This is a genomic window from Kitasatospora sp. NPDC059146 (assembly GCF_042786665.1).
Taxonomy (GTDB): domain Bacteria; phylum Actinomycetota; class Actinomycetes; order Streptomycetales; family Streptomycetaceae; genus Kitasatospora.
The window spans coordinates 25,182-67,001 of record NZ_JBHZCY010000039.1; the positions used below are offsets into that span (position 1 = coordinate 25,182).

Consider the following 41,820-nt stretch of genomic DNA (forward strand, 5'->3'; position numbering starts at 1 on the left):
GGTCACTTATCGTGACCCTCGTACACTCGTAGTGAGCAGCGGGGGGCCGCAACGAGGGAGTACGTGACCATGAGCACCCAGTCCGGTGGGATCGTCGGCATCGAGCCGACCGTCGACGTCGACCGCTCCGACCAGCAGTACCGCGACTGGCTCAAGGAGGCGGTGCGCAAGGTCCACGCCGACGCCAACCGCTCCGCCGACACCCACCTGCTGCGCTTCCCGCTGCCCGCCGAGTGGGGGATCGACCTCTACCTCAAGGACGAGTCCACCCACCCGACCGGCTCGCTCAAGCACCGGCTGGCCCGCTCGCTCTTCCTCTACGGGCTCTGCAACGGCTGGATCCGCCCCGGAAAGCCGGTGATCGAGGCCTCCAGCGGCTCCACCGCCGTCTCCGAGGCGTACTTCGCCCAGCTGATCGGGGTGCCGTTCATCGCCGTCATGGCCAAGAGCACCAGTCAGGCCAAGATCGACCTGATCGAGTTCCACGGCGGCGAGTGCCACCTGGTCGAGCGCTCGGACGAGGTCTACGAGGCCTCCGCGCGGCTCGCCGAGGAGACCGGCGGGCACTACATGGACCAGTTCACCTACGCCGAGCGGGCCACCGACTGGCGCGGCAACAACAACATCGCCGAGTCGGTCTTCGCCCAGCTGCGCCTGGAGCCGCACCCGGAGCCGGCCTGGATCGTGGCCACCGCGGGCACCGGCGGCACCTCGGCGACCATCGCCCGGTACGTGCACTACATGCAGTACGACACCCGGATCTGCGTCGCGGACCCGGAGAACTCCTGCTTCTTCGAGGGCTGGGTGAACCACGACCCGGACGCCGTCTGCGCGAGCGGCTCCCGGATCGAGGGCATCGGGCGGCCCCGGATGGAGCCGAGCTTCGTGCCCGGGGCGGTCGACCGGATGATGAAGGTGCCCGACGCCGCCTCGATCGCCGCGGTGCGGCTGCTGGAGCAGGTGCTCGGGAAGAAGGCCGGTGCCTCCACCGGGACGGGACTGTGGAGCGCGCTGCGGATCGTCGCGGAGATGCGGGCGGCCGGCCGGACGGGCAGCGTGGTCGGCCTGATCTGCGACCCGGGGGACCGCTACCTGGACAAGTACTACTCGGACGACTGGCTGGCCGGTGAGCGGATCGACATCGCCCCGTACCGGTCCGCCCTGGAGGACTTCCTGGCGGGCGGCGCCTGGACGGGCTGACGGGTCGTCGGCTGGCGGGTGACGACTGACAACCGACGGATGACAACTGACAGATAACAGATTTCAAAATCTGTTATCTGTCAGTTGTCATCCGTCGTCCGTCACCCGCCCGCACCCCGTCGGATCACGGCCCGGCCGCCCGCGAGGTCGATCCCGGTGCGCTTCGGTGCGCCGTCGTGCTCGTCGTCCCGCAGCACCAGCTCGACCCGGCGCTGCTCCAGCTGTGCCCGCTTGCCCGGGTAGAGCAGCGCGTGCAGCTCCTCCGTCGCGGTCGCACCGGCGCCGCGCCCGACCGGGGCGGCGTGCCGACTGCGCAGTCGCCGTACCACCGCGCCGAGGAAGAACAGCACCACCAGCCCGGCCGGTAACAGCAGTCCGCCCGCGGCGCCCGTCAGAAGCGTTTCCATGACCGGCCCAACGCCCCGTCGCCGACGGGGAGTTCCCGCGCCGTCCCGCCGTCCCGCCGGCCGGCCTACGGCAGAGTTGCAGCCGGCAGGTCCGCCGGGACGAGCAGCTGCAGTTCCTCCGTGGACGGGTCGGCCAGCGAGGCCACCCGCACCGCGTGGCGCTCGACCATGGTCTCGAACACCTGCCGCGCGGTGCGCCCGTTGCCGAAGTTGGGGCCGCGCTCCAGCCCGCCGAAGTGGTCCAGCAGCGCGCCCTCGGCGGCCTCGGAGAGCGCGTACTCGTGCTCCGCGCACTGGGCCCGGGCGATCTCCAGGAGTTCGTCCGCCGTGTAGTCGGGAAAGGTGACGGTCCGTGAGAAGCGGGACGAGACACCGGGGTTGGCGGAGAGGAAGCGCTCCATCGCGGCGGTGTAGCCGGCCACGATGACGACCACCTCGTCCCGGTGGTCCTCCATCAGTTTGACCAGGGTGTCGATCGCCTCGCGCCCGAAGTCCCGGGCGCCGTCCTCGGGGGCGAGGGCGTACGCCTCGTCGATGAAGAGGACCCCGCCGCGGGCCCGGTCGAAGGCGGCGGCGGTGCGGATCGCGGTGGAGCCGATGTGCTCGCCGACGAGGTCGACCCGGGCCACCTCGACCAGGTGGCCGCGCTGGAGCACCCCGAGCGAGGCGAGGATCTCGCCGTACAGCCGGGCGACGGTGGTCTTGCCGGTGCCGGGGGCGCCGGTGAAGACCAGGTGGCGGCGGAGCGAGGGGGCCTTGAGGCCGGCCTGGCGGCGGCGCCGGCCGACCGAGATCAGGTCGATCAGCGTGCGCACCTCCTGCTTCACCGTGGCCAGGCCGACCAGCGAGTCCAGTTCGGCGAGCGCCTCGTCGGCCGGGCGGCAGTCCGGGATCGGCGCGATCGTGGCCGTCGCCGCGGCGGCGGAGCCCGCCACCGGGGAGGTCGAGAGGGCGGTCGACACCGGTGCCGCCGTGGCGTGTTGGGCGGGCCTCGGGGCGGGCAGCTCGGGCCGTCCGGCGGTGCCCGGGCCGGCCGGGGCGGGCGGGGCCACGTCGTCCGAGGTGCACCCCTCCGCGACCGGTCCGGGCTCGGAGAACTCGAAGCCGGCCCGTTCGTTCTGCTCCGCCCGGCAGCGGGTGAGCTGGGTGCGGCACCCGTCGATGATGTGGAAGCCGAAGCCCTTGCCGTGCGAGACCCGGCAGTCCTCGAAGGTGCCGCGGCCCTGGGCCGAGACGTACACCCCGGCGTCCGTGCTGGCCCGTACCGTGCACTCGCGCAGCACCGGGTCGGCGCCCTTGGTGACGATCACCCCGGTGGCGACGTCGGAGATCTCGCAGTCGGTGAGCAGTCCGCCGCTGCCGTGGTCGCGGAACCAGAGCCCGGTCCCGGCCTCCTGCACCTGGCAGGAGGCGAGCGTGACGGTGGCCCCGCCGCTGACCGAGACGGCCGAGCTGCGGATCCGGCTGAACGAGCAGCCCCGGGCGACGGCCGCGGAGTCCCGGTCGAGGACGAACAGCGCGTCCGGCAGGTCGTACAGCGAGCAGTCGGTGAGGGTCAGCCGGGCGCCGTCGCTGACCCACAGCGCCGGGTACTCACCGGTGGAGCCGTGGATCCGGCAGGACTCGGCGACCGCCTCGGTGCCCTGGTCCCAGACCGAGAGCGCGCCGCGCCCGAAGTCCCGCACGGTGCTGTTGGACAGGCGGAGTTTGGCGCGGCCGCGCAGGTCGGCGCCGTTCTCCGGCAGGTCGTGCACCCGGCAGCCGGTGAGCACCAGTTCGGCCTCGCCGTCCAGGGTCAGGCCGTTGCCGGTGACCCGGTGGATGTCGCAGTCGACCAGCCGTCCGCCGGCCTGGGCCTCGGCCTGCACGCCGCTGCCGCGGATCTCGTAGATCTCGCAGCCGGTGAGCTCCGCGGCGCTGCCCGGGTCGGAGAGCAGCACGCCGGCGCCGGAGGCGTGGTGGATCCGGCAGCGGTCGAGGGCGGCGGTCGCCCCGCCGAGCACGGCGAGCCCGGCCTGGCCGGCCGCGGCGACCTCGCAGTCCTCGAAGGCGGCGGCGGTGCCCTCGCCGCGCAGCCGCAGCCCGAGGCCGCCGGGGTTGGCGACCACGCAGCCGCGCAGGGTCGGGCGGGCGCCGCCGCCGATCTCGACCCCGGTGGCGGAGCGGGTCTCGATCCGGCAGCCGCTGAACGCGGGCGTCGCCTGCGCTCCGGTGACCAGGACGGCCGGGGCGGAGCTGTCGCCGCCCTCGACCACCAGGTCGCGCACGGTCGCGGCGGCGGTGACGGTGATCGCCACCCCGGAGGCCGGTTCGATCCGGACGGTGCCCGGGCCCTGGGCCGCAACGATCGTCACCGGCTTGTCCAGCAGCACGTTCTCCCGGAAGGTGCCGGGCCGGACGGTCACGGTGTCGCCCGGCTCGGCGGCGGCCAGGGCCTCCGCGAGCGTGTCGTACTCGCCCGCGCGGCGGCGCCAGCGGGATGCGCTGTCCTGGGTGACCCGGACCCTGTGCTCAGCCATGACGATCTGTCGTCCCCACCTTCGTCGTGCCGGCGATCAACGGGCCGTGGGCGCGGGGGTGCGCGGGCCGTCCGCCCACCGTAGCGCGCCCGGACGGGTGATCCGTCCGTCCGTCCGGACCGGCCGGTGCGCCCGCCCGGGGCCGCTCGGCACGGGCGGGCACCGGGGGCGCCCACCGCGGCCACAGGTTCCGACCACTTGCTTCAACGAGCGCGCACAGCCGGAGTTCCGTGCCGGCGGGCCGGAGGCCGCGCTCCGGGCAGGGCGCGGGAGTCGGGGCAGGGCGCGGTGGTGGCGTCAGCGCTGGTCGGGGGACCAGTGCGCCCCGTCCTCCAGGACCTCGACGTCGTCGCCGAGGCGCAGCGTCCCCAGCACGTCGCCCTCGACACCGGCCGGGCGCTCGGGGATCAGGTTCTGTCCGAACGCGGCCCTCCGCAGCAGCCGGTGGTGCCGGGCCAGGGTGCGCAGCGGCTCGGGGCCGCGCCGCTCGCCGCTCTCCTGGTCGGTGGTGGTGACCACGCAGCGGCCGCAGGGCTTGACCACCTGGAAGGTGAGCGCGCCGATCCGGATCCGGCGCCAGCCGTCCTCGGCCCAGGGCTCGGAGCCGGCGACCACCACGTTGGGGCGGAAACGTTCCATCGGCAGGGTCTCGTGGCCGTCCGGGTGCTCGGCGGCGATCAGTTCGTTGAGCCGCTCCAGCGAGCCGGTGGCGGTGAGCAGCAGCGGGAAGCCGTCGGCCATCGAGACGGTGTCGCCGGGCCGGCCGTACTCCGGGTCGACGGGCCGGGCGCGCGGGTCGTCCAGGTGCACCAGGCGGTAGTCGCCGAGGCGGTCGGCGATCCACTCGTGGGCGTCCTTGGCGGCCTCGACGGCGCGGAAGCGGGTGCCCCAGACCTCGACCTCGGCGATCGGGTCGCCGGCGTCGGCGGCGGGCGCGGCGACCTCGATCCGGGAGCCGTCGGGGGCGGTCAGCGCCAGTGCGCCGTCCGGCAGCAGGTCGACCCGGACCTGTCCGAGGGCGGCGTTCTCGCGCTGGCTGACGAAGCGTCCGGTGGGGTCGGCGAGCATCCAGCGGCGGTCTCCGGCCAGACCCCAGGGATGGACCGCGGCGCTGTCGGGGCTCAGGCGGTACATCGACTTGACGGGGTAGACGTGGAGTCCGGTGAGGTGCATCCCTCCATCCTGCCAGCAGCGATCGGGGCGGACGCGGCTGCCCCGGGGCGCTTCGCGACCGCTGCGGACCGGTGGGGGAGCACCGGTCCGGGACCTCTCCCGGCCCCCGTACGCGCACGGACCGCCCGGTACGCCGTGGGGGGCGTTCCGGGCGGTCCGTGGATGACCCGTTCTCCGTTCGCCCGGCGTTCGGGGGGCGCCGGGTGGTGCTCAGGTGGTGCGGGTGGTGGCCGGTGGGGGCGGCCCCGTGGTGTGCTCGGGCTCAGTAACCCTGGCCCTGCGGCTGGTAGCCGCCCTGCTGGTAGCCGCCGGGCTCGCCGTACGGGCCGGGGCGCTGCGGCTGCATCGGGCGGACCGGCGCGACCGGCGCCATGGCCGGGCGCAGCTGGGCGCCGCCGAAGCTCTGGTCGCCGCCCTGGCCCTGGAAGCCGGGGCCGGCCGGGTTCTGGCCACCGAAGGACTGCTGGCCGCCGAAGCCCTGCGGACCGCCCTGCGGGCCGCCGGGTTGGCCCTGGCCGAAACCGGCCGGTCCGCCGGTCGGCTGCGCGCCGAAGGTCTGCTGCCCGCCCTGGCCGATGAAGGTGTTCTGGCCGCCGAAGCTCTGGCCGCCGGTCGGCTGGTAGCCACCGCCGGCGGTCTGCGCGAAGGTCGGGGCGGCGGGCTGCGGTCGCTGGTACGGCTGGGGGGCGCCGTAACCGGGGACGGGCGGCTGCGGCGCGGAGGCGTACGCGGGCGCGGGCTGCGCCGGGATGTACGCCGTGGCCGGGCCGGCGGAGGGGCCGCTGCTCGGGCCGGGGCCCAGGGCGAGGCGGGCGGGCGGCAGCGCGGGGAGGTTGCTGCCGGCACTCTCGTACCCGTTGCCGTACCGGTTCTCGTAGGACTGGCCGAGGCCGGATCCGTAACCGGAGGACAGTGCCGGGGGCAGGGCCGCCGGCACGTTGATGGGTGCGATCTGGGGGACGCCGCGCTCAGCCACGAGGCTGTCGTAGATCGGCGTGCCGGAGGAGAAGGACGGAGAGGGGTAGCCGACTCCGTCGTAGGAGCGGGGCGAGGTCATGGGGCATACGGTAAGCCCACAATGCGCCTGCTGAGGAGAGCGGGAGGGGGAGCAGTTCGAGTGTTTACACAGTCTTCGCCCGCACAAAGGTTTCGAAAGTAGGAAGAACGGACATACCGGCGTTCAGTTCCGGACAGTCCTGGCACCCCGTCAGTGATCGAACAGCACCCGGACGCAGCCCCCGCAAGGCCTTGCGGTGACGGGCCGATGGCCGTTCGGGGACGCTGTGGAGAAACTTTTGCGGACAGGGCGTGCGCCGGCGCATTCGAGCCCCCGCCGACGGTCCGGCGGAGGCTCGTGAATGTTTGGGGAATAAATTTCCCGTCAGCGCCCACAGCGGGCGTTCCGGGCGCGGTCCGGTACCGGTTTGGGCGCGGTCCGGTAGCGGTCCGACCGCCGTCCGGATGCCATCCGGGGCGTCAGTGCGACTGTAGCGCCTGGGACTGCGCGGGCAGACCGGGTCGGGCGGCCACCTCGCTGGTGCAGAAGGAGCAGCGGGTCGCGGCGGCCGGGATCGAGCTCAGGCACTCCGGGCAGTCGGCCTTGGCGGCCGGCGCCGAGGCCTTCTCGAAGCGGTCCTGCAACTTGCCGACCGGCACCACCACGGCGAAGTAGATGAGCGCGCTGACCAGCACGAACCCGATCAGCGCGTTGACGAAGAGGCCGTACGGGAACTTGGTGCCGCCCACCTCGAAGGTCTTCTGGGTGAAGTCGCCGACCGCGCCGGTGGCGACCCCGATCAACGGGGTGAGGAAGGCGCTGACGAACCCGGTGACGACGGCGGTGAAGGCCGCGCCGATCACGATGCCGACCGCGAGGTCCACCACGTTGCCGCGCAGCAGGAAGCTGCGGAATCCCTTGAACACCGGGTGACTCCAAATCCGAACGGGGAAGGGGGAGATGGGGCAGAACGGCGGGCGCCCCGGCCGGACATCCTGCCGACCGGCGCGGGCCGAGGTCCAACCGCGTTCACCCGATCCGCGTAACCGGTCGGCGGCCCGGAGCGGGCACGCCCGGGCGGGGCACGGGCCCTGCGCGTACCGGCCGTCCGGCCGCCCGCGGCCCGAGGTTGACCCGTTGGGGTGACGCTTGGGTGCGCGCCGCTGCCGTGACCGCCGGTGCGGCCCCCGGTGCGGCCCCCGACGCGGCGCCGGCGGCGTGAGCCGGTCCCCGACGCGGCGTGCGGGGGAGCGGAGGGCGGTCCTGCGGAGCGGCGGGGGGCGAGGCGGGGCGCACGGCGGTCGCAACCGGCGCACGACGGCGGGTCCTCAGCGCACACCGGGTGTACGGGCGCGGGCGCACGGGCCACCACCAGGTTGCGCGAAGGGGCTGTACCGCGCCGGGCGCTGTGCCAAGGTCGGTCCATGCCCGACCCTACGGCGGCCGATTCGGCCGGAGCCCGCCCGCGCGTCCTGCACCTGATCAGCGACGAACGCCGGGGCGGCGCCCAGAACTTCGCCCGTGACCTCCACCGGGAACTGCGCCGCCGGGGTCAGGCCTCCGCGCTGTGCGCGCTCGCCCCGCACCCGGCCGTACCACCCGCCCGACCGGGCGCGGGCGCGGCCGGGGTGTGCACCGCGGGGACGGTCGTCCCGGGGACCTGCGGCGAGGGCTGCCCCGACACCGCCCGGCCGCGCGCCGCCGCCGTGCTCGGCCCCGGCCGCCTGCGCCCGAGCACCCTGTGGGCGCTGCGCTCCGCCGCCCGCGCCGCCGACGTGGTGCTCGCCCACGGCTCCGACACCCTGGCCGCCTGCGCCCTCGCCCTGGCCGGCACCCCCACCCCCTTCGTCTACGTCTCGGTCGGCCACCCCCGCTACTGGACCGCCAACCGGCTGCGCAGACTGCGCGGGGGCGCCCTGATGCACCGTGCCGCGGCCGTCACCACGCTCACCGACGAGGCGCGCGAGGTGCTGGAGGGACAGTTCGAACTGCCCGGCGGCAAGGTCCGGGTGATCCCCAACTCCCGTGCGGCCGAGAGCTATCCGCCCGCCGACGGCCGGGACGACCGGCGTGCCGCCCGGCACGCCCTGGGCCTGCCCGCCGACGTCCTGCTGGTCGCCTGGATCGGTGCGATAGCTCCCGAGAAGCGGCTCGACCTCGCCCTCGACGTGCTCGACCGGCTGCCCGACGTCCGGATGGCCGTCGCCGGGGACGGCCCGCTGCTGGAGGCCCTGGCGCGCCACCCGGCCGCCGCCCGCGCCCACTTCCTCGGCCCGCTGCCCGACCCGGCCCCGCTCTACCGGGCCGCGGACGCACTGCTGCTCACCAGCGACAGCGAGGGAGTGCCCGGGGCGCTGATCGAGGCGGCGCTGGCCGGGGTGCCCGCCGTGGCCACCGACGTCGGCTGGGTGCGCGAGGTGGTCCGGGACGGTGCCACCGGAGCGCTGGTCGCCCCCGGGGACCCGCTCGCGCTGGCCGAGGCGCTGGCCAAGGTGCTGGCCTGCAACCGTGCGGGCCTCGGCGCCGCGGCCCGGGCGCACGCGCTGGAGCACTTCGAACTGGGCGCGGTGGTGGACGACTGGCAGCGGCTGGTCGCCGAGGTGTGGGCGGGCGGCCCGCCGAGCTGAGCCGCGGCCCGGCTACGCCGTTCGGGCGAATCCGGGCCCGCCGCCCCGTACCGACTCGCCGGTAACGGGGCGTCGGCACCACACTGCCCGGTGTGAACTCGAAGTCGCTGCTGCGGTCCGCCGTCCTGCTCGCCATCGCCGCCGGGATCGCCGTGTCGCCCGTCCAGGCCGGTGCGGTGGCCCACCGATCCCCCTCCGAGGGAGCGCAGTTCGTCAAGCTCGACCACCCGCAGCCGGTGCGCGAGGACACCCGCACCGAGGCGGTCGAGTTCTTCTGGTACGACTGCGGCCACTCCCAGGCGCTGGAGCAGCCGCTGGAGGCCTGGGCCGAGAAGCACCGCTCCGACGTCGCGCTCCGCCGGGTCCCGGCGATCTGGCCGGGCGGTTCGGACGAGGGCGTGCAGCGCGCCCACGCCCGGCTGTACTACACCGTGGAGCGCCTCGGGCTGGTCGACCGGCTCCAGGTCAGCGCGTTCCGCTCGATCCACACCGACCACGCCGACCTCACCACCGAGGCCGCCGCCACCGACTGGGCGGTGCGCCACGGCGTCGACGCCCAGCGCTTCCGTACGGCCTACCGCTCCGCCGAGGTGGGGCGGTCGGTGGACGACGCGGCCGCCCAGTTCGTCCGCTACGGCATCAACGAGCTCCCGACGGTGGTCGTCCAGGGCGAGTACCGGACCTCGCCGACCAAGGCCGGCGGCGTCGAGGCGATGCCCGAGGTGCTCGACTACCTGGTGCAGCAGGAGCAGGTGAAGGGCCACCGGACCCCGATCGGCGGGTGACTTCTGGTCAGCTCGCTCCCGCACAGGCCTATGCCTAACCGTTCAGATGCGCTTTAATGGTTAGCATGAGCGAGCTGACGATCCCCCAGGTCCACCACCGCCACGTCGACCTCGACGGTCTGCGCGTCTTCTACCGCGAAACCGGCCCGGCCGACGCCCCCGTCCTCCTGCTGCTGCACGGCTTCCCCTCCGCCTCCCACCAGTACGCCCGGCTGCTCGACGCGCTCGGCACCCGCTACCGCCTGATAGTCCCCGACTACCCCGGCTTCGGTCACAGCGACAGCCCCTCGCCGGAGACCTTCCCGTACCGCTTCGACACCCTCGCCGACGTCATCGAGCGCTTCTGCCTCGCCCTCGGCCTGGACCGCTTCGCGCTCTACGTCTTCGACTTCGGCGCCCCCGTCGGCCTGCGCCTGGCCACCCGCCGACCGGAGTGGATCACCGGCCTGGTGGTCCAGAACGGCAACGCCTACGAGGAGGGGCTCTCCGACCAGGCGAAGGGGTTCATCGCCAACCGGCGCGGCGTCCCCGGCGCCGAGGAGGCCGCCCGCTCGATCCTCACCCTGGACGTCACCCGCAGCCAGTACGAGGGCGGCACCACCGACCCGAGCCTGGTCGCCCCCGACGGCTGGACCCTCGACCAGCACTTCCTCGACCTGCCCGGCCGCAAGGACATCCAGGTCGAGCTCGCCCTCGACTACTTCTCCAACGTCGAGCTCTACCCGGCCTGGCAGGCCTGGCTGCGCGCCGAGCAGCCGCCCACGCTGGTGATCTGGGGGCGCAACGACCCGTTCTTCACCGAGGCCGGCGCCCGCGCCTACCTGCGCGACCTGCCCGGGGCCGAACTGCACGTCCTGGACACCGGGCACTTCGCCCTGGAGGAGAAGCTGCCCGAAATCGCCCCGCTGATCGACGACTTCCTCGCCAGGACGCAGAAGTAGCGCCTTCGGAAGGGGAGTTCAGCCCCGGCGCAGCAGGTAGCTGACGAAGCCGAGCGTCCCCCGGTAGCCGTGCAGCCATCCGGTGCGGTGCGCGTCCGCGGCCTCGCGGGCGGCCGCCGCGTCCGGGTCCTCCGGGTGGTCCAGTGCCCACTCGGCCAGCGAACCCGTCCAGGAGAACTCGTAGTCGTCCCACTCGCGCACCGAGCTGACGTGCCCGTACACCGGTGTCCAACCCGCCGCGAGCACCCGGTCGGTGGTCGTCGCGAGGTCCGCGAAGTCCTCCGGGACGGCGCCCAGTCCGTCCAGCGCGGCCCGGGACGGCTCCCGCTCCCAGAACCCCTCGCCGACCAGCAACCGCCCACCGGGAGCGAGCAGTTCGCGGGCCGCCGCGAGCGTGGGCAGCAGTCCGTCGAAGGCGTGGGTGGAGCCCACGCACAGCACCAGGTCGAAGGGCTCGCGGTCGGTGAACTCCCGGGCGTCCCGGTGGTGCAGGCCGATCCGGCGCACCACGCCGAGCGCCGTCGCCGCCTCCCTCGCCCGGGTCAGCGCCGCGGCGTCCACGTCCACCCCCACCGCCCGCCAGCCCGGCCGCGCGGCCAGCGCCCGCAGCAGCCAGGCGCCCTCCCCGCAGCCGAGGTCCAGCACCCGGCCGCTGTCCTGCCCGCCCAGCGCGCGCTCCAGCAGCCGGGACACCGAGCCGTCCGACAGGGGCGCCGCGATCGGGCGGTGGGCATGGGCGAGCCGGGAGATCCGCTGACGGTCCATCCGAGCAGTATGGGCCCCGACCGGCCCGCCGCGCCGCCCTTTTCCGCCTCGGGGATCGCCTCGGGAATCGCCTCTGTGCTCACCTCCGCGGCTCACCTCCCGGAGTACGTCCGGCCCTTCCAGGCCGCGCCCCGGCCGCGCCAGTGCTGCACCGCCGAGTCCACCGTCATCAGCAGGTACAGCGAAGCGGTGAACGGCAGCAGCAGCACGGCCACGGCCGGCTGCCCGTAGTACCGGACCATCGGCAGATAGGTGCCTGCCATCAACGCCCAGGCCGCCGCGCCCGCCGCCGCCACCCACGGCGCCCCCGCCACCAGCCCGGCCACCAGCGCCACCGGCGGCACCAGGTACACCAGCGCCAGCCCCAGCACCGTCCCCAGCAGCAACAGCGGCGAGTGCCGCAACTGGGCGTACGCGCTGCGCGACACCATCCGCCACAACTGCTCCAGCCGCGGGTACGGGCGGACGCTGTCCACCTCCTCGGCCAGGCCCAGCCAGGTGCGCCCGCCCGAGGACTTCACCGACCGGGCCAGCGAGACGTCGTCGATCACCGCGCCCCGGATGCCCGCCACCCCGCCCGCCCGCTCCAGCGCCTCCCGCCGCACCAGCGAACAGCCGCCCGCCGCGGCCGCCGTCCGCGCACCCGGGTGGTTGCTCCGGCGAAAGGGGTACAGCTGGGCGAAGAAGTACACGAAGGCCGGCACGACCAGTCGCTCCCAGCCGGTCTCCACCCGCAGCCGGGCCATCTGCGACACCAGGTCCAGCCCGTTCGACTCGGCCGCGGCCACCAGCTCGGCCAGCGAGTCCGGGCCGTGCGCGATGTCCGCGTCCGTCAGCAGCAGGTACTGGACGTCCGGGCCGGCCAGCTCCACCCCGTGCCGCAGCGCCCACAGCTTGCCCGTCCAGCCCTCGGGCAGCGGGGGAGGGGTGGTGACCGTCAGCTCCAGTCCGTCCAGCGTCCGCAGCTCCGCCGCCACCGCGCCGGTGCCGTCCGAACTGTGGTCGTCCACCAGGATCACCCGCGCCCGACCCGGGTACTTCTGCGCCAGCAGCGTCGGCAGGCTCACCGGCAGCACGGCTGCCTCGTCCCGGGCCGGCACCACGATCGCCGCCTCCGGCCAGCGCGCCGGCGGACGGCGCGGCGGCAGCCGGACGTCGGTGCGCCAGAACGAACCGTGGCAGCACGCCAGCCAGAGCCAGACCAGCAGGGAGAACGCGGCGATCCACAGCAGCACGGTCACCCCGGCAGTCTGCCGCAGAACCGGCGGCGAGGGGTGGATCGACTAAAGTCTTGCCTCGTGAAGATCGCACTGATGGACTCCGGAATCGGCCTGCTGGCCGCCGCCGCCGCGATCCGGGAGCTGCGCCCGGACGCCGACCTGGTGCTGTCCTCCAACCCGGCCTCGATGCCGTGGGGGCCCCGCACGCCCGAAGAGGTCACCGAGCTGGCCCTCGGCTGCTGCCGGGCCGCGGCCGCCCTCGGCCCCGACGCCCTGGTGATCGCCTGCAACACGGCCTCGGTCCACGCCCTCGACACGCTGCGCGCCGAACTCGAACCCGGACTGCCCGTCATCGGCACCGTCCCGGCGATCAAGCCCGCCGCCGCCCTCGGCGGCCGGGTCGCGATCTGGGCCACCCCCGCCACCACCGGCAGCGCCTACCAGCGCGGGCTGATCCGTGACTTCGGCGGCACCGCCGAGGTCACCGAGGTCGCCTGCCCCGGCCTGGCGGACGCGGTCGAGCACGGCGACGACGCCGCCATCACCGTGGCCGTCGCCGACGCGGCCGCCCGCACCCCGGAGGGCACCGACGTGGTGGTGCTCGGCTGCACCCACTACGAACTGGTGGCCGACCGCATCCGCGCGGCCGTCGCCCCCACCGCCGCCCCGGGCCTGATCCTCCACGGCTCCGCCGAGGCCGTCGCCGCCCAGGCCCTCCGCCGCGTCGCCGACCCCACCCGCATCGGCAGCGGCACCCTCACCGTCCTCCACGCCGGCGCCCCCGCCACCCTCCCCCCCGCCGCCACCCTCTACCCCCAGGGCCTCACCCTCACCCCGGTCCCCGCCTGACCCCAGCGCCCCGGGGACCGCACCCGGTGACCCACCCCCGCGCGGCCCCTGCGGCGCTCCCGCGCACGGAAAGTCGGCCCGTCCGACTTCCCGCTCCGCAGCGCCCTGGCCCGAATCCGAGTGTCGGGGTGGCAATTCCATCCCGCCGGCGCCCGGCATGTCTCGATCCGATCCGTTGCTGCGCCGCCCATCGGCACCCCGTACAGGAAGTCGGTCGGGCCGACTTCTCTTGCGTCAGGGCCTGCCGGTGAGGGGGCCGGGGCGAATACTGGTGCGGTCCCGTGCTCCAAGGCGCCAAGCCCCCCACGATCGCGTGCCCCACGGAAGGTCGGCCTGGCCGACTTCTCATGGGGAGGAGGGCCCGACCTCGAGGAGTCAGGGCGGGCAGAGACCCTTCCTCCTGGCGTAGCAAGTCGGCCTGGCCGACTTCCGGTGCGTGGGGTGGTGCCGTTCGGGCAGGGAGCCTGCCTGGGAGGCAGGGCGGGGCGTGTCCCGGAGCCCCGCGCCGCGCCGCGCGGGGAGTCGCCCGGGTCGACTTCCCGCGCGGCGGTGTCGCCGGTCAGGCCACCTCTTGGCGGCGCCAGCGGCGGTAGGCGGGTTCGAGGCCGGAGAGGATGGTGTCGAAGCGGCGGATGCTGGTGGTGGAGTCGACCTGGAGGCGGCTGATCTGGAGCGGGTGGGAGGGGAGCCGGGGGCCGAGGCGGTGGTCGGAGAGGAAGCCGAGCCGGTAGCCGAGCTCCTGCAGGACGGTTTCGGCACGGGGGTCGTGGCCGCCGTCGGGGTAGGCGAAGGCGGTGGGGGGTTCGCCGAGCCAGTGGGTCAGGGCTTCGTGGGCGCCGGTGATCTCGGCGCGGACGGTGGCGTCGTCGCAGCGGCCGAGGCACGGGTGCCCCTGGGTGTGGTTGCCGATGGCGACCCCGCCGTCCCGCAGGGCGAGCAGGTCGGCCGGGGTGAGCTGTTCCTGGCGGGGCGGCCGGCGGTCGGCACTGACCCGTAGTTCGTGCAGGCTGCGGCGCCGGTCCGGGTCGGGCATGGCCTTGAGCCGGGGGAGCAGCTGGGAGGGGTGGCCGCAGTCGAGTGAGCGGGCGCGGCCGCCGTGGCGGGCGAGGAAGTCGGCCTCGTGCCACCAGAAGGGGCGTTCGGTGCCGATGAGTTCGGAGATGACGAAGGCGGTGGCGGGGATGCCACGGGCGTCGAGGGCGGGCAGGGCGTGGGTGAGGACGCTCCGGTCGGCGTCGTCGAAGGTGACCAGGACGCTGCGCGGCGGCAGCGGCCGCCGCTCCGTGACGGCCTGGAGGACGGCCTCCAGTGAGACGGGGGTGGCGAGCCGTCGGAGCCGGTCGAGCTGGGCGCCGAAGGAGCGGTGGTCGGTCACCCCGTGGTAGGCGAGGACGGCGAGGCGCTGGGCGGCCCGGGCCCGGAACAGCGGTTGTACGGGGGCGAACCGCAGCCATTCGCCCCGTGCGTCCTGCTGTTCCTTCGCGGTGTGCTGTGCGTCTGCCTGCTTTGTCTCCAGGTGTTGGGTGTCGAGGCGTCTGGCGGCGAGCCGGGTCGGGTCGAGCAGGGTCGGGTCGATCCGCACCGTTTCGAGTCGACCCGCGTCGAGGCGCTTGGTCTCGACGGCCGGTCGGGGTCGGCCGGCGCCGTGGTGGTCGGACGCGCAGCCGGTGGTGGGTGGGAGGGGGCGCAGGCCGGGCCGGGGCCTGGCGCGTGCAGTGGCGGTCGATGGGGTGGACTGGGTCTGCGGCAACGGTTCCCCCTTGGTCGCCGAGCGGCGTGGCGGTACCGCCGGAGGACGGAGCCCGGCCTCCGGCTCCAGGGGGCGGCGGCTCCGCTCCCTGGGTATTCCGGTTCTCGGTGGGGGTTTCTCGCCCGTCCCGTGAACGGCTCCTGGATCACTCGATGCCATTGAGACCGCTGCACCGGACGGATGGTTGTACCGGGGGGACGAGGATTTTTCGTGGACTGATTGTGGAGCCCGTACACGCGTGACCAGGCCAGGGGCACCCCCGCGGGGGTGCTCGCGCAGGGTGTCCGGACCCTCACTCCCTGCGGGCTGCCTCGGGGGCCCGCCCGGGGTACCTTGGGCTCATGGCAGATGCGGACCGTGATCACTTCCACCTGCACGGCGCGACCCGTTGGAACCGCGCGTGCAGCGGCGGAGCCCTGGTCACCCACCGGATTCCGCTGACGGCGGCGGGTGTGGCCTGTCTCGTGCTGGGCATCGTGGTGGCCGTGATCGTTCCGGACAGTGACGGTCCGGCGTGGGCGATGGCGGTGGCCGGCTGCTTGGCGGCGGGGGTCCTGCTGCTCGGCCGGATCGCCTTCGGGGTGGTCCGGCGGCGGGGTGCCGCGCTCTGACGGAGCCCTCGGGGTCACTCCGTCGGACGTCCGATCGGATGGTTCGGCGTGAGCCGATCAACTTTTCAACAGATGCATTAACAGATAGAGCGAATTTGGTCAGAACGACCGAATTTCATCTCATCGGACAATCCCGCACCCCCTTCTCCCGCAATTCCGGGTGACACCCCCTTCCCCCCTCTCCGGTGAATGCGTTCCCGCGGCCCCGACCGCCCCGAGCCGCTGGTGGCGGTGACGGCCGGAGGCCCGAGCGGCGGGCTGGATAGGCTGCGTCGCATGGCGATCCCTCCCTTCCTCCTCGAACTCCGCTCCCTCGTGGGCCACCGTCCGCTCTGGCTGAGCGCCGTCGCCGCCGTCGTCGTGGACGACTGGGGGCGGGTGCTGCTCGCCCGCCGGGCCGACGACGGCCGGTGGGCGTCGGTCGGCGGCATCCTCGATCCCGGCGAGCAGCCCGCCGACGGCGTGGTGCGCGAGTGCCTGGAGGAGACCGGCGTGGAGGTCGTGCCCGAGCTGCTCGCCTCGACCACGGTCACCCCTCCGGTCCACTACCCGAACGGCGACGTGACCCAGTACCTGGTGCTGACCTTCCGCTGCCGGGCCGTCGGCGGCGAGGCCCGGGTGAACGACGACGAGTCGCTGGAGGTGGGCTGGTTCGGGCTGGACGAGCTGCCGCCGATGCTCGACTTCGAGCACGACCGGCTGCGCCACGCGCTGGAGTGCCAAGGCCCGGCGGTCTTCACCTGGGAGGGCCGGGAGCGCCCGTAGCGGGCCCGGCGGCGCTACGTCCCGGTGGCGGCTCTCAGCCCACCCTACGGATCTCAGCCTTTGTGCTGCCGGTAGGCCTCCTCCGCGGCGTCGAGCACCGCGGCCAGGTCCCCGCCCGCCGTGGCGGTCGCGGTGGCGGCCACCGCGCCCTCCACGAACGGCGCGTTCGCGAAGCGGACCGGGAACGGCAGGCCGTGCTCGTCGGCGTCCGAGAGCAGGGCCCGCACGGTGGTGACGGCTCCGCCCAGGTCGGCGAGCACCACCACGCCGTGGCCCTGGTCGGCCCGCCGGGTGGCGGCGGCCACCAGGACCGCGCTGATGCCCGGTCCGTCCGCCGGGTCGCCGCCCGTCGCGGCGACCGGCGCGGGGGAGTCGGATCCGGTCAGCGCGAGCGCCAGGGAGCGTACGGCGGTGGCCAGTTCCTGGCTGTGCGAGACCAGGACGATCCCGACCCGGCCGTGGGCGGCCGGCCGCGCCGGGGGGGGGCGGGGGAGCGGGGTGGGCGTGGGGGGGGGGCGGGGGGCCGGCGGGGGGGCCGGGGGGGCGGCGGCGGGGGGGCGGGGGGGGGCGGGGGGGGGGGGGGGGGGGGGGGGGGGGGGCCGGGCGGGGGGGCCGAGGGAGCGTCGGAGATGGGGATGACGTCGGCGCGGGTGCCGTCCCGGCGGCTCATCGGCTGCTCCCTGGGGCGAGGTGGAGGTTGGGGTGGTGAAACGGGGCGCGGGCGGGACCATACGCGCCCTGGCAGCACTCTGGCAGCTGCCCGCGGCCCGGTCCGGCGGGACACGCCCCACCGGGCCCCGACCGCTCCTCCGCGGGCCCTTCGCCGATCCACCGGCCCCGCGCGGCGGAGGCGCGGCAGAACACGCGGTCGAGGCATGGCAGGAGACCCGGCCGAGGCGTGGCGCAGACGTGGGGGTGACCTCGCCAACCCGCTGACCGGGGCCGGTGGCTGTGGTTAGGCTGGCGCTGGAATGCCGTCGGGAGGAGATCGGTCAGTGGCAGTCAACAGCGGTACGGACACCGGGGCGAGCACCGGGACGGTCGGCGCCGAGCCGGAGCTCGCGCGGAACGGGAAGCCGAAGGTGGACTTCACCGGGGCCGAGTGGCTGTGCAGCAGCCAGGGCGTCGGGGACGTCCAGATCGCGTTCGTGGACGGGTACATCGGGATGCGGGACGGCCGTCAGGAGGACGGGCCGGTCCTGGTCTTCACCCCGGCCGAGTGGCGGGCCTTCGTGCTCGGCGCCCGGGACGGCGAGTTCGACCTCACCTGATCGTCCGCGCCGTCCGGGCGCACCCGCGGAGCGGTCCGAGCTGCAGGGAGAAGTGCGGCGTCCGGGTCCGCTCCGTCGGTGCGTCCGGGGCGGGCGGGTCGGGTGGGTCGCTGATTCCGGTACCGAACATCACAACTGATGATCTTTTGAGCGTGCCCCGTCAGAATTTCTGTTGACTGTTAGACAAACGCAGCTCAGAGTATGAGCACAGGCAGACGCCGTGCCCACCGCCCCCACGCGGCCAGACACGGCGCCTGCTGTTGCGGCCCGGCAGCACTGCCAGGCCATACCTCCCAGTCATCCCCTGCGCACCGGGGTGCGTCGGCCGGTCCCGGCCCACGAGGGGCCGGCAGTCGCCGGGAGGCTGGCACCACCGCCGAGAGCGACTCGACGGACGGCACCGTTTGCTCGGGACCCGCACGCCCCCACGCGGCGGCGTCCCGAGCAGATCCACGGGAGCGACGGGCCGGGGCCCCGCGGATCTGGCTCTTGTTGCACGGAACTGCAGTGGAACTGTTGGCTTGTGTGTTCGTGCTGTGTGCGACGACGAAGCTGGGTGCTCGGCAGTTCGGCACGACGAGTGCACAGTGAGGGATACGCGTGTAGGGCCGCGTTGCGACATGCCGTCCCCCCGGAGGGTGAAACCCAGAACGGCTGTCGTGCTGAACCGAACGTAGCCCGGACGGTTGCTCAGAGTCAACATTGGTCTCTGAGCGTCGACCTCCCGCCCGCCCCCCGTCGGCGTCCCACCCGCCTCGCGAGTGTGGTGTGCCGGACACGTACGATGTTCCCATGTCTTTTCTCCGCCGTCGCTCCGGACAGCCCGCCGGCCCGGACTTCGACGTGCTCGCGATGGACCCGGGTGACTGGCCCGGTGACTTCGGTGCGGCCATGATGACCGGCCCGGACGGCTCCTGCCAGGGGATTTTCCTGCGCTACGACCTGTTCGGCGGCAGAGGCCCGGCGATGTTCATCGGCAACCTCCCCGAGGGTTCGCCCGCCCGGGACACCGGCGACGAGGTGCCCTTCGAGGTGCGGCAGCTGCTCGCGGCGCTGGAGAACGACGAGCCGGTCGAGTTCGCCTCGGCCGAGGACTTCCCGGTGATGCTCGGGGACGATCTGCTGATCGTGAAGAAGGTCAAGGTCAGCGAGGAGCGCGTGTTCTGCGCCCAGTTCGGCCGCAGCGACGGGGTGCTCGTCACCATCGCGTCGTGGGACCGACCGATTTCGGACGACCTGTATCAGCTGTTGAAGCCGCTGCCGGCCGACATGTTCCAGCAGGGCTGATTCCGGCGGGGCCGATTCCGGCACGGCCGACCGTGCCCGCCCGCGGCCCGGTCGGGGCCCGGCCAGGGCTCGGACGCTGCTTGACGGTATCGATCACCGGTTCGTACAGTCGCGAACATGCCGTGCCGTCTCCCGCTGTTGACCCGTCGCAGGCATCTGGACCTGTGCCGGACCGCCGGCGGGGTGTGTCCGGGCCGCTGAGGGGGGATCTCGCCCCCGTGGCGGCGGGTGGCCGACCGGACCGGGTCGGCGCCGAGACCGGGGGGCGGGCCGCGGGCCGGCCTCCGGGGCCGCCGGCCCGTTCGCGCGCCCGTACGGCGTGCCGTCCGCACCCGCTGAGCCCATGCTGCCGCCCGGAGGCACCAGCCCCATGACGACCATCGCCGCCAACGATCGTTCACCGAACGATCGTCTCCGAACCGATTCGTCGGATTCCGGCCATCCCGCCCCTTCCGCCCCGCCCGCGCGCCCGGCGTCCCCCGCCCGGCCCTCCCGCCCCGCGGCGCCCGCGGCACCCGTCCCGCCCGCTCCCGCCGCTGCCACCCCTCCCACCGCGACCGCCGCCACCGCCGAGCCCGACCGCTCGGCGGTCGAGGCCGCGCTGGCCGGCCTGCCCCGGGTGGTCGACCTGCTCGCCGCCCGCGCCGAGGAGCACGACCGCGACGCGACCTTCCCGTACCAGGGCATCGAGGCGGTCCACGAGGCCGGGCTGCTCACCCTGACGGTCTCCCAGCGGTACGGCGGACCGGGCGGGACGCTCGCCGACACCGTCCGGGTGCTGGCCCAACTCGGCCGCGGGGACGCCTCGGTGGCCGTGGTCACCGCCTTCACCCTGCTCCAGCACGCCGAGCAGGCCCGCCGCGCGAGCTGGCCGGCGGCCGGCTACCGGCGGCTGCTGACCGAGTCCCGGCGAGGGCCCGCGCTGGTCAACACGCTGCGGGCGGAGCCCGGCGGCCGGCCGGACGAGCCGCTCGGGACGGTGGCCCGACGGGACGACGAGGGCTGGCTGCTGACCGGCCGCAAGACGTACTGCACCGGCGCCGAGGCACTCGCCTGGATGGCCGTCACCGCGCGGACCGACGAACCCGAGCCGCGGGTCGGCACCTTCCTGGTCCGCGGGGAGAGCGAGGGCCTGGAGATCGACCCCACCTGGGACCAGCTCGGCCTGCGGGCCAGCGCCAGCCACGACGTCGTCCTCGACGCGGTGCGGGTCCCGCTCGAACTCGGGCTCGGGCTGCGCACGCCCGGCCGGGAGGACGCGCAGGAGGCCGAACTCGCCCGGGCCTGGCACGACCTGGCCCTCGCCGCGGTGGCGGTCGGGGTCGCCCGGGCCGCCGAGGCCTGGCTGGTCCGCTTCCTGAACCAGCGGACTCCGGCCAATCTCACCGAGCCGCTTGGCACCCTGCCGCGCTACCGCGCCGGGCTCGGCGAGATCGACGCCCAGCTGATCGGCGCCGAGGAACTGCTGCACGGCCTGGCCCCCCGGGTGGACCGGGGGGAGGCGGACGCGGTGGCCCGGACCGGACCGGCCCACCTGCTGGCCACCCGGGCCGCCACCGCGGCCGTCCAGCAGGCCGTCGCGCTCACCGGCAACCCGGGACTGAGCCGGCGTCACCCGCTGGAGCGCTACCTGCGGGACGTGCTCAGCAGCCGGGTGCACCTGGCGCCCGAGGAGGCGGTGCTGGACGCCGCCGGCCGGGCCGCCCTGGCGCAGCAGGGCGGCCGGGCATAGCGTCACCGGCCGGGGCGCCGTGCGCCAGGGCCGGTGACGGGGGGCGGGGGGTCGGCGGAGGTGGTCAGCGGGTACCGACCGCCGCCCGGACCGCGCGGCGGGCCAGCGCGGCGTCGTCGTAGAGCCGGCGGATCATGATCCGCTGCTCCTCGCCGGCGCCCGGCACGTCGTACAGCCGGATCTCCCGCATCAGCACCAGCACCAGGTTGACCAGGAACGCGTCCCGGGCCATGGTGCCGCCGCTCTGGGCGAGTTGGCTGATCTGGCGGCGGGCGGCGGTGTCGCCGGAGAGCACGCCCCAGAGCACCGCCAGGTCGTAGCCCGGCAGGTACCAGCCGGCCTGCTCCCAGTCGACCAGCACCGGCCCGGACGGCGCCAGCAGCATGTTGCTGAGCAGCGCGTCGCCGTGGCACAGCTGCAGCGGGGTGTTGCCCAGGCCGTGCAGCAGGCCGCGCAGGTCGCCGGCGTCCCGGTCGGTGAGCTGGCCCACCGAGTGGTAGCGGGCGATCTCCAACTGGTAGTCCAGGCGCGGCTGGAACACGTCGCTCGGCGGCCGCCAGAGGTTCAGCGTCCGGACCGCGCCGAGCAGCGCGCGGACCTCGCCCGGGGTGGGCGCGTTGACCGGGTGGCGCTCCCGGGCGGCCGGGCGGCCGGGGATCCGCTCCATGACCAGCACGCACCGGTCGTGGTCGGCCGCGACCAGCCGGGGCAGCCGCACCGGCGGGCGGTGCCGGACGAACGCCCGGTAGACCGCGACCTCGTGGTGGAAGTCGGCCACCAGCTGCTCGAAGTACTCACTCCGCACCGCCTGCGGCGCCAGGCACTTGGCGACCACCGGCGCCCGCCCGATGGTGCCCGCCACCAGGATGTGGCGGCTGCCCTCGCGCAGGACCTGGCGCGGGGTGAACGCCGGACATATCCGCGCGATGCTCCCCAGCGCGGCCCGCACCGACGGGGTCTGCAGCGCCGCCGGGTCGATCCGCTCGGGCCCGAGCGGCTGGCCGGGGCGCCGGGTGCGCAGCACCTGGCCGTCGGCCTGCCGGGCCAGCGGGAGGCGGTGGCCGGCCGGGGGGGCGGCCTCGGGGGTGCGCAGTCCCAGCGCCGTGCGGCCGACCGGGACGCGGGCGTCCGCGGCCCGGCCCTCGGTGCCCCGCGGGGCCACCGGACGGCTCGCCGGGGGCACCTGCCGGGGCCCCGGACGGCCGGTGGCTGCGGTGGGGGGGCGCAGCGCGGTGCGGCTCGCGGTCGGCGTGGGGGTCGTCGCTGAGGAGTACATGGGCTGAGGGTGGTCCCTTCCGGTCCGTCTGCGGGTTCGCCCCGCGGGGCGGGGGAGGGCTGGTGCCGCGTGCTTCCTGGCGTGACGGCGGCCCTGCTTCGGTGGGTGGTGCGCGGGCGCCGGGCACGGACGAGGGGTCAGGAACCCCTGTTCGACGGCGTCCCGGTCGTCCGCACCCTGGGGAATGCGGTCGGCCGGACTGCCGCGGCCGTGCCCGGCGCCCCCGCGCCACCCGGCCGCGCCACCCCCTCGGGTGAGGACCGGGAGCGTCCCGTGCCACGGTCGGGGGACTGCCCCGACGCTGGTGGGACGCCGCCCGACCCGAGGGGCGAGGTGGCGCATCCCTACAACACACCCGTCGGGCACTGGCTTAGTAGTCTGGCGGGCCCTGGCGAACGGTGGCGAATGCTCGCCTGGCACTTGCCGGAGCCTCTAGCCTCGGAGGTGCCGAGGAACCTGGGGGCTTCATTTGAGCAGGGAACCCAACACCCGACTCGCCGATCTGTTCGTCCTGACCGGATGGTCCAAGGGCGAACTGGCCCGGCTGGTCAACCGTCGGGGTGCCGCGATGGGTCAGCAGCAGCTGTCCACCGACACGTCGAGGGTACGGCGGTGGATCGAGCAGGGGGAGATCCCGCGCGATCCGGTGCCGAGGGTGCTGGCGGCCGTGTTCACGGAGCGGCTCGGACGTGTCGTCACCACTGAGGACCTCGGTCTGGAACGACACCGGCCCACCAGGTCCGGAGCGGAGCCGTCCGCAGCAGTCCCGTGGTCGCCGGATCGAACAGCCGCGGTCCTCACCGAGTTCACGGGAATGGACCTCATGCTGAACCGACGTGGATTGGTGGGCGCCGGAGCCGCGCTCACGGCCGGGGCGGTCGTCGCCGACTCCCTCAAGGGCTGGCTGGGCGGGGACGCGGTCGCGTACGCGGCCTCCCTGCCGGGCCCGCGCCAGGTGGTCACCGGGGGCGGCGCGCGCCCGGTGGTCGACGTGTACGACGCGGGCCCGGTCGGGCTCGACGAGGTGGAGTCGCTGGAGCGCTCGGTGCAGGTGTTCCGGGCCTGGGACGCCGCGCGCGGCGGCGGGCTCCAGCGCAAGGCGGTGGTCGGCCAGCTCAACGAGGTCGGCGGCCTGTTGACGCACCGGCACGCCCCGGTGGTGGAGCAGCGGTTGTGGCTGGTCGCGGCCAACCTGGCGGTGCTGGCCGGCTGGATGTCGCACGACGTGGGCCTGGAGCCCACCGCCCAGAAGTACTTCATGATGGCGGCCGAGGCCGCCAAGGAGGCCGGTGACCGGCCGCGGGCCGGCGAGGCGATCTCCCGGGCGGCCCGGCAGATGGTGCACCTCGGCCGGGCCGACGACGCGATCGAACTGATGTCGGCGGCCAAGGCGGGCGGCGGCCTGCTGCTGCCCAGAGCGCGGGCGATGTTCAACACCGTCGAGGCCTGGGCGCACGCCTCGATCGGGCACTCCCAGGACACCTACCGGCTGCTCGGCGAGGCGGAGGACCTCTTCACCGAGGACGCGCCGGAGCCGCCGCCGACCTGGATGCAGGTCTTCGACGAGGCCGAGCTGCGCGGCATGCAGGCGCTGGTGCTGCGCACCCTGGCCGAGCACGACCCGGCGGCGGCCCCGCGGGCCCGGCGGCACGCGGAGCGGGTGATCACCCTGCGGGAGGGCACCGGGCAGCTGCGGTCGGCGCTGTTCGACCGGATCACCCTGGCCTCGGTGCACTGGATCACCGGGGAGCCGGACGCGGCGGAGTTCCAGGCCAAGATGGTGATGAACCTGATCGGCCAGAACTCCTCGCACCGGACCTGGGACCGGCTGCGGGAGATGTACCGGCTGACCGCCCGGTACCGGGGGCTGCCGGTGGTGGACGAGCTGCGGGCGCAGCTCGGGCGGGAGCTGCGGGCGGCGGACGCGAAGAACCGGCCGCGGCCGTCGTGAGACGGGCGGCCGGTCCGGGGTCGGAGCGGCACGGAGCCGGTCGGGCAGGGCGCGAGCGGGCAGGGCGCGAGCGGGAGAGGCTCGGCCGGGAACGGCCCGGGGTTCAGGTCGGCGGGGCCGGCCGGAGCAGCATCCGCAGCGCGGTGACGGTGCCGTCGGCGTCGAGCACGGGCTCGCCCGCGCACTCGACGTGGTCGTGCCGTCCGCCGGGGCGTCGGATCCGCAGGGTGCCGGCGGCCGGACGGCCGTGCACCAGGGCGTCGGTCATCATCCGCCGCAGCAGCGGCCGGTCCGCCTCGGGGAGGCGGTCGGGCAGCCGGTCCAGGCTGAGCGGGCCGCGGCCAGGGTCGCAGCCGAGGAGGAGGTAGGTCGCCTGGTCCCAGCGGACTCCGTCGGTCAGCAGGTCCCACTCGGCCGAGCCGACGGGCCGGTCCTCGCCGGTGCCGCCGCCGAGGTGGGGCCCGGACGGCTCCTGCGCCGTGCCGTCCACTCTGCCGTCCGTTCCGCTGTCGGAGCCGTCGTCGGCGTTGCCGTCCGCGCCCGCCCGGGCGCCGTCCACCACCGTGGCGGTGTCCGGCGGGCGGGCGGTGCCTGAGGACATGTTCATGACGGGTCCATCGCTCGGTGTGTCCCCCCGTGTGCGGGGTGTCGTGGTGGTGAGAAGACTGTCGCACAGCGTTCCGGGCGGTGTGGGCGATTTGGACAGAACGCAGGCAAAGTTCCCCTGGCATATGCCACTGTGGCAGCGGCCTTCGTCGCCCTGTGTGCGGAAGGGGGTCCGAGGCGGTAACCTTCGGTGATTCCGGCGCCCGGGCGCCCACCGCAGTACCGACCAGAGACCCCGGCGACGGAAATCCCGTTGCCACTACGACCGCCGCAACGGATGCTGACCTCATGTTCGAGCCAGTGATAGCACCTAGCGCCAGCCTCCTTGGCCTCCTGCAACGAGGCCGTGGTGACGGGCAGCTCCATGCGCTGGCCGCCGACCGTGCCGAGGCCATCGCCGCGCTGGAGGAATGCGTCACCAGGGATCCGCGGGCCGACTGGCAGGTCGAGAGCCGCTCCCTCTACTACGCACGCCTCTACATGGAGCTGGAGGCCTCCCTCGAGGGCATCGAGGACCACCTCCACTCCGCCGAGGACCTCGTCAGCGACGACGAGAGCCGCACCGGCCTCGCCCTCTCCGTCCTGGGCCACCTCGCCGCCTACGGCCGGCGCGACGCGCTGCTGATGCTGCGCGAGTACGCCGCCACGGGCGCCAACTGGGCCTGGGCCCTCGACGAACTCGCCCTGCGCGACGACGACCGGGGCCTGCTGCTGCTCGGGACGGCCGTGCTGGACCGGTTCCCGCCGGGCCCGGAGGGCGACGCCGAGCTGCGCGACTTCATCCGCAACGCCTACGAACCCAGGCCCTGGCGGCTCTGGGCGGCCTACCACCCGAGAGTGGCCGCCGCCGCCGAGCAGTCGCCCTTCGACCTCTGGCAGCGCCAGCTCAACCGCGGTGGCGTCACCCCGGGCTGGTCCACCGCCGACGTCCTGGCCTGGGCCGACCAGGGCCAGCTGGGCGACCTCGGCGCCGGTGCCTTCCTGAGCCGCCCCGAGCCCGTGCGCACCGACGAGGACCGCTCCGGCCCCGACGCGGTGGACCGCCGGGCCGCCGCGGCCGCCCGCTGTCTGACCGCCGTGGTCCGCCCCGAGGACCGTCCGCTCCTGCTGGAGGCCGCCCGGGACGGCCTGCCCGGCGCCCGGCGGGCCGCCCTGCGCTACCTGGTCGACCAGCGTGACCGGGCCGCCCTCGAACTGATCGAGGCCGCCGCAGCTGACGTGGACGACCGGATCGTCCGGGCCGCGTTGGAGCTGCTCGGCCGGATGCGCGGCCCCGAGGTGCTGGCGCAGGCCCGCCGCTGGGCCGACCCGGCCAGCGGGGGCGCCGACAGCGCGCTGGGCGAGACCGCCGTGCGCCTGCTCGCCGACGCGGGCGAGCCGGCCGACGCCCCGCTGGTGGTCGCCGGTCTGCGCCGCTGGATCTCCGTGCACGGGGTCAGCGGTACCGGGCTCGGGTCCCTGGTCGACGGTGCGGGGCGGCTGGCCGCCGCCGACGCCGTCCCGGTCCTGCGCCACGTCTACGGGGAGGCCGCCTCCTCCGAACTGCGCGGCCGCGCCGCCCGGGCGCTCGCCGTGACCGATGTGCGCTTCCCCGAGGGGCCCGCCGTCGAGTGCCTCTGGGACTGCGAGGAGTCCACCCGCGAGCTCGCCGCGCGCCATGTCGCCACCACCGGCGACGCGCGTGTGCTGGAGCGACTGCGCAGGCTCGCCGCCGACCCGGCCGAGGAGGCCGAGGTCCACGCCGCCGTCCGCGGCCGGCTGACCGCCCGGGAGCCCGGGCGGTAGGTCCGTCCGGCACCGGGTGGGCCGGGGCACCGTGTCGGTGCCCCGGCCCACCGTTTCCCCGGGCCGTTCCGGCGCCACTGGTGGAACCGCGTTCTACTTGACCGAACCCGCGTCCGGCGCCAGCACGCCGCCCGCCACCAGACCGATGATCAGAACGCCGAGCAGCACCCGGTACACCACGAACGGCAGGAAACTGTTGTTCGAGATGTACCTGAGGAACCAGGCGATCGCCGCGTAGCCGACCGCGAAGGCGATCAGGGTGGCCAGGATCGTCGGACCCCAGGCCGGCGCCGGGCCCTCGCCGATCTTGAACAGCTCCAGCGTCCCCGAGGCGAGCACCGCCGGGATCGCGAGCAGGAACGAGTAGCGGGCCGCCGCCTCCCGGCTGTAGCCGAGCAGCAGGCCCGCGCTGATCGTGCCGCCGGAGCGGGAGACCCCGGGGATCAGCGCCAGCGCCTGGGCGAAGCCGTAGGCGGCCGCGTGCGGCAGGGTCAGGTCGGTGATCGGACGGGCGTGGCGGACGGCGCGGGTGCGGTCCGCGAGGGCCAGGACGAGGCCGAACACGATCAGCGTGGTGCCGATGACCCGCAGGTCGCGCAGGTGGGTCTCGATGGAGTCCTGGAACAGCTTGCCGAGGACGCCGATCGGCAGCGTCCCGAGGATCACGAACCAGCCCATCCGGGCGTCCGGATCGGAGCGCAGCGCCGGGCGGAACAGCGACAGCGCCCAGGTGCGGACGATCGAGGCGATGTCCCGGCGGAAGTAGATCAGCACGGCGGCCTCGGTGCCGAGCTGGGTCACGGCGGTGAAGGCGGCGCCCGGGTCGTCCCAGCCCAACAGGGCCGAGAACACCCGCAGGTGGGCGCTGGAGGAGATCGGCAGGAACTCGGTGAGCCCCTGGATCAGGCCGAGAACGGCCCCGTGGAACCAGTCGATCACCGAACACCCGCCGGGGGTATCGGGCGGGCGTGGCGGGGGTGCGGCATGGGCGGGTCCTCGCGGGTCGGAGCGGGCGTGCGGGCGTGCGGACGACCGCGACCCGCGCGACCCCGGGCCGCGCACGGGCCCGGCGCGCGGCCGATGGTACGGGGTGAAGGTAACAGTTCTTTGTTCACCCTTTAATCGGACTTTGCGCACCGGGCTCGCACCGGGCTCGCACCCGGCCCGCGCCGGACTAGCCGGCGGGCCGGGCCCGGACCCAGGTCCGATCGTCCGTCAGGTACGTCTCGATCCGCAGCCCGGCGTCCGCCAGGGCCTCCTCGAAGGCCGCCGTCGAGAGCGGGCGGGACAGGAAGGTCTGGGTCCAGGTGCCGTCCGGGAAGACGTACTCCGTCCGGACCGAATTCACCCCGGCACCGACCGGTGTCGCCGAGAGGATCCTGGCCACCCCGTCCGTCCCGGCGATCCGGCTCTCCCGCGGCACGTTCCGGTGCCAGTCCTCGCCCTCGCGCTGCACCAGGACGCAGCCGTCCCCGGCGACGTGGCGGCGGCAGGTCTCCAACAGGCCCTGGCGGACGGCCGGATCGCCGGCGTGCACCAGGAAGGAGGCGAGCAGCACGACGTCGAAGCGCTCGCCGAGGTCCAACCGCTCGATCGGGCTGCGCACCGTACGGACCTCCGGGCGCACCCGGGCGAGCATCTCGGCGGACTCGTCCACCGCCGTCACGGCGAAGCCGCGCTCGACCAGCGGGTGGGTCATCCGGCCGACGCCGCAGCCGAGTTCGAGGATCCGGGCGCCGGGCGGGGCGGCCGCCTCGATCACGTCCGGGGCGTCGCCCACCGGGAGGCGGGTCCACACCTCCACCGCGCAGCCGTCCGGCGTGATCGCGCCCGCGCCCGTGCCCTCGTAGCCCTCACGCCGCCCGTCGTGCCCGTGCGCGCCGCCGTTCTCGTGCAAGTCGTTGCCCATGGGGGCCATCGGAACACGCGCGGGGCGGGGAGGGAAGGCGGTCCGGGCGGCTTTCGGTCAGCCCGTCAGGAGCTCCAGATCCGCCAAGGTGGCGCGCAGCCAGGCGAGTTCGGCCTCGGTGGTGGCCCGGGCGGTGAGCAGCAGGCCGCGCCGGAAGGGGTCGGCGAACTCCTCGGCGCTGCGCGGGCGCTCGCCCTCGTAGAAGAAGCTGGCCGGCTCGGACAGGAAGGTCAGCCGGCGGCGGAGTACGGCGGCCTGGGCGGCCGGGTCGTCGAGGTGGCGGAGGAAGGAGACCACGGTGGTCCAGCGGTTGCCGTCGCTGATGTCGAGCGGCTCGGGCGCGCGCAGCCGGTCGAGCAGTGCGGTGCGGCCGGCTCCGGTCAGGTGGAGGGTGTGCCGGGGCGCGGCGGCGCTGCCGGGCTCGGTCTCGCGCACCAGGAGGCCGTCGGCCTCCAGTCGCTTGATCGCGGGGTAGAGCGAGCCGTCGCTGATCGGGCGGATGTGACCGGTGAGCGCGGCGAGGTGGCGACGCAGTTCGTAGCCGTGCAGCGGGCGGTCGTACAGGAAGCCGAGGATCGCGAGCTTGAGCATGGGGCCACTCTCCCAGATCGGTGTCTCGGTGCGCCGGTATATCGGTTCCGGTATACCTCGACTTCGAGGTATGGTCTGGCCTCGGCAGTCCCGAACCGGAACCGCCGAGCGACCCGACCCGAACCGACCCAGGAGTGTGTGCACGTGCGCGAGGCCCCCGTCACCCCGAACGGCGACCGGATCCGCTGGGTCGAGCTGCCCGGCGCCGAGCCCGCCCGGCTCTACCTGCACGGCCTCGGCGCCAGCTCACCGGTCTACTTCGCGGCCGCCGCCGCCCACCCGCTGCTCACCGGACGCCGCGCACTGCTGCTCGACCTGCTCGGCTTCGGGATCAGCGACCGGCCCACCGACTTCGGCTACACCCTGGAGCAGCACGCCGACGCGGTCGCCACGGCCGTCGCGGCGGCCGGGCTCCGGCAGGTCGAGGTGGTCGCCCACAGCATGGGCGGCGCGATCGCGATCGTCCTGGCGCACCGCCACCCCGGGCTGGTCTCCCGGCTGGTCCTGGTGGACGCCAACCTCGACCCGATCGCCCCCGACCCCGAGCGGATCGGCAGCAGCGGCATCGCGGCCCGCACCGAGGCCGAGTTCCTGGCCGGCGGCCGGGCGGAGGTCGCCGAACGGGTCGGCCCGTCCTGGTGGTCCACCATGCGGCTGGCCGGTCCCGAGGCCCTCCACCGCAGCGCCGTGCACCTCGCCCGGGGCAGCGAGCCGACCATGCGCGTCCTGCTGCTCGGACTCGACCTCCCGCGCACCTTCCTCCACCCGGAGGCGGACGCCCCCGCGGACGCCGACGGCCTGCGCGCGGCCGGGGTCCGGGTGGTGGCGGTGCCGGACTGCGGGCACACCATCATGCTCGACAATCCGGACGGCTTCGCGGCGGCGGCCGCCACGGCGCTCGGGGGGCCGGCGCGGACGTCCTAGGCTGGACGGCACCGCCGGAGAGGAGCCCGTACGATGCCCGTCGCCGTCCCGCCCGCACTGGCCGCGTCACTGGCCGGGTCCCTCGGCGCGCGGGGACGCGCCTGGGTGGCCCGACTCCCCTCCCTGGCGGCCGAGTCGGCCGAACGCTGGGAGCTGCGCCCGGACGGCCCGGCGGCCCACGGCGTGGTCGCGCTGGTGCTGCCGGTGCGCCGCGCCGACGGTACGCCCGCGGCGCTCAAGCTCCAGCCGGTGGACGAGGAGACGGTGGGCGAGCCGCTCGCCCTCCGGGCCTGGGGCGGTTGCGGCGCCGTCCGGCTGCTCGACCACCAACCCGCCACCGGCGCCATGCTGTTGGAGCGCCTGGACCCGTCCCGCTCGCTGCTCACGATGGCCGACGACCTCGCGGCGGTACGGGTGATCGCCGAACTGCTGCGACAGTTGACGCTCCGTCAGGCGCCGCCCGGCCTGCGCACCTTGGCCGACGTCGCGGACGAGCTGCTGCTGCGCGCCCCGGCCGCGGCTGCCGCCCACACCGACCCGGACGAACGGCGCCTGCTCGCCGACTGCGCGGCCGCCCTCCGTGCCGTCCGCGCCGAACCGGGCGACCGCTTGCTGCACTGGGACCTGCACCACGGCAACGTCCTCGCCCCGCTGCCGGACACCGACCGGGCACCCTGGCTGGCGATCGACCCCAAGCCGCTGGCCGGGCACCCTGGCTTCGAGCTGCTGCCCGCGCTGCGCAACCGCTGGGCGGACGTCACGGCCGGCGGCAGCCCGGCCAGGGCGCTGCGGCGCCGCTTCGACCTGCTGGTGGAGGCGCTGGAGGTGGACCGGGAGGCGGCGGCCGCCTGGACCCTCGCCCGGGTCCTGCAGAACGCGGTCTGGGCGGCCGAGGAGGGGGAGACGGCGCTCGACCCGGGCCAACGCGTCATCGCGGAGCTGGTGTCGGGCCGGGGCTGACGGGCGTCCGGCGCCGCCACCGGGCGTGGACGCGGCCCCCGCGCCGCCACCGGTCCGGCCGGCCCGCCGCTACGCCCGTACCGCCGTGAACCGGACCCGTACCCCCGGCGCCAGCAGGGCCGCCGGCTCCCGGGCCGGGTCCCAGAGCGCCAGCGCCGTCCGCCCGATCAGCTGCCAGCCGCCGGGGGACGGGCTCGGGTAGACGCCGGTGTACGTCCCGGCAAGGGCCACCGAGCCGGTCGGGACGGCGCTGCGCGGGGTGGCCCGGCGCGGCACCCCGTACCGCGGCGGCAGACCGGTGAGGTAGCCGAAGCCGGGGGCGAAGCCGCAGAAGGCGACCACGTACTCGGGCTCGGTGTGGATCCGTACGGCCGCCTCGGCGGAGACGCCCCAGCGGGCCGCGACCTCCGCGAGGTCGGCGCCGTCGTACACGGTCGGGATCTCCACCAGCGGCCCGCCCGCGGTCGTGGCGGCCGTCGGGCGGGCGGTGCGCAGCAGCGCCGCCAGCGCGGTGACGTCCGCGACCTCGTCCAGCAGGACGGTGTGGGCGGCGGGCACGATCTCGCCGACCTCGCCGAGCTCCCCGCCGGTCTGCCGGTCGCGCAGCCAGCCGTACAGCGCGGCGACCTCGGCCGTCCCCGGGAGCTCGACCAGCAGCGCCCGCTCGCCGACCCGCCGCACCGCCGGGCCCGCACTGGGAGGGCCCGCGCAGAGCCGCTCCCCGCCGGGCCGCTCCCCGCCGGGCCGCTCCCCGCCGGGCCGCTCCCCGGCGCCGCCCGTCACGCGAACGCCTCGACCCGCACCCCGGCCGAGGCGAGCGCCCCACGGATCCGCCAGGCGAGCTGGGCGGCGCCGGGGGTGTCGCCGTGGACGCACAGCGAGCGCGCCTCGACGGCGATCCGGTCGCCGCCGACGGCCTCCACCGCGCGGTCCCGGGCGATCCCGACGGCCCGGGTGATGACCGTTTCGGGGTCGTGCACCACCGCGTCGGGCTCGCGGCGCGGCACGAGGGTGCCGGCCCAGGTGTAGGCGCGGTCGGCGAAGGCCTCGGCGACCACCGGCAGTCCGACTCCCTCGGCGACGGCGAGCAGCCGGGAGCCGGGCAGTCCGAGGACGGGCAGCGGCCCGTCGCAGACCGCGCCGGCCCGCAGCACCCCTGCCACCACGGCCTCGGCCTGCTCGGAGTCGGAGACCACCCGGTTGTAGAGCGCGCCGTGCGGTTTGACGTAGGAGACCCGGGAGCCGGCGGCCCGGGCGAAGACCTGGAGGGCGCCGATCTGGTAGGCGATCTCGTCGGCGAGTTCCTCCGGTGGGACGTCCATGGCGCGGCGGCCGAAGCCCGCGAGGTCGCGGTAGGAGACCTGGGCGCCGATCCGGACGCCGCGTTCGGCGGCCAGCGCGCAGACCCGGCGCATCGTGGACGGGTCCCCGGCGTGGAAGCCGCAGGCGACGTTGGCGCTGGTCACCACGGAGAGCAGGGCCTCGTCGTCGGTCAGGGTCCAGCGTCCGAACCCCTCGCCGAGGTCCGCATTGAGATCGATCACCGCATCGGCCACGCCCGTCCGCCTCCCAGCAGCTGTTGAGCCAGATGGTAGGGCCTGGCGGTGAAGCCCGTTGCCCGTCACCCGGACGGCCGACGGGCCCACCGGCGTGCAGCCTGCACGCACGCGCCCCGGGGCGGCACCCCGGGGCGGTCGGCTCAGTTCGCGGCAAGGCGTTCCTGGAAGGAACGTTCCAGCGGGCGCAGGGCGCGGAGCACGATCAGCAGCGGAACGACACCGAAGACGCCGAACGACATGTCGATGAATCGCCACGCCAGCGGGATCCCGCGCAGCGGTCCGCAGATCAGCGCCAGCGGGATCACCGCGCCGCAGGCGAGCACCGCCCAGCGGATCACCCAGATGTTGCGGACCGGGTCCTTGAGCGGCCCCCAGAAGGCGGCGCCGATCACCAGGTGGGCGAAGGCCAGCCAGTCGCTGCCGTACGCCAGGAAGGGGTAGCTCCGGTTGGTCTCGACGAGGCCGGTGTGCACCCGCTCGAACCAGGCCGCGGCGCCCGGGAAGCGGTCGGCCAGCGGGGCGGCCGGGCCGGAGGCGAGGTCGACCAGCCAGCCGGTCTCGGTCTCCAGCGGGAAGGCGGTCAGGCCGCTCAGCACCAGGCAGACCAGGAAGAACCCGAGCCAGCGCCGGACCCGCCGCAGGATGACCGCAGGATCGCCGTCCATCACGCACACCTCCCGCGCGCGCCGGGCGCGCGCCCATGCCGGTTGTGCAGACGGGCCTTGTCCCGTCTGCGTACGGCCGACTCTAGACCCTCGATTTGAACGTGTTCAACACGGCCCCCGGGAAGCCGGCGACCCGCGGGCGGCCGCCCCCTCGCGGCCCCCTCGCGACCGCCCCCGGACGCACCGGTGCCCGGGCGCCGAAGCGGCACCCGGGCACCGGGAGGGGGAACGGCTACGCCGTGTACGTGAACGTCACCGGCGCGCTGGTACCGCCCGCCGTGGTGAGCACCACGTCCACCGGCCCGGCCGCGGCGCCCGCCGGGGAGGTCGCCGAGCAGAAGGACGGCCCGCAGGAGACGTGCGCGGCCGGCACCCCGCCGAAGGTGATCGAGCCGTAGGTCAGGTTGGTGCCCTGGAGGTACACCTGGGTCCCGCCGGCCACCGGCCCGCTCTTGGTGGTCAGGTTGCTCACCACCGGCGCGGGCGGCGCCGCCGGTGCGGCGCCGGTGTAGTCGAAGGCGACCGGGGAGGCGGCCGTGCCGCCGGGGGTCACCACGCTGACCGGGGCGCTGCCCGATCCGCCGGGGGTGGTCACCGTGCAGGCGGTGTCGTTGCAGGTACCCGGCGCGGGCACGCCGCCGACCAGCACCATGCCGTTGGACAGGTTGCTGCCGTTGACGGTCACCGCGGTGCCGCCTGTGCCCGGGCCGGTGGTGGTGCCGAGGCCGTTGACGGCCGGGGCGGCCTGGACGGTGGCCGGCAGGTAGCCGCGGCTGCCGAGGTCGTACCGGGAGACGTGCCCGGTCGGGTCGGTGTCGTTGGGGTTGGCGGCCGTGACCGTGATCACGCCGGCGATCGGCACGCCCGGGGTGGTGCGCAGGTTGAGCTTCATGAACTCGCTCTTCCCGACCACCCGGGTGCCGGTGAGCACGGCCTCCAGGTGGCGGCCGTCGGGGGAGAGGGTCTCGGTGAAGGTGTAGTCGTACGGCGTGGAGTAGAACATCGCGCCGTCGGTGGTGACGCCCGGCGGCAGGTCGACGGTGAAGTGGGTCGGCCCGGTCAGGTCGGCGGTGCCGGCGGAGGTCCAGCTCGCCGACATGTTGCCGGAGGTGAAGATGCCGCCGGGGTAGTTCCCGCTCTGCGACACGGTCACGTGCTGGGCGGAGGTCGACGCGGAGGGCGCCCCGGGGGCCGCCGCGGCGACGGCGGCACCGGTGCTGAGGACGGTCACGGACAGCGCGGCGGCGAGGCCGGCTTTCGCCAGTCGGGTGATCATGGGTCGATCATCACCGAACCATCGCGCTGACCTCACGGTTTTCTCGCATGACCGTTCGAGAATGGCGGAATCCCGTCGAAACCCCGTTCCGTTTCGGCCCCGGGGACCGCCGCCCAGCTGCCGCTCCGCCCGTCCACAAGGTCCGTTTCGGTCGATGTCGGTGCGAACCTCTAATCTTGTCCACCGTGACCGTCATCGCTGACCCGCCCACCGAGCCCGGCCTCCGCCCGGCCGCCGGCGCCGCCGTGCCCGCACCGCGGCCCGCGCCCGGCCTCGCCGCCGACGAGGGCCTGGCCCGCCGGCTCAAGGCGCTGGCCTGCACCGCCCCGCTGCACGACCTGGACAACCGCAAGGTCAACCTGGCCGGCGAGTACGGCGGCTACGCGATGGCCGAGGTCGGCCTCGCCGCGATCGACCTGGTCACCCTGCACATGGACTTCGACACCGGGGCCGACCGCGAGATAGTGCTCGCCCGGATGCTGCCCCGGGTCGCCGCCCAGGCCCCGCGCCGGCCCGCCCCCGAGCACGAGCGGGTCGCCCGCTGGGTGCTGGAGTCGCTGATCAACGTCGGCAGCGTGGACCGCGGCTTCCGCGCCGTCTACGGCACCTTCGGCGCCGACGGCGAGTACGTCCGCCGGGACTACGACTTCAAGCTGATCGAGGAGGTCCCCGGCCCCGACGGCGGTGTCTACCTGCGCACCACCGACGAGGCGGTCAACGTCCTGGTCGGCGCGCTCGACACCGACGTCACCTCGGCCCAGATCGCCGCCGAGGTCAAGCTGGAGGTGCTGATCCGCCGCGGCCGCCTGGCCGACGCCCAGCTCGCCGCCGAGCAGGCCCGCTACCGCACCGTCCAGTACGCCGAGACGCTGCGCCGCGCCCTCGACGCCACCCGCCGCAACGTCCGCGCGGTCGACTGGATGCAGGCCGTCCCCGACCTCATCGACGAGGCGCTGGACCACATCGCCGACCGCTACCGGCACGAGAACGCGATTCTCACCAACATCCGCAAGGCCCGCGACGAGGCCGAGGACCAGGAGCACAAGCGCCGCGCCGCCGAACTGGTCGACATCGTCAAGGACTGCATCCGCCGCCACACCCAGCTCCAGACCCGGCTGCTGGAGGCCGGGCCGCTGTTCCGCGCCGAGCAGGACCGGCAGGCCTTCGCCGCCCCCGGCGCCCGCAGCGGCATCGACCTGTACGGCCAGCTGCTCGCCCCCGTGCTGCGGCTCCCGGTGGAGCAGGCCGTCCGGCCCACCGGCGCCTTCTTCGCCCGCGGCGCCGGCCTGCGCACCCCCGTCTCGGTCCGGGTCGCCGACCTGGTCGACCTGCTGCTCACCCCGCCGGTCGAGCGCGAGCACCTCGGCGCCGAACTGCCCGACCCGGACCTCGTCGCCACCCCGGACGACAGCCGCTTCTCCGAGGCCCAGCTGGAAGCCGCCCAGGTCCTGCTCGACCTGCCCCCGGACGCCCCCCGCCGGCTCTCCGGCCTGCTCGCCGACGCCCGCAAGCAGGACCCGGAACTCCCGTACCTGGTCGCCCTGCTGGCCGTGCACGCGGCCAGCCCGCCGGTCGGCACCGCCTACCGCCAGGGCGAGGAGCGGCTGCTGTTCGCCGTGGACGACGGCACCCCGCTGCGCGACCGGGAGTTCGGCGGCGCCGACCTGATCGTCGGCAGCGCCCTGCTCGACGCGGTCGGCATGGCCGCCGACCGCAAGGACGCCGGCTGACCGGCCCGGCCGCGACACCCACAGGCACCCACGTTGACGAACCACCACCACCGCGCCACCCCCGAGGAGCACCGCCCGTGACGACCCACCACGACACGTCCTGGGCGGCCGAGACCGAACCCGCGGCCCCCGCGCCGATCACCCCGGCCGACGTCGCCGACGCCGCCCGGCTGGTCTCCTTCGGCCTCCAGGCCAAGCTGCTCCCCGCCCGCGACGCCGAGTACGCCGAACTCGTCCGCCGCCACCGCGAGGACCCGCCGTTCGCCCGCCTCGCCGACGCCGTCGCCACCGGCATGGGCCTGGTGGTCCTGGAGGTCTCGCCGCGGGCCGGCATGGCCGTCGCCGCCGCCGAGGAGTCGCTGTTCGCCGTCCGGATGGGCGACTACTCGCGCCGCGCCGCCTCCGAGTCCACCGACCGCTTCCTGCACGGACTGGCCCACCTCGCCGTCGCCGCGATGGCCTTCCCCCGGCCCGAGGACCTCGCCGACGACGGCTACCTCGGCCGGATCACCGTCAACGGCGTCGACTCCTTCGTCCGCCAGGCCTGCCGCCGCCTGGAGGAGCAGGCCGACGCCGAGGGCGCCAACACCGACCCGGCCAGCGACGCCCCCGGGCTGGAGGCCGCCTGGCGGGTCTGGGCCCGGCGCACCGCCACCGGCGCCACCAAGGACGCCCGCCGGCTCTCCGGCTCCACCATCGGCATCGTGGCCAAGGCGGTGATGTTCCTGGTCGACTCCGGCTTCCTGCAGAAGGTCTCCGACGACTCCGGCGGCACCTACCGCACCACCGCCCGCTACCAGCTCCAGGTCCGCGACCTGGCCGGCGGCGCCGCGATGGCCGAACTGCTCGACCTCGGCATCGTTCCGGTCTCCGACGGCACCGCCAGCCTGCTGCCGCCGGACACCGGCGACGAGCTGGTCGCCGACGCCGGCCTGCCGTTCCACTCGCTCTGATCGCTCTGACAACCCCATAAGACGCACGGAGAACCGCCGCACATGTACGAGCTCAACCGGGTCCGCCTCTACTCGATCGGACCGGCCGGCGCGCGCTACGCCGACACGGTGCTCGACCTGCGCGGCGTCGGCGAGCCCGTCGCCGACCCGGCCCCGCAGCAGATCGGCCTGTTCGGCGAGGACACCGAGGGCCCGGTCCGCCGCCCCGCCCCGGCCGGCGTGCTCTTCCTGGAGAACGGCGGCGGCAAGTCCGTCCTGCTCAAGCTGATCTTCTCGGTGATGCTCCCCGGCCACCGCAACACCCTCGGCGGCGCCAGCTCCGGCGTGCTGCGCAAGTTCCTGCTCGCCGACGACTGCGGCCACGTCGCCCTGGAGTGGCAGCACACCGTCACCGGCGAACCGATCGTGGTCGGCAAGGTCAGCGAGTGGCGCGGCCGCCAGGTCTCCTCCGACCCGCGCAAGTTCGCCGAGACCTGGTACTCCTTCCGCCCCGGCCCCGGCCTCACCCTCGACTCGCTCCCCGTCGCCGAACGGGTCAGCCTGGTCGGCGACCAGAAGGCCCGCGGCCGCCGCCGCACCATGAAGGGCTTCCGCGACGCCCTCACCGAGGCCGGCAAGGCCCACCCCCACCTCGACCTGGTCTTCGAGGACGGCCACGACCGCTGGACCGAACACCTCGGCGAACTCGGCCTCGACCCCGAACTCTTCCGCTACCAGCGCGAGATGAACGCCGACGAGGGCGAGGCGGCCGGCCTCTTCGCGGTCAAGCAGGACAAGGACTTCACCGACCTGCTGCTGCGCGCCGTCACCGACACCCGGGACACCGACGGCCTGGCCGACCTCGTCCACGGCTTCGCCGCCAAGCTCGGCCTGCGCTCCGAACTCACCGCCGAACGCGACTTCACCGCCGGCTCGCTCGACCTGCTGGAACGCATCGTCGAGGCCACCGCCGCCCGCGAGACCGTCCGCGAGGCGCACCGCACCGCCGAACGCCGTGCCCGCCGCCTTGCCCACGCCCTCACCTCCCGCGCCGCCGCCGAACGCGACCGCGCCCAGGACCTCGCCATCGAGGTCGCCGCCGCCGTGAGCGCCGTCACCGCCGCCGAGTCCGACCGCACCCGGCACAGCCTGATCGCCGACGAACTCACCCACCGGCACGCCACCCTGAGCCTCGCCGCGGCCACCGCCGAGGCCGCCACCCTGCGCCGCGAACTCATCGACGCCCGTACCCTGCACTCCGCCTGGCAGGCCGCCGAGGCCGTGCTGCGCCAGCGCGCCGCCGCCGACCGGGTCGCCCGGGTCGCCGTCGCCATCCGCGAGGCCGAACTGGACGCCGCCCCGGCGCTCGCCGCCCGCGCCCGCGCCGCCGGCGCGCTCGCCCGCGCCCTGGAAGCCGCCGCCGCGGCCGCCGAGACCCGCGCCGACACCGAGGAGCAGCGCGCGAGCGAGCTCCAGGAGGACGGCGGCAAGGCCCAGTCCGCCGCCACCGAGGCCGCCACCGCCGCCCAGAAGGCCCGCAGCGAGGCCGAGCACCTGCGCCAGCGCCTCGCCGAGGTCGAGCAGGAGACCGAGGCCGCCGTCGAGGCCGGGTTCATCGACTCCGACGGCGACGCGGACCCGGCCCGCGCCGCCCTGCACGCCGCCGACGTGGAGCAGGCCGCCGCCGCGGCCCTCGCCCAGGCCCGGACCGTCGCGGAGGCCTGCGCCACCCGGCTGCGGGAGGCCGCCGCCGCCACCTCCCGCGCCGAACTCGCCGCCGAACGGGCGGGCGACGCCCGCAAGGACGCGGCCCGCGCGCTGGCCGCCGAGCAGCGCACCGCCGCCCTGCTCGCCACCGAGCAGCGCCTCGCCGACCTGCTCTCCCTCACCCCGTACCAAGAAGAGGCCGAGGAGGACGCCGGCTTCCTCACCCCCGCCGTGCTCGACCGCAACGCCGAGTACCTGCGCGAACTCCTCGACGAGGCCATCGCCACCGCCGAACGCACCCTGTTCGACCTGCGCACCGCCGCCGCCGACGACTCCCGCATCCTCGCCGCCCTCGGTGACGGCGGCCTGCTGCCGCCCGGCCCCGACGTGCTGGCCACCGTCGAGTACCTCGCCGAGCACGGCATCCCCGCCCTGCCGGGCTGGCGCTACCTCGCCCAGTCCGTCGACCCCGCCGACCACGAGGCGATCCTCGCCGCCCGCCCCGAACTGGTGGACGGCGTGGTCGTCACCGACCCGGCCTCGCTGGAGCGCGCCCGCGAGGCCCTCCAGGCCGCCGCCCTGCTGCCCCGCTCCACCGTCGCCGTCGGCGCCGCCGCCTCGCTGATCGCCCCGATCACCGACCGGCCCGCCTTCTTCCTGGTGCCGCCGAACCCGGCCATGCACGACGAGTCCGCCGCCGACGGCGAGCGCCGCGAACTGCGCGCCCGCGCCGCCGCCCGCGAGGAGCACATCCGCGAACTCGCCGGCCGGCTCGGCGCCGACCGCGCCCTCGCCGCCCGGCTCGCCTCCTGGCACGCCAGCTGCCCGCCCGGCACCCTCGCCGAACTCGCCGCCGCCGCCGAGGCCGGCCGCGAGCACGCCGAGCAGGCCGCCGCCGCCCTGGCCACCCTGCGCTCCGACCACGACGAGGCCGAGACCGACCACGCGGCCGCCGCCTCCGCCCACGAGGAGCACCGGGAGGCCGCCCAGCGCGCCCGCCGCCGCGCCGACGCCCTCTCCGGCCTCGCCTTCCGGCTGCGCGAGCGCGCCACCTGGGCCCGCCGCCAGCGCGAACTCGCCGAGGACGCCGCCGAGTGCGACCGCCGCCAGGCCGTCTGCGCCGAACGCGCCCGCACCTGCGACGAGGACCGCCGCGCCGCCCAGCGCGCCGCCGACGACGCCCGCCGCACCGTGCGCGCGCTGCGCGCCGAACGCGCCGAGATCCCCGCCGCCGAGCAGGCCGACGAGCCCGCCGAGCAGACCGCCCCCGCCGCGCTGCCCGCCCTGCGCGAGGCCTACCGGGCCGCCTCCCAGCTGTACGAGAAGGTCGGCGTCGGCGCCGACCTGCGCGCCGAGCAGGCCCGCGCCGAGGGCGACGAGGCCGCCGCCGCGACCGAGCTCGACCGCCTCACCAACAAGGTCCGCACCCGCGCCGAGGAACTCCTCGGCAGCCCCGACGGCGCCGACGGCCCCGCCCGCCAGGCCGCCGCGGCCCGCGCCGAGGAACTGGTCGCCACCATCGAGGCCCGCTCCGCCGCCGCCAGCGAGCAGCTCGGCCGCCTGCGCGGCGAGGCCGAGCGCTCCGCCCCGGCCGACGGTGAGGCGCACACCGAGCTGCCCGAGGAACTCGTCCCGGCCGACCCCGAGCACGCCCAGGTCCTGCTGCGCACGGCCACCGGCCGGCTCGCCGAGTGCCGCGAGGCCGTCGACACCGCCCGCACCGCGCACGCCGACCTCCAGCGCACCTTCGACGCCGCCCAGTCCGCCGCCGCCGACTTCGATGAGCTGGCCGGCCAGCTGCGCGACGGCCTGCGCGAGCAGCAGGAGGAGGACGGCCGGCCGGCCGAGCCCTACCTCGGCTCGCTGCCCGAGGCCCGCAACGCCTCCACCGACGCCCGCCGCGCGCTGCGCACGTCCGTCGGCGAGCTGTCCTCCGCCGAACTCGCCGTCCGGGATGCCTCCGACGCCCTGGTCCGGCACGCCAACGCGGCCCGCTACGAGGCCGTCCGCACCCCCGCCCGCCAGCAGATCCGCGAGCTGCCCGCGTCCGCGCTGCCCGAGCACGCGGCCGCCTGGGCCACCGCCTTCGCCCCCCGGCTGCGGGTGCTCACCGACGAGCTCACCCAGCTGGAGCGCAACCGCGGCTCGATCGTCGACCGGCTGCGCGGACTGGTCGAGTCCTCGCTCACCACCCTGCGGGCCGCCCAGCGGCTGTCCCGGCTGCCCGAGGGCCTGGGGGAGTGGTCCGGCCAGGAGTTCCTGCGGATCCGCTTCGAGGACCCGGACCACACCACCCTGGTGGAGCGCCTCGGCGAGGTCATCGACGAGGCCACCCGTGCCGCCGTCCGGAAGAACAGCGACCTGCGCCGCGACGGCATGTCCCTGCTGCTGCGCGGCGTTGCCGCCGCGATCGGCCCCAAGGGCGTCAGCGTCGAGATCCTCAAGCCCGACGCGGTGCTGCGCGCCGAGCGGGTGAGCGTCGGCCAGATGTCCGACGTCTTCTCCGGCGGCCAGCTGCTCACCGCCGCCATCGCGCTCTACTGCACGATGGCCGCGCTGCGCGCCAACGACCGCGGCCAGTCCCAACTGCGGCACGCCGGCACGCTGTTCCTCGACAACCCGATCGGCCGCGCCAACGCCACCTACCTGCTGGAGCTCCAGCGCGCGGTGGCGGACGCGCTCGGCGTCCAGCTGATCTACACCACCGGCCTGTTCGACACCACGGCGCTCGCCGAGTTCCCGCTGGTGATCCGCCTGCGCAACGACGCCGACCTGCGGGCCGGCCTCAAGTACATCTCGGTGGAGGAGCACCTGCGCCCGGGCCTGCCCGCCCCGCAGGACCCGGACGGCCCGACCATCCACGGCGAGATCACCGCCACCCGGATGTTCAAGCGCCCGGCGGAGGTTCCCGCCCAGCCGTGAACCACGGCCTGCCGCCGAACTCCCGCCTGCGGGGCGACGCCGGGGCACGCACCTCGCCGCGTTGTCGTCGGTCGCCAATGCGCTGCATTGGGCTCCCTCCTCCGCCTTGCGATGCACGCACCCCAACG

36 protein-coding genes are annotated in these 41,820 nt (G+C 75.1%); 18 read left to right on the plus strand and 18 right to left on the minus strand.

Features of this window, described 5'->3' with window-relative positions; translation table 11 throughout:
• The first annotated feature begins 69 nt into the window (after window positions 1-69).
• The gene (locus ACFXPX_RS18780; protein WP_375892372.1) at window positions 70-1,200 is read left to right on the plus strand and encodes a PLP-dependent cysteine synthase family protein; all 1,131 of its coding nucleotides are present in this window, start codon (window positions 70-72) and stop codon (window positions 1,198-1,200) included.
• A 101-nt stretch (window positions 1,201-1,301) separates the two neighbouring features.
• Here ACFXPX_RS18780 and ACFXPX_RS18785 read toward each other — a convergent pair whose 3' ends face one another.
• The 5 genes from ACFXPX_RS18785 to mscL all read right to left on the minus strand — a co-directional run bounded on the left by ACFXPX_RS18785 (window position 1,302) and on the right by mscL (window position 7,222).
• On the minus strand, window positions 1,302-1,607 hold the full coding sequence (locus ACFXPX_RS18785) for a DUF6191 domain-containing protein (RefSeq protein WP_380525611.1): 306 nt from the start codon (window positions 1,605-1,607) through the stop codon (window positions 1,302-1,304).
• Between the two features lie 65 nt (window positions 1,608-1,672).
• A complete protein-coding gene (locus ACFXPX_RS18790) occupies window positions 1,673-4,126 on the minus strand; it encodes a right-handed parallel beta-helix repeat-containing protein (RefSeq protein ID WP_380642302.1) in 2,454 nt (817 codons plus the stop codon).
• Between the two features lie 297 nt (window positions 4,127-4,423).
• Complete coding sequence (locus ACFXPX_RS18795) at window positions 4,424-5,299, minus strand: MOSC domain-containing protein (RefSeq protein WP_380525612.1); 876 nt, start codon at window positions 5,297-5,299, stop codon at window positions 4,424-4,426.
• A 262-nt stretch (window positions 5,300-5,561) separates the two neighbouring features.
• Window positions 5,562-6,356 carry a DUF6643 family protein gene (locus tag ACFXPX_RS18800; protein ID WP_375892364.1) on the minus strand — a complete coding sequence of 265 codons (795 nt, stop codon included), beginning with the start codon at window positions 6,354-6,356 and terminating at the stop codon, window positions 5,562-5,564.
• Between the two features lie 419 nt (window positions 6,357-6,775).
• Window positions 6,776-7,222, minus strand: a complete 447-nt coding sequence (mscL, locus tag ACFXPX_RS18805) for a large conductance mechanosensitive channel protein MscL (protein WP_375892363.1) — start codon at window positions 7,220-7,222, stop codon at window positions 6,776-6,778.
• A 498-nt stretch (window positions 7,223-7,720) separates the two neighbouring features.
• Here mscL and ACFXPX_RS18810 point away from each other — a divergent pair, with 498 nt between their 5' ends.
• The 3 genes from ACFXPX_RS18810 to ACFXPX_RS18820 all read left to right on the plus strand — a co-directional run bounded on the left by ACFXPX_RS18810 (window position 7,721) and on the right by ACFXPX_RS18820 (window position 10,649).
• Window positions 7,721-8,923 (plus strand): glycosyltransferase family 4 protein, encoded by a 1,203-nt coding sequence (locus ACFXPX_RS18810; protein WP_380525613.1) that lies wholly within the window; start codon window positions 7,721-7,723, stop codon window positions 8,921-8,923.
• A 92-nt stretch (window positions 8,924-9,015) separates the two neighbouring features.
• Complete coding sequence (locus tag ACFXPX_RS18815) at window positions 9,016-9,708, plus strand: thiol:disulfide interchange protein DsbA/DsbL (protein WP_380642304.1); 693 nt, start codon at window positions 9,016-9,018, stop codon at window positions 9,706-9,708.
• Between the two features lie 65 nt (window positions 9,709-9,773).
• On the plus strand, window positions 9,774-10,649 hold the full coding sequence (locus ACFXPX_RS18820) for an alpha/beta fold hydrolase (RefSeq protein WP_380642306.1): 876 nt from the start codon (window positions 9,774-9,776) through the stop codon (window positions 10,647-10,649).
• 18 nt (window positions 10,650-10,667) lie between these two features.
• Here ACFXPX_RS18820 and ACFXPX_RS18825 read toward each other — a convergent pair whose 3' ends face one another.
• Window positions 10,668-11,414, minus strand: coding sequence for an SAM-dependent methyltransferase (locus ACFXPX_RS18825; RefSeq protein WP_375892357.1), 747 nt, complete (start codon window positions 11,412-11,414; stop codon window positions 10,668-10,670).
• Window positions 11,415-11,506: 92 nt separating this feature from the next.
• Window positions 11,507-12,655, minus strand: a complete 1,149-nt coding sequence (locus tag ACFXPX_RS18830; protein WP_380642308.1) for a glycosyltransferase — start codon at window positions 12,653-12,655, stop codon at window positions 11,507-11,509.
• Window positions 12,656-12,712: 57 nt separating this feature from the next.
• Here ACFXPX_RS18830 and ACFXPX_RS18835 point away from each other — a divergent pair, with 57 nt between their 5' ends.
• Window positions 12,713-13,483, plus strand: a complete 771-nt coding sequence (locus tag ACFXPX_RS18835) for a glutamate racemase (protein ID WP_380642310.1) — start codon at window positions 12,713-12,715, stop codon at window positions 13,481-13,483.
• A 559-nt stretch (window positions 13,484-14,042) separates the two neighbouring features.
• Here the strand turns inward: ACFXPX_RS18835 and ACFXPX_RS18840 are convergent.
• On the minus strand, window positions 14,043-15,233 hold the full coding sequence (locus tag ACFXPX_RS18840) for a polysaccharide deacetylase family protein (RefSeq protein ID WP_380525618.1): 1,191 nt from the start codon (window positions 15,231-15,233) through the stop codon (window positions 14,043-14,045).
• 341 nt (window positions 15,234-15,574) lie between these two features.
• Between ACFXPX_RS18840 and ACFXPX_RS18845 the strand changes: the two genes are divergently transcribed.
• Window positions 15,575-15,844, plus strand: a complete 270-nt coding sequence (locus ACFXPX_RS18845; protein ID WP_375892349.1) for a hypothetical protein — start codon at window positions 15,575-15,577, stop codon at window positions 15,842-15,844.
• Window positions 15,845-16,120: 276 nt separating this feature from the next.
• Window positions 16,121-16,609, plus strand: coding sequence for an NUDIX domain-containing protein (locus tag ACFXPX_RS18850; RefSeq protein ID WP_380525619.1), 489 nt, complete (start codon window positions 16,121-16,123; stop codon window positions 16,607-16,609).
• Window positions 16,610-16,662: 53 nt separating this feature from the next.
• Here ACFXPX_RS18850 and ACFXPX_RS18855 read toward each other — a convergent pair whose 3' ends face one another.
• The gene (locus tag ACFXPX_RS18855; protein WP_380642312.1) at window positions 16,663-17,340 is read right to left on the minus strand and encodes a PTS-dependent dihydroxyacetone kinase phosphotransferase subunit DhaM; all 678 of its coding nucleotides are present in this window, start codon (window positions 17,338-17,340) and stop codon (window positions 16,663-16,665) included.
• 351 nt (window positions 17,341-17,691) lie between these two features.
• Here ACFXPX_RS18855 and ACFXPX_RS18860 point away from each other — a divergent pair, with 351 nt between their 5' ends.
• The 4 genes from ACFXPX_RS18860 (at window position 17,692) to ACFXPX_RS18875 (ending at window position 20,899) form a co-directional block, all read left to right on the plus strand.
• Window positions 17,692-17,880, plus strand: a complete 189-nt coding sequence (locus tag ACFXPX_RS18860; protein WP_360243590.1) for a DUF397 domain-containing protein — start codon at window positions 17,692-17,694, stop codon at window positions 17,878-17,880.
• A 792-nt stretch (window positions 17,881-18,672) separates the two neighbouring features.
• Window positions 18,673-19,167 (plus strand): hypothetical protein, encoded by a 495-nt coding sequence (locus ACFXPX_RS18865; RefSeq protein WP_375892343.1) that lies wholly within the window; start codon window positions 18,673-18,675, stop codon window positions 19,165-19,167.
• 117 nt (window positions 19,168-19,284) lie between these two features.
• A complete protein-coding gene (locus ACFXPX_RS18870) occupies window positions 19,285-19,368 on the plus strand; it encodes a putative leader peptide (RefSeq protein ID WP_380642323.1) in 84 nt (27 codons plus the stop codon).
• Window positions 19,369-19,537: 169 nt separating this feature from the next.
• Entirely contained in the window at window positions 19,538-20,899 is a 1,362-nt protein-coding gene (locus ACFXPX_RS18875) for an acyl-CoA dehydrogenase family protein (protein WP_380642314.1), read from the plus strand.
• Between the two features lie 64 nt (window positions 20,900-20,963).
• On the opposite strand, the gene ACFXPX_RS18880 is transcribed toward ACFXPX_RS18875, so the two are convergent.
• Window positions 20,964-22,175, minus strand: a complete 1,212-nt coding sequence (locus ACFXPX_RS18880; protein WP_375892338.1) for a phosphotransferase — start codon at window positions 22,173-22,175, stop codon at window positions 20,964-20,966.
• 469 nt (window positions 22,176-22,644) lie between these two features.
• Here ACFXPX_RS18880 and ACFXPX_RS18885 point away from each other — a divergent pair, with 469 nt between their 5' ends.
• Window positions 22,645-24,126, plus strand: a complete 1,482-nt coding sequence (locus ACFXPX_RS18885) for a hypothetical protein (protein ID WP_375892337.1) — start codon at window positions 22,645-22,647, stop codon at window positions 24,124-24,126.
• 103 nt (window positions 24,127-24,229) lie between these two features.
• Here ACFXPX_RS18885 and ACFXPX_RS18890 read toward each other — a convergent pair whose 3' ends face one another.
• The gene (locus ACFXPX_RS18890) at window positions 24,230-24,733 is read right to left on the minus strand and encodes a PAS domain-containing protein (protein WP_380403458.1); all 504 of its coding nucleotides are present in this window, start codon (window positions 24,731-24,733) and stop codon (window positions 24,230-24,232) included.
• Between the two features lie 287 nt (window positions 24,734-25,020).
• Between ACFXPX_RS18890 and ACFXPX_RS18895 the strand changes: the two genes are divergently transcribed.
• The gene (locus ACFXPX_RS18895; RefSeq protein WP_380403461.1) at window positions 25,021-26,517 is read left to right on the plus strand and encodes a HEAT repeat domain-containing protein; all 1,497 of its coding nucleotides are present in this window, start codon (window positions 25,021-25,023) and stop codon (window positions 26,515-26,517) included.
• A 93-nt stretch (window positions 26,518-26,610) separates the two neighbouring features.
• Here ACFXPX_RS18895 and ACFXPX_RS18900 read toward each other — a convergent pair whose 3' ends face one another.
• The 3 genes from ACFXPX_RS18900 to ACFXPX_RS18910 form a co-directional block, all read right to left on the minus strand.
• Window positions 26,611-27,453 (minus strand): undecaprenyl-diphosphate phosphatase, encoded by an 843-nt coding sequence (locus ACFXPX_RS18900; RefSeq protein ID WP_380525629.1) that lies wholly within the window; start codon window positions 27,451-27,453, stop codon window positions 26,611-26,613.
• A 238-nt stretch (window positions 27,454-27,691) separates the two neighbouring features.
• Entirely contained in the window at window positions 27,692-28,426 is a 735-nt protein-coding gene (locus ACFXPX_RS18905) for a class I SAM-dependent methyltransferase (RefSeq protein WP_380525624.1), read from the minus strand.
• A 57-nt stretch (window positions 28,427-28,483) separates the two neighbouring features.
• Complete coding sequence (locus ACFXPX_RS18910) at window positions 28,484-29,017, minus strand: PadR family transcriptional regulator (protein ID WP_375892330.1); 534 nt, start codon at window positions 29,015-29,017, stop codon at window positions 28,484-28,486.
• 144 nt (window positions 29,018-29,161) lie between these two features.
• On the opposite strand from ACFXPX_RS18910, the gene ACFXPX_RS18915 reads away from it, so the two are divergent.
• Window positions 29,162-29,941: an alpha/beta fold hydrolase gene (locus ACFXPX_RS18915; RefSeq protein ID WP_380642317.1), complete on the plus strand. Its 780-nt coding sequence runs from the start codon at window positions 29,162-29,164 to the stop codon at window positions 29,939-29,941.
• Between the two features lie 33 nt (window positions 29,942-29,974).
• A complete protein-coding gene (locus ACFXPX_RS18920) occupies window positions 29,975-30,901 on the plus strand; it encodes an aminoglycoside phosphotransferase family protein (RefSeq protein WP_380525626.1) in 927 nt (308 codons plus the stop codon).
• Window positions 30,902-30,970: 69 nt separating this feature from the next.
• On the opposite strand, the gene pxpB is transcribed toward ACFXPX_RS18920, so the two are convergent.
• The 4 genes from pxpB to ACFXPX_RS18940 form a co-directional block, all read right to left on the minus strand.
• Window positions 30,971-31,582 (minus strand): 5-oxoprolinase subunit PxpB, encoded by a 612-nt coding sequence (pxpB, locus tag ACFXPX_RS18925; RefSeq protein WP_380525630.1) that lies wholly within the window; start codon window positions 31,580-31,582, stop codon window positions 30,971-30,973.
• Between the two features lie 98 nt (window positions 31,583-31,680).
• Complete coding sequence (locus ACFXPX_RS18930) at window positions 31,681-32,457, minus strand: LamB/YcsF family protein (RefSeq protein ID WP_375892327.1); 777 nt, start codon at window positions 32,455-32,457, stop codon at window positions 31,681-31,683.
• A gap of 143 nt (window positions 32,458-32,600) precedes the next feature.
• Window positions 32,601-33,125, minus strand: a complete 525-nt coding sequence (locus tag ACFXPX_RS18935) for a hypothetical protein (protein ID WP_375892325.1) — start codon at window positions 33,123-33,125, stop codon at window positions 32,601-32,603.
• Window positions 33,126-33,357: 232 nt separating this feature from the next.
• Entirely contained in the window at window positions 33,358-34,401 is a 1,044-nt protein-coding gene (locus ACFXPX_RS18940; RefSeq protein ID WP_380642319.1) for an IPT/TIG domain-containing protein, read from the minus strand.
• 194 nt (window positions 34,402-34,595) lie between these two features.
• Here ACFXPX_RS18940 and ACFXPX_RS18945 point away from each other — a divergent pair, with 194 nt between their 5' ends.
• The 3 genes from ACFXPX_RS18945 (at window position 34,596) to ACFXPX_RS18955 (ending at window position 41,692) form a co-directional block, all read left to right on the plus strand.
• Complete coding sequence (locus ACFXPX_RS18945; RefSeq protein WP_380642325.1) at window positions 34,596-36,131, plus strand: hypothetical protein; 1,536 nt, start codon at window positions 34,596-34,598, stop codon at window positions 36,129-36,131.
• A 77-nt stretch (window positions 36,132-36,208) separates the two neighbouring features.
• Window positions 36,209-37,084: a hypothetical protein gene (locus ACFXPX_RS18950; protein ID WP_375892322.1), complete on the plus strand. Its 876-nt coding sequence runs from the start codon at window positions 36,209-36,211 to the stop codon at window positions 37,082-37,084.
• Window positions 37,085-37,126: 42 nt separating this feature from the next.
• Entirely contained in the window at window positions 37,127-41,692 is a 4,566-nt protein-coding gene (locus tag ACFXPX_RS18955; protein WP_380642321.1) for a hypothetical protein, read from the plus strand.
• The last annotated feature ends 128 nt before the right edge of the window (window positions 41,693-41,820 follow it).

What these genes read in the sequence shown, in the direction of transcription:
- ACFXPX_RS18850 (WP_380525619.1), top strand. Translation starts at nt 16,121, where the DNA reads ATGGCGATCCCTCCCTTCCTCCTCGAACTCCGCTCCCTCGTGGGCCAC.
- ACFXPX_RS18865 (WP_375892343.1), top strand. Translation starts at nt 18,673, where the DNA reads ATGTCTTTTCTCCGCCGTCGCTCCGGACAGCCCGCCGGCCCGGACTTC.
- ACFXPX_RS18955 (WP_380642321.1), top strand. Translation starts at nt 37,127, where the DNA reads ATGTACGAGCTCAACCGGGTCCGCCTCTACTCGATCGGACCGGCCGGC.
- ACFXPX_RS18785 (WP_380525611.1), bottom strand. Translation starts at nt 1,607, where the DNA reads ATGGAAACGCTTCTGACGGGCGCCGCGGGCGGACTGCTGTTACCGGCC.
- ACFXPX_RS18800 (WP_375892364.1), bottom strand. Translation starts at nt 6,356, where the DNA reads ATGACCTCGCCCCGCTCCTACGACGGAGTCGGCTACCCCTCTCCGTCC.
- ACFXPX_RS18935 (WP_375892325.1), bottom strand. Translation starts at nt 33,125, where the DNA reads ATGGACGGCGATCCTGCGGTCATCCTGCGGCGGGTCCGGCGCTGGCTC.
- ACFXPX_RS18875 (WP_380642314.1), top strand. Translation starts at nt 19,538, where the DNA reads ATGACGACCATCGCCGCCAACGATCGTTCACCGAACGATCGTCTCCGA.
- ACFXPX_RS18940 (WP_380642319.1), bottom strand. Translation starts at nt 34,401, where the DNA reads ATGATCACCCGACTGGCGAAAGCCGGCCTCGCCGCCGCGCTGTCCGTG.
- ACFXPX_RS18895 (WP_380403461.1), top strand. Translation starts at nt 25,021, where the DNA reads ATGTTCGAGCCAGTGATAGCACCTAGCGCCAGCCTCCTTGGCCTCCTG.
- ACFXPX_RS18845 (WP_375892349.1), top strand. Translation starts at nt 15,575, where the DNA reads ATGGCAGATGCGGACCGTGATCACTTCCACCTGCACGGCGCGACCCGT.
- ACFXPX_RS18880 (WP_375892338.1), bottom strand. Translation starts at nt 22,175, where the DNA reads ATGTACTCCTCAGCGACGACCCCCACGCCGACCGCGAGCCGCACCGCG.
- ACFXPX_RS18910 (WP_375892330.1), bottom strand. Translation starts at nt 29,017, where the DNA reads ATGCTCAAGCTCGCGATCCTCGGCTTCCTGTACGACCGCCCGCTGCAC.
- ACFXPX_RS18920 (WP_380525626.1), top strand. Translation starts at nt 29,975, where the DNA reads ATGCCCGTCGCCGTCCCGCCCGCACTGGCCGCGTCACTGGCCGGGTCC.
- ACFXPX_RS18870 (WP_380642323.1), top strand. Translation starts at nt 19,285, where the DNA reads ATGCCGTGCCGTCTCCCGCTGTTGACCCGTCGCAGGCATCTGGACCTG.
- ACFXPX_RS18905 (WP_380525624.1), bottom strand. Translation starts at nt 28,426, where the DNA reads ATGGGCAACGACTTGCACGAGAACGGCGGCGCGCACGGGCACGACGGG.
- ACFXPX_RS18820 (WP_380642306.1), top strand. Translation starts at nt 9,774, where the DNA reads ATGAGCGAGCTGACGATCCCCCAGGTCCACCACCGCCACGTCGACCTC.
- ACFXPX_RS18855 (WP_380642312.1), bottom strand. Translation starts at nt 17,340, where the DNA reads ATGGTCCCGCCCGCGCCCCGTTTCACCACCCCAACCTCCACCTCGCCC.
- ACFXPX_RS18810 (WP_380525613.1), top strand. Translation starts at nt 7,721, where the DNA reads ATGCCCGACCCTACGGCGGCCGATTCGGCCGGAGCCCGCCCGCGCGTC.
- ACFXPX_RS18795 (WP_380525612.1), bottom strand. Translation starts at nt 5,299, where the DNA reads ATGCACCTCACCGGACTCCACGTCTACCCCGTCAAGTCGATGTACCGC.
- ACFXPX_RS18780 (WP_375892372.1), top strand. Translation starts at nt 70, where the DNA reads ATGAGCACCCAGTCCGGTGGGATCGTCGGCATCGAGCCGACCGTCGAC.
- ACFXPX_RS18825 (WP_375892357.1), bottom strand. Translation starts at nt 11,414, where the DNA reads ATGGACCGTCAGCGGATCTCCCGGCTCGCCCATGCCCACCGCCCGATC.
- ACFXPX_RS18790 (WP_380642302.1), bottom strand. Translation starts at nt 4,126, where the DNA reads ATGGCTGAGCACAGGGTCCGGGTCACCCAGGACAGCGCATCCCGCTGG.
- ACFXPX_RS18890 (WP_380403458.1), bottom strand. Translation starts at nt 24,733, where the DNA reads ATGAACATGTCCTCAGGCACCGCCCGCCCGCCGGACACCGCCACGGTG.